The following is a 55624-nucleotide window of genomic DNA, read 5'->3' on the forward strand; positions in this document are numbered from 1 at the left end:
TGCAATTGCCGGACAGTGGCCTCGTTGATCTCACTGGATTTGAAGTCGAAGCCTGCGAGGTCTTTGTAAGAGGGGAAGCGCGCCACCTTGGTGTGATAGGCGATTGACCGCACCTCCCGCTCAGCGATCTCAGCTTTGAGAAGCTGAGACAGCATCGGTGTTGCGGTCTCGAAGGCGGGCGCGCCCTGAGCGACCAGATCCTCTACTGCATTTGCCATGCCATACAGCTTGAGGCTGCGCAGCATGATCACGACGGAAGCTCCTGCTGGATCATGACGCATGGCGCTTCTCCCCGGTTTGTCTCAGATCATCGTAGCGGTCCACGTTTGCCTTCGGGGTCGTTTCCAAAGCCAGCGCATCTGGTGGGTCGATCTCTGGAAGGTCTGTTTGCTTCTTGTCAATCAAGCGGTGCAGCAGGTTCAGGATATGCGTCTTGGTAGGAACCCCGGCTTCCAACGCCAATTCTACGGCGCGTAGAACTGCGTCCTCGTCGTGATGCAAAACCAGTGACAGGATATCGACCATTTCCCTGTCACCACCCTCTTTGCGGAGCATATGATCCTGGAGTCGACGGAAGGCATCTGGCATCTCTGTGAACGGCGCACCGTTACGCAGAGCACCCGGTTTACGTTGGATGACTGCCAAATAGTGACGCCAATCGTAGACCACTCTGCCAGGCTTGCGATGTGACCGCTCTATGATCCGCTCATGTGAACAAACGGTTTGGCCCTCAGCCACGATGACCAGACGTTCGGGGTAGACATGCAGGCTGATACGCTGGTTGGCAAAGCTGGCCGGCACGCTGTACCGGTTGCGTTCGAAGGTCACCAGGCATGTCGGCGATACCCGTTTGCTGTGTTCGACAAATCCATCGAAGGCGGGCGGCAGCGCCATCAACGTGGGCTTCTCAGCTTCCCATGCATCAGCAACAGTACCCGGCAATTCCCGGTGCTTTGTCTCGGCCCATAGGGCGACACAGCGATCCTCAAGCCATTGGTTCAGCTCGCCCAGATCCTTGAAGATGGGCATGACCTGCCACAGCCGGTTGCGCGCATCGCGGACGTTCTTCTCGACCTGACCTTTCTCCCAACCCGCAGCAGGGTTGCAGAACTCTGGTTCAAAAACATAATGGCTGGCCATGGCCTTGAAGCGGGCATTGATGTCACGCTGCTTGCCTCGGCCCACACGGTCCACGGCCGTCTTCATATTATCGTAAATCCCGCGGCCGGGAACGCCACCAAACACGCGGAACGCATGCCAATGGGCGTCAAACAGCATCTCATGCGCTTGCAACGGATAGGCTCGCACGAGGAAAGCCCGGCTGTGTGAGAGTTTGATATGGGCGACCTGAAGCTTGACCCGATCTCCACCGATATTGGCCCAGTCTTCGCTCCAGTCGAACTGGAACGCTTCACCCGGCTGGAATACCAGCGGCACGTAAGTTCCGCGTCCCGTCGTCTGTTCCGCACGGTGCCGATCTGACCGCCACGTCCGCGCGAATGCGGCAACACGGCCATAGGATCCTTCATAACCCAGCTTCACCAGATCAGCATGCATCTGCTTCACCGTGCGCCGCTCCTTGCGGGGCTTGCGTGTCTGGGCGAGCAGCCAGGCAGACAACCGATCCGCATACGGATCCAATTTGCTAGAACGCGGCGGTGTCTTGAACTTCGGTTCTACAGCGCCTTCGCGTAGATACTTTTTGATGGTGTTGCGAGACAGCCCCGTGCGCCGTGAAATCTCGCGAATTGGCATTTTGTCACGCAATGCCCAGCGTCGTATGACACTCAAAAATCCCATGTCGATCACTCCAAATCTCCCCAAACGAAAACGTCGGGGCAATGTGCTCACATGGGTCAATTCTCAGTGAAAATTATCTGGCTTACCGGGTCACTTCTCAGCGGAAATCAACAGAAAGGTAAGAAAAGTGGCCAACAGGAAAAGTCTAGACGCTTTCTTGTTGGCGCTGGTGTCCGAGAGGTCGGGGAAGCCGAAGAAATCCGGTTTGTTCTAGAAAGCAAGTACGGAAGTTCTGCCCCAGACTTTGATTGGCTAACCCACATCGCTGATCTAAACCGATTTTCCGACTATCTTGAAAGTCACCCTCGTGATGTATCTGTATTTCGCGATTATAAGGTTTTGCGCGATACCACGGGTAGTCCCAGATATGCGTCAGAGATGTTTTTGGATGCCCCGTATATGGACACAGGAGCGCGTCATTATTTCGAAAGACTCGAAGACCAGGGTCGGGTGGGTCTGTCGGCGAACTACTGGAGAAAGATCAAAAAAGATAAGTTCATCAACTTTGCTTCGAAACTGGGCGTCGCGACGCAGATCGTGATCGAAAAAACCAGCTGCCGTTGGAACCCAAACAGAGACCTATATTACGGCGGGTATGGGAGTCGGACGTCTTATGAAAGAGATATCGACTACAAGATTCCATACCTAAGCGACATGTTGGCGGAACCTTCCAGGGAATTGTCGCTCGTAATTTGGGAGACAATTTCATCCGCGCAAGTCGACTGGACTGAAGCAAGGTACTGTAGGAATTACAATACTTACTACAGAACCGGAGTATCCCAACTCGCGCATGTATTGAGGGACAACGCTTGGATACCTCAGGAAAGCGGCGAGTTTGTTCGGCCAGCCGATGCATCCGCATCTAAGCTGCCCAAAGGTTTTAAGTTTGACAAGGGATGGGACTGGCTTGAAGAAATTGGCTTCGGCAGCGAAGAAAAAGCGGCTCTAGAACAAAGGAAAGAGACTGAACGGATCAGGGCTGAAAAGAACCAGAGAGCTCAGGAGTTCGGTTTTGAAACTGCCGAGGATGCAGAACTGGCGCGAGAGCTAGTCGCAAACATACCAAGGGAAAAGTTGTCCCGTCTGCTTGCTGAGGAGCAGGCTGCTTCCGCTTTCGAAATGCCTGATAAATCCTCAAAGAATGCAGAACGAAGAGCTGCCAAGGTCGCTGACAAGGCTCGTGATGCCGAGACGCGCGAAACCGAAATCCGCAATCGGTCTGTTTCACTAACAAAGCCGCAAGTAAAGGCAGAGGCCGCTGCCTATTTGCAAGACCAGTACACCAATGCGGATGGTGTGATGGGCTGCCAGATTTGTAAGGAACCGCTTCCGTTTTTACTTGCCGACGGGAGCCCTTATTTCGAGAAGGTCGAGTTTCTAAAGGACCTGAACCTCCGGCACCATCAGAACTATTTGGCGCTCTGCCCCAACCATGCGGCGATGTTTGAACACGCAAATGACTCCAAGGACATATTGCGGGTACTGCTTGACGAACTCGAAGGACAAGAGCTCGAAATCCAATTGGCGCAAGCAGAAACTTCCATCTACTTCACCCAAGCTCACCTGATTGACCTTAAGGCAATCATTCAATCTGAAGCTGGCGAAATCGATACCTCAACATAGTCGAAACTGGAGAAGTTCCAAAAACGAGGCCAACTAGAATTAGCTTCTGCCGACGTGTTTGTGTTTCATCTGAAAGCTACCTTGGTTGAAAAAGTTGCGATGCAGGTGTCTAATGTAACGCAATCGGGGTTTGAGAAAGGCCCCGTTGTAGAGCCGTCACAATACCATCGGCTCAAACGCGAACTCGAACATATTTCCTCCAAGTACTCGCCACACAGACAAATTGTCTGCTGAGATAACTTCGGAAATTTCAAACGCAAAGTTGAGATCTATTCCACAATTAGGCTCGTGGTTTCCCAAAAGTCTGTTGTAAGTTTCAATTTGGTTCTCCGAAATTCTCCCACCATGCTCATCAAAAACTCGATCTCTTCGAACTCGCAGAACTTCTAGAACAATTGGATCGCTGTCACCGTCAAGGAACAACTTGAGTTTCGGATATTCATCCAACAGGTGGGCAACGGCTTCGGTTTCGCTCCCTTTAAGGTTGTCGAGAAATTCTCTACAATAGTAAACCGCTTCCGGTGCACGTGTCGCATAACTTGCCGCGGTTTGCTGACTTGAAGTGACGTAGACACCCCCATGTCGAAAGTTCATTCCGGCATTCAATTGCTTGCTCGCAAAATACGCGTTTTGAAAGCTCATGGTTCGCATAAACTCTTTCTGGTTCTGCTGGTAACCGATGGCTTCAAAAGCGCGATGCAAAAATGAGATTGCTCCTAATTCATCAACAGGATTTTGACCGCCAAGGCCATTATTGACGATGGAAGACAAGAGTGAAGCGTCCGTACCATGCCAAAGTGGAATTGATGACGGCCAATAATCCATTGTGAAATTACTCCAACTGATCAGTATGTGGTTATGACCCTAAAACGGCGGGTCAGTTGGATCCCAATCATCTGAAATTGGCTTGGTCGCGATTTGCATGGCTGAAGCACTGTTTTTTGAATGCCCATCAGATGGTGACTGATCAAACGAAAATAGAACGCTATTGTGGCCATCCAGAACAATTTCGGTTTTGTAGTGTTTTTGCCCGGCCTGATCCGACCAATTTCTAGTTTGTAGCTTCCCGCAAACGTAGACTTTGTCACCTTTTGTTAGTCTTTCGGCCGTATTGGCCAAGTCTTCCCGATACACGACGACAGAATGCCATTGCGTGCGCGACTTTTGTACACCTGTGGTCCTGTCATTCCACCGTTCACTGGTCGCGACACTTAGTTTGCTGATCTTTTTCCCGTCAGCAGTCTCAGTGATTTCTGGGTTTCTTCCAAGATTTCCTACTAGAATGACTCTATTGACGCCGATCAATGACACCAACCTCCCTCAGCTTATTGTACCGTTTCCACGCCAAGTGGTTTTCCGAGCTGTTTTTCCCGTTCGCGGCAGCCATAGAGTATCGGAGAAAGAACTCCGCATCCTCTAGCCCGGATCCGAAATTCTCAAATTTGTCCATAAATGCGGCGGCGCGCTCTGTAGCCAAGACACTCCTCTGATCACCTGATAGATCGCGCCTGAACCGGGGGCCATTCAAACAATCTGACGCTCGTAGCGCGGCGTCCGTGTCCCCAGACCAACGTCGATAGTAAGCGAGGTGAACAATCAAGTCAGCAGGTAACAGTTCATTGTTCTGGTCTGCCCAGGTCTCAACAACACGCCGACCAATTCTTATTGAACTTGTTTTGTGCTCAGGAAAGTTCTCCAACTTCTTCACAGCGGAATAAAAACGAAACCTAGCGTCGCGATCTGTCTTGGACATTGGCGTTGTCGCAGCCCAATTTATCGCCCGAAGGTCATCCAGACTTTGAGTGTGAGCTACGGGAAGGCCTGATGCCCTAAGATTATTAACTAACTCACGACGCTCTGCTTCGGGTGGTTTGGTTTCGCTTAGCAAATTTCGAAAATCATGATCCTCCGGAACAAGTAAAAGCCAATCAGAAATAGATCTGCGTAGAAACTTCCTAATCCGGTCGTTAGCGTCCGAGACTTCTATTCCTGTCTCGTCTACGCGCAGTACCGGGTACTCGATATCAGTCTCCGGGTTGTAAAGGCGAATCCCACTTGTTGGACAACCTTTGTGGCTCGCCCAAACATGAAAGAAATCTTTAATTTCGATCTCGTCGTTCATCGCTAACTCTGCGGTTTCTGTTGGTATTTATCTGTGAATTTTGGCCAAGGTTTCCTTGTGAGTGCAAGTCAAAGTCTTGTTTCTAATTGCCAATCTTCCCTTTTCTCACTGTTCTCTTTTACAATTAGAATACTTGGATGTTTTGGCGGATTGCTTTGCAGTTCATCGCAAATAGGGCCAAAGTTGCGCCAACGAGGAACGAGGGTTGAGGCTATGCGAAAGTAGGTGAGAAGCCGAATGATAGAAAGTTTTTTTGAGGCATCGGTTCTGGAAACCAAATTGAATGACGCTGTCCAAATCTGATTACATGTTGTTTCTCAGGCACCCCGCCTGGCTATGGATCAAGAAACACGCCAGGCATCTGTTGCCGCCGATTGACCCCGCATTGCAAGCGCGCTTTGACGAGGGACACGCCTTTGAACCTTATGCAGAGGAGCTTTTTGGTGATCTCATAAAACTCGGCTTTTCAGATTTTTCAGAATACCAGACTCTGCCCGCGCGCACGTTAGAAGCCTGGAGGAACGGTGCAGACGCCGTGGCACAGGGACGCTATGAAGATGGAACCATAACTTGCATCTCCGACATCGTGAGCCGCAGTGGCGATGGGTACGTTCTGACAGAGATCAAGAGCGGGACATCTGCAAAGCCCGAACACACTTTTGATCTAGCATTCCAGCGTGTCGTGCTTGAGGCAGCCGGGTTCCCCATTGCGCGCTGCGAAGTGGCACATGTGAACCGTGATTACTCCAGATACGGCGAAATTAATCCGCAAGAGCTTGTCAGCATCACTGACATCACGGATGCGGTGACTGAGCAGCTCGAAAAAACACGCACGCGTATCGATCAGGCATTGAGCGTCGTTGCCAGCGTTACGATGCCTGATCCGTCCCCCGAACGTGCGCGCCTTAAATCCTACGGTGAATGGTTGGAGATCCGTGAAAAGCTCGACCCTCCAATCGCGCAGGACAGCATACACCGCCTTCCGTTCATGAACGCGGAAAAAGCCTCCGAACTCATCGCAAATGGGATCACAAGGGTTGACGAGATCACTGATCCATTTGTTCTGGGCAAGTCGACGCAACGCTACTTGAGAGCTCTGGCGAACGGTGCACGTACAATCGATCATCAGGAGTTGAGCAGGTTTCTGAGCGAGATTGTCTATCCGGTTCACTATTTTGACTACGAGACATCTCAGAGTTTGCTGCCACCCTGGGACGGAACGCGTCCCTATCAGCAAGTGGCTTTCCAGTATTCCTTGCATATCCAGCATGAGCCTGGCGGAGAAATTGAACACAGGGAGTATCTCCACCGAGACGCCAGTAACCCGATGCCAGCCTTGCTGAAAAGGCTTCGTGAGGACATAGGAGACGTTGGCTCTGTAGTGGTTTGGTATGCTCCGTTCGAGAAATCGCGCAATGCGGAAATGGCGGAAACTTATCCAGAGCATGCAGAGTTCCTGGAAGTCCTAAACGCACGCGTTGTAGATCTTATGAAGCCGTTTGCGGATGAAGTGATCAACGATCCCGCGTTTAAGGGAAGCGCCTCTATAAAGGCCGTTCTTCCAGCGTTTTTGCCAGAACTTTCATACGATGATCTGGACATCAAAGAGGGGGCAAGCGCGTCTCGCCTTTGGAAGGACGTAACACTGACGGAACCGGATGATCCAGCGCGCGAGAAGGTCTATTCTGATCTTGTTGCGTATTGCACGCGTGACACCTGGGCAATGGTCGCAATTCATCGGGAATTGCTGGCGATGTGAGTTTCGCTGTCTTTCAGTTGCTTCAGCTCCAAAGGATGTCGCCTATCAATTGTCTGGTTGCCACAAGCGAAGGATGCTCTCCTCTACAGTGGGGTTTAGTTACTCTTGCCTTTTCAAAAAGGTCCTGAGATTGCTCTCGCGCCACGGCTTCCCAGTCGGAGAAGGAGTTTTCTCCATGTTCAATTGTTCGGCTATTGCATTAACGCTTAAGCCGGTTTTCTGAAGTTCCAAGCTTCGACGCAGTGCAAACACTTCTCGTTCGTGCTTGGAGCTCATCCAGTACGAATGGCGCTGGCGCCACTCACCAAAATGCTGGCCGGGATCGAAGGACCATTCAGTTGTCCGGAGCGGATCCGGTGGAATTCGGACAATTGGCATGTGGGTGTTTTCAAACCACTCGTCCATATATCCATGGCGACGCCAGTTCTGCACAACGGAGAAATCGACGACAAGAATGGTTGCATCGTCGGTTCGACAAATGCGCTCAATGGAATCCAGAGCTGATTGAATGTGAATGCTGCCTCTGTCTGGTTGAATTTCGAGAAAAACCTCTTCGTGAATCAGATTGAAGCCGTGCTCTCTCGCGTATCGGCGGATCAGCTCCATCTGGTAGCGAATGGTTTTACTAGCAGAGGCCGCAGCTTCTACGTCTCTGGGCAGTTCTACAAACTGCGCCCATGTAACTGGTAGCGTCCAATAGAAACCTACAGCGTTTTCCAAGGGCTGCACTCCCAAACTTTTGAAATCCGCAAAATTCCGAGGGATCCTAAATCAGATCTGAGGGTTGGTTAAGTTGGTGTCAATCGAAAGAACTCATGGAGAACCTTCAATGTTGAATAGGACCGAATACCCGATCTCTGAAATGCTACCAGCCATTATCCAATTGGCAAAAACGGCAGGTGCAATGATCCGAGCCGAGTTTCATCGACCAGAGGGACCGCGCGGATCCTTAAAAAAGGCCACTATCGACACCGAAGTTGAAACCTTTTTGAAGACAAACCTGTTGCGCCTTCAACCGGCAAGCTGGCTTGGAGAGGAGACAGAAAGCTCCTTGATTGAAGGATCACTGACTTGGGTTGTCGATCCCCACGATGGTACGGCGGATTTCATGAAAGGCTTGCGCGGGTCTGCTGTGTCGGTAGCTTTGCTTGAAAACAACAAGCCCGTCCTAGGCGTGGTGTATGCGCCCACAGCACCAGATGATTCAGGCGATCTGATCGCGTGGGCAATAGGAGGTGACCTGTCACGCAATGGACGGATTATCACACCTACCTCATCTAGTAACAAACCAATTGTTGGATTGAACGCAGATGCTGCGGATTATGCCTTGGCCAATCACATTAACCTCAAACAAGTCCGCGTGCGAACATTGCCAAGTCCCGCCTACAGGTTGGCGCTTGCAGCTGTAGGAGAGCTCGATGCGGCCATGAGTTTGGTTGGTGGGCTGTCCTCTTGGGATATCGCTGGCGGACACGCTCTTCTGATTGGTGCAGGTAAAGTTATCGCTGAAGGGAATGGAGAGCCAATCGACTACAGCAAGGCCAGCTTTGACGGTGTAGTTGCAGGCGCGGAGGATTTGGTGCGTGAATTGTCCAATATCCGAATGACGGCGCATCCGAAAAGCGCTCGCAATCCTGCCCTTCCGAGGAAACGTACAAATCTGCCCGCGAACCTTGCGCGTGCACAAGGTGTCCTGCTGGGACAACTGGCAGGTGACGCGTTGGGGTCTTTCGTGGAATTTCAGGATGCGGAGAAAATTGCTCGCAGGCACCCAGGCGGTGTTGATATTCTTCAGGACGGCGGCACTTGGAACTTGATCGCCGGCCAACCGACAGATGACAGTGAAATGGCCTTGGCTCTTGCCCGCAGCCTATGCGCGATGGATCGTTTTGACAGAGATCACGTTGCGAATGCGTACGTCGAATGGCGGAATTCCCGGCCATTCGACATTGGAATGACAACCAGCAACGCAATTTCCGCGCTAGGACAAGGTGGCCCTGTTGCCTCAGATAGCCAGGCAAATGGGGCGTTGATGCGGGTGAGCCCAATCGGGGTCTTTGCATATGGAACGCCTGCGCTGGCCGCAGAGATCGCACGCCAAGACGCTTCTCTCACCCATCCGAATGAGGTGACTACTGCTGCCAATGCTGCATTCGCTGCGGCGGTGTCTACCGGTGTGGCTGGAGGGAGTAAGGAAGACATGTGGTCTTCCGCTTATGCAAATGCGGGTCAGGATGAGGGCGCGGCTATTGTACGCGACCGGCTTTTGGCGGCGCGAACGAAACGTCCCATCGAGTTCCAACATCAAATGGGGTGGGTGCTCACTGCATTTCAGAACGCTTTCTATTGTTTGATGTCCGAGCAGTCGCTTCGGGACGCGATTGTCTGCACTGTCGCTTGTGGAGGAGACACTGACACAAATGCTGCAATTTGCGGCGCTCTTGTGGGAGCATTACAAGGGCGCGATGCCGTACCGTTGCAATGGCGAAATGCCATTTTGACCTGTCGACCGGTTGCGGCGGATGACATCCATCACCCACGACCTAATACCTACTGGCCGGACGATGCACTCGACCTTGCCGAGGGGCTGTTGGTCGCGGGTGCAGTGGGCGACTAGCATGCAACTTGACTGTAAATTTGATAAGAAGAACTTGGTGGAGCAACCGATGAATGACTTCAAGAACTTGAGCAAGCAGCGTCAGACCCTGTTGAAAATAAAAATTGATGGATACCTTGAGGCAACGGTATTAGCGGCAAGAGCGAACAACATTGGCCTGAGTGAGGCTGTGTTTCTAGCTATGCAGGGTTTGGTTAGGGGATTAGTAGCCAACTCCATTGAAAAGAAAAGAGCTGAAGCCCTATTTGAAGCCGCCCTTCAGAGTATCTCTTCTGAAACTCCATCTCAATTCACCCGACACTGACAGAGCCTTTGGTGTTCGATTTGTTTAATATGGCTGGAATCTTATGCACTAAGTTTAGGCAAGCAAGACTGACCGCCATATCGACAGATATTCAGCGTAGTATGAAAAAGCCCTTGAAGTAATGGATATGGCTCATCACCATTCTTGTCGAAAGCAAAATTAAACAGAATGTTGACGTATTGCGATGCTACTGAGCTCAATGAGTTTTCTCACCTTTATCGTGACCGAGCCGACCTACCGATTTGACCTGTAGAGCATCTTTCGAATGTCTGCATGAAGATCACTGTGCCGCCATTTGTCAGGCTCAAGAGCGTATGAAGTAATTCGATCCATATGAGAGGCAATAATACCTGTTTGCCCTGTAATCTTCTGGAGTTCTTCAAACTCAATAGCAGTTTCTTCGTCGTTTAGCTCTGTGGAGATGCTGGCTTTATCAGTCCGCCCGGGAACAAGAGCCGTCCAACCAGTAATGCCATGTGCAAGGCGATTTCGAATTTCTAAAGAGCTTTGAAGTATGGAGTGCAATTCAGCTATGAACTCTTTGTGAATTTCGCGCTCCGAGGTTCTGTCGAGGTGAAACTGCTTCCAAAGATTCAATTTTTGGGAAAGGCTTTGTCGCCGGGCTTTCTTTCCGTTGGCCTCAAGGTCCACAAATGCAGATTGCAAGCTGCGCTCAAGCATAGACCAAGCGGAAAAATGGATGCCCACGGCTTCACGCAATTCACGAAGTGTGACGGCGCTAGCTTTGCAATTCTTGGAGTTTTGTTTTTTCACTATAGCTCTTTCGTCTGAATCGTTGCTGGCATTGCCTTCATCTTTCCTTTGCAACGGGGAAAACTCACACACCCCAAGAAACTTCCATAGCGGCTTTTTCGTTCGACCAGCCATCCGTTTTCACAGGAAGGGCAGCTTGGGTACTCTGCGCCACACGTGCATTTCTTTAAATTGGAGCCGTCAACTTTTGTGGGAATACCTTTGCCGCAACTTGTGCAAGCGGAGATTGAAAATCCGCATAGATCAGCGTGTTCACACCTATACCAGTTGCGACCGTCTTTGGTTGGGAACGCCAAGAGATGTCCTCCGCATTCCCCGCAGAATTGAATTTTTTGCTGGGTCTCGCGCTCGCCGACAATGCCGTACTCGGGATCCTCGAGTAGCTCAGTAACAAAAGCGGATTGCTTCGAGCTGGAGCTCATCAGCGTCACGGTTCGCCTTGCTCTGGTTAAGGCAACATACATGACTCTTCTCTCTTCCGCGTTCTCGAATGGCTCAGCATCCGGCGAGACTAAATTTAGAAGAGGATCATCTACAATCTCAGAAGGAAAGCCGGTGCGCCCCCTGAAGAGGCTGAGAACTATTACATGGTCCGCCTCCAGGCCCTTCGAGGAATGAATAGTCTTGAACTTGATATCCAACCGGGGAAACTCGCGTTGCAACTCGGATAACCCTGTTGGCGCAAGGTGTCGATAACGGCCCAACAGCAGCACAGACGCCTTTTTCTTTTCGTTTAGATTTTGCTTTATTGTGCTTAAGACTTGGTTCAGCTTGAGGTCGGCATCATTGCGGAAAGTCGATACGACCCGAAGAGCGGGCGCCTCGGCAATACCAGCGGGGATGACAGTTTTAGATAGCTGCGCTGGGTTCTTCAGAACAAACCGTTTTGCTGCGTTTGCAATTTGATCGACAGACCTGAATGTCCTCCCAAGGTCAACAGTCCGGTGCACACCTGTTTCTCCATCAAAAGCGCCACCAAACTCTTCCCCGAAGTGTCGCATGAGATTGATGTCAGATCCTGCAAATCTGTAGATAGACTGCCAATCGTCACCAACTGCGAAAACCCGAGCATCTGAATGCTGAGCTTTGAGAGCTTTGACCAATCGCCCTCTACTTCGTGATATATCCTGAAACTCGTCTACGAGAATATGTCTGAATGGGCTCACAAATTCTTTGCTCTCCGCGTATTCTGAGGCACGCAGTATCATGTCTTCAAAGTCGATCCGCCCATCTAGCCGTCTTTGATACTCTTCATAGACCGGTTCAAAGATCGTTAGAAAAGCCTTCGACCGTCTTCCGAGTTTCAGCTTCTCAGCTTTTTCAGAGCATTCGCGAACATGGTATCCCCCACCCTTGTAGTGGCGTAGGAAGGTTCCAACCAGCTGTACGAAACTGTCGGCCTGCTTTAGCTCCACAACCCTGTCGAACAGTGTTTCTGGCGATCTCGGATCTAGCTCCTCGTATTCGGCGACTTTCTCAGCCAAAGCTTCTAGCAGGCGACCCTCTTGGCGCTCATAAGAGTATGTTTCAATTAAAGTGGTTCCATGGTCGTCGTGGACACCCCGTTTCCACTCCATACTTTCCAGGTATTCTTCTTGGTCGACAAACGGAGCAGTTGTTAACTGATAAGTGCCGTCCGCAGCCTGCTTCCGACGAACACCAAAGTGTTCGATGTAAACGCCACTCTTGGTCAGCTTGAAGTCAGGGCAATAATCCCTAAACCCGCCTTCTGACACCTTGTGCTCGTAGTTCGGTTCGTATTCGTATTCGATGCCATTTTCGAATAGCCAGTTGGCTATCATCAGCTCTTCGAAACTTTTGACCTGTTCTCCCTGAAGTGTGCGGAGGTCCGCCTTCTCAATAAAGGTGTAGTAGGCGTGCTTCTGTTTGAAGTCCCACTCACTCTTTTCTTCGAGCCGAGCGTAAGCGAACCAGCCGATGATGGCCTTAGAAACATCAGTCGCGGTCTTAACGAGATCACGTAAGATATCCCTGATTAGAGCTAGGAATGCTTTGTCGTCCGTCGCATGGGCCGCAAGAGCCGGTTTGCTGCCTTCCACAGTGCCGATAATGTCGTAGGCCAGCGAATGAAATGTTCTAGCCTCTAGTTGTTCGCCGCACTTTTCTTCGATGCGTTCCGACATTTCTTTTGCGGCATCTCGCGCGAAGGCAAGCAATAGAACTTCTTCAGGGTTACGGGTTTCAGATTTTAGCAAATACCCGGCTTTGGCAGTTATGACGCTTGTCTTTCCGGAGCCGGCCCCGGCGAGCACCAGAGTAGCGTCCTCATCGGCTACAATAGAGGTACGTTGTTCCGGCGTGAGCGGGTTGCTTTCGAACGTATCAAAGAACTCCGCCCACTCTTTGAGTTGTTGTTTCTCGAACTTTGATATGGCTTCATTTCGTCTGGCGCTGGCGTCACGAATAAACGCTTGAATCTTTTCCACTTTGTTTTCCGCGGCATCTTCGATTGCAGCCAAAGGCAGCTTCGACAACAATCTGCGGTCTAGATCTTTCGCTAGTTCAAGTTTGGGCGATAACACACATGCCGATGGATAACGCTTAGGGTCGGACAAATCGTCTATTGTTCGTAACAGATCAGTAATGCTTGGTGCTTCGGCCAAAAACCGTTCTCGATTGTATCCTAACCATTGTGCCCGAACTGCTTCCGCGAATGAGATAGCTTCGCGATGTCTTGCCCCCCTGAGAAGATAAGTGCTGTTGTCATCTGCACGAACAGTAAGCTTACTTCCGAATAGTCCTTTGGTAACCGTGGGAGGTTCTGCGAGATCGCTAAGATGGAGCTGGTGGGCGCGCCTCATACCTACTGTAAGTTCCTGGTCTTCGAAGGTCAGCTGGCGCGCATGGGTCCCGAGAGGATTCAAAAAAAAGCCAATAATTGGTTTGGATCTAATTCGGTTAAAAATCATACTTCTTCGCCACTCGCTAACCACCAAGTTAACTTCCTAATGTGCGAAAAATCAGCCTATTTTTTGGCGGATAAGCCGACGAGAGATTGAAGAAGAGCTGTTTTGAGCGCTTCGAACCGACTCTAGTCAGCCTCACGGAGTTTGCGAAGTATTTTAGTCAATTTCGAACCTCAGAAAGTTGTCTTCTCGAAGGCGCATCACCGGCCTTGTGCATACTTATGTTTCAAGTGTGCATAGTTATGAGTTCTCAGTTGGAAGGCCCGGATTTAAGTGTCTGATTTTAAGCGGAAATAATCAACATCTTTAGGTTGTTCTTGTTGATTCGTGCACGCTTATGACCAATTGGCAATGGGGTTGATGATGGATAAATGGGTTGGCGGCGATTACGAGCGCGGGTTGAATAATCTGAAAGTGCTGATCGAAAATAACACCTAGACCCTTCTTGAGATCGCAACTTGCGTTCTGGTTTGCCCACCAAGGCAGCGGGGACCTCGCGGATCAATCCAAACGAAACCGCGCGAATTTGCCGAAGTGGTCGGATCCCATGAAGGGGCGCAGTTCGACTGTTCCGGTTGTTCCTTTTGGGAACAAAAGGTTGTCGATTGGCAAGGGTAGGTGCCAGCTGCCAAGATTATGCGTATTCAGGACAGCCCCAAAACTCTGGTTGTCGGCTGCCGCTGCGATCCGCCGGACGCTTGCGCCCCATGGAACCATGTTGAAATCCCCGGCAATCAGAACCGGGCCATCCAGACCTGCGATGCGTTCTGCAATGATCCGGCTTTGGGTTGATTGGTCGAAAGGAAAAGGCCAGCTCAGGTGGATCGATACGATCCAGACCAAAGACCCGTCCGGGGCTTCGACTTGTATTCCGACAAGACCATGACCTTTCAGGCAGAACCCGGAACCTTCGACAATCGGAAGAGTTGTCAGGATGGCAACGTTTTGTTCGGGACGAAACTCACAGATCACCTTTTCGGGGTAATGCTCGAACAGGTTGCTCATGTATTCGCGGTTGTGACTTGAGACTTCCTGCAACGTCACGATATGGGCATCGGATGCAATGATGTCGTCGGCCAGCGAATACCGCGGCCATGCCCGGCTCATGAGGTTCTTTTGATATAGCGTCAGACACGGGCCGTCGCAGGCCTTGGGCGGGGCAGCGAAACTGGTTGCGATTGATCCGACAGCAACAGCGGCAAAGGCCAGGGTCACCAATGCAAGGTATCTGGCGCGCATATACAGCAGGATCGCGGCACACGGCAAAAGCAGAACGCCGGCTTGCGGGCGGAAAAGAGCAAAGGAGTCTCCGACCGCCAGGAATTGCCCGGTAAACCCGATGAGGATAAGCCCGACCAGAATGCCTGCACATCCTATGATCAGGTATCTTCCAATTCTGCGTTTGGTCGAAATTCCCATACTATGCCTCTGATGCCCTGTGCAGGGCACCACCTGTTGTCTGTTCTGGCCCATCCGTCGCGTTCAGGTCTGTGTTTAGCTGGCAAGCAAGCCTGAATTTGTCAACTGGTCGGCAATTTGGATTGCCGTCAGCGCTCTGCCGTTGCTTGGGGTCCAGTCGGTGCCTTGATGGGTGCGGCTGATGAAATAGACGGCAAAAGCCGAGCGTCTTTGGAAACTACTTCAGGTCCATCCCCTCAGGCCAATTCAATTCAAGGTTCAAGGTGATGTTTGCCTTTTGATCGGGGGCAATATCCATCTCCCAAACCAGAATTCCGCGTTGGTTGTCCACATTCTCTTCATTTGGGCGCGGATTGGCGTTCCACGTGATTTCCAGATCGTCCTGCTCGGAATATGGAACCCGGTCCAAGAGGCGCAGTGGCCAGGTTTGGTCCGTCAGGTTTTCAATACTGATTTCAGCCTGTTCGACCCGTTGATTGGACCGCGAAATAATCCCGGTGTCACCGCTGCTGCGGTTCAGGATCTGTCGGGAAAGTGTCAGACCATGGATTGGGCCAAACCCCATCTCGATTTCTTCCCGAGGGCCAATTTCCTGCGAGTCTCCGGCAGCAACCAGAACATCATCTACAAACCACCGTGCGGCAGCAGATTCCAGAAGCCTCTGATCCATTGGGTTGGTGAACCGAGCGGTCCGATACGCCGTGTCATCGCGCCAGGGCACGCCAAGCGCAAAAACCTCGGCAGATTGGGTGATTGCGTCCAATGCGACCTCGGTAATCTCATAACCAGTGGAAACCGATATGAGATTTGGCAAAGTGTAAGTGATGCCGGTGCCTTCCACTGACGAGGTCAGTATCGTGCCAATGGATGTCTCTTCCACCACAACAGGTGCCTCGACAACCGCTTCTGCCAATTTCCCGAAATTTCCCCGTTCTGGTTGCGGTTGCGGTGTTTCGCGTATCCAATGTCGTAATGAAGGCAGCCATGATGCAGCGTTCTGACCAGTTGGGGCAATGGTCGACACATGCATCGTAACATCGCGCCAGTTTTCACCGGTGTCCTGCGTGATCAGGAGGTTGCGGTCGATCCGAACTGTGGGCGCGTCGCCTGTTGCCAAATGAAACTCGTATCCCGGCGACCATTCTGCGGCATAGGAGTCGATGTACGACACGGTCAAAGCACCTTTTGTTGCTGTTTCGGCGGTCACGTCGACGGCAACGAAAACATGGTCATCAGCTTCGGGGATCAGTGCTGCCAGATCAGCCTGAGCAATCAACAAATCTTCTTCCAGCTGTTCCAGTTGCCGTTCGACACCTCGGGCTTCGATTTCCGCCGATTGGGCTTCTTGCTCGGCGCGCAGAGATTCCTCGGCGATCATGCGGGTGATCTCACGCAGCGTGTTTAGGTCGGCAGGCAGGCCTTCATTCTGTCCCAATTGACCAAGAAACAATAAGGATTGGCGTGCAGCCTCGGCGCGTAGACGGGTGGCTTTTGCCTTGTCAGTGACAGCAGTGATCTGATCTTCGATGGCTTCGATCCGGTCCTCGGCCTGCATTACAGCTTCGCTTTTGCGGTCCTGCACCGGAAGGTTTTCAAAGCGCCGCAGCAACGCGGTTTGTGTCAGGCCTTCGGTCAGAACCCGTATTGAAAACAGCTGATTTTCGTCACGTGCGGGAATACCCTGCAAGATCAAACAATGTTTGCCAGCAGGAATTTCGTAGGCTCCTGTGCGGATTATGTCGGCTCCTCTGGGGTAAACCGTGACCTCACTGACTTTGGTGTCGATCAAAAATGTTTCAGCATGCAGGACGGTGGGCGCAAGGGCCAGAAGGTAAATCAGGGGTCTCATAATCACTCGCGGAAATCAGGTGTTATATTCCCGCAAAGGTTGCAGCCTGAATGGACGACTGCAAGCACAAAAAAGGGCCGCCTGCAAAGGGCGACCCTTGGGGGTTTTCAGCTTCGCGAGCCCTCAGCCCTTTTTCAGGACTTCCCGGCCCAGCAGTTCGGCGATCTGAACCGCGTTCAGGGCGGCACCCTTGCGCAGGTTGTCGCTGACGCACCACAGGTTCAGACCGTTTTCGATGGTCGAATCCTGGCGGATGCGGCTGATGAATGTGGCAAAGTCGCCTGCGCACTCGATGGGCGAGACGTAGCCACCGGCTTCGCGCTTGTCGATCACCATGATGCCCGGCGCTTCGCGCAGGATATCGCGGGCTTCGTCTTCGTCCAGAAATTCCTCGAACTCGATATTCACGGCCTCGGAATGGCCGACGAAGACCGGAACGCGGACGCAGGTTGCGGTGACCTTGATCGACGGATCGACGATCTTCTTGGTCTCGACAACCATCTTCCACTCTTCCTTGGTCGAGCCGTCTTCCATGAAGACGTCGATCTGCGGAATGACGTTGAAGGCGATCTGTTTCTGGAACTTCTTCGGTGCGACTTCGGTGGTAGGGTTGTAGACGGCCTTGGTCTGATCCCAAAGCTCATCCATGCCTTCCTTGCCGGCACCCGAAACCGACTGATAGGTCGACACAACAACGCGCTTGATCTTGGCGCGGTCATGCAGCGGCTTCAGCGCGACAACCATCTGCGCGGTCGAGCAATTGGGGTTGGCGATGATGTTCTTGTTCTTGTAGTCGTGGATCGCCTGCGGGTTACATTCCGGCACGATCAGCGGAATCTCCGGGTCATAGCGATAGAGCGACGAGTTATCAATCACCACGCAACCCGCCGCCGCCGCCTTTGGAGCGTAGACTTTGGTCGCCTCGGAACCTACGGCAAACAGCGCCATGTCCCAGCCGGTGAAATCAAACGTGTCCAGATCTTTGGTCGTAAGGGTCTTGTCGCCAAAGCTTACTTCGGTACCCAGCGAGCGACGGCTTGCCAGTGCGGCAAGTTCATCAACCGGGAACTGGCGTTCAGCCAGAATGTTCAGCATTTCGCGGCCCACATTACCCGTGGCGCCGACGACTACGACGCGATAGCCCATTTCATGTCTCCAAAGTTAAGGACGCGCGTTCATAGCCGCGTTGCGGCGAAGAAAAAAGGGCTATCAGCGGTGTTTTCAACGACTGATGCCGAATTCAAGCGGTTCAATCGTTCAAAAGTCGTTCATATAGCGCAACCAGCGTCTTTGCTTCGCCCTGAATGTCAAAATTCTGCTCGACATGGGCGCGGGATGCCTGGCCCGCTTGTGACAGGGAATCATTGCTTTTCAGCATTAGGGCAATCGCCTCGACCAAGGCGGGAACATCATCGGGGGCCACGACCTTGCCAAAGGATGGATCAGTAATGATTTCGGAAAACGCGCCGACATCTGTGGCCACGACCGGAACACCGCAGGCCATTGCTTCGAGAGGGGTCAAACCAAATCCCTCCCACCTTTGTGGCGCAACAAACAGGTCCAGAACCTGATACCATTCAGCAATCTGATCTACGGTCACCTCGGGCTTAAAAAGGATGCGATCAGACAAGCCAGCTTTGGCGACTTTAGTCTTCAGTTCGGCCAGAAATGCGGTGTGTTTCTCGGTTGCCCGGCCCATGACGATGCCTGACACTGTGTCGAACCGCCCGCACACGTCAATCATGGCGTCGACAAAGGCATCCGTGCCTTTTTGGTGTCGAATACGGCCGTAACACCCTAACAGTACCCCATCCGGCAGCCCCAGCCGAGCACGGACGGCGGCCTTGTCTGAAGGCGGAACGAAGTCTTCTAGGTTGATGCCATGCATCACCACCTGCGAGTCTCGCTCAAGATACCCTGCGGTTTTGCGCGAGGTTGCAACGACAGCATCCATCTTGCCGATCAGCCATTTGGTATAGCCTGTGTGCGGCCGTTGGGACGCGCTTGTGAACAGCATTTTGAGTTTCAACCGGAACACATTGCGCAGGATGAGCCCCAGTAACATCTCGGTGTTGCGGCGCGCGTGCCAGACCCGCCTTTTACGACGCGACAGGAAAGGCAGTCGACCAAGCGGGATGTGCGGAGTGTCAGCGGGCAGACCTGGCCCGGTGGCGGCGATGTCGATCCATTGCGCCTGCAGCGGAACCAGCCTTGCTATGGTCGCTGTTACGCCCGACAGTCTGCGTTTCAGATTTGGGGCTATGACAACGGGGTCGTTCAACGGACTCTCCTGATGGCTGCGTCAATCCACACTATCCCGGCTGAATAGATAGATCACGCAACCAATGGCAAGGGTAACCGCAAAAAACCCGAATATTGCTGTGTAGGGCACGGTTGATCCGTCTTGCACGGTGGCTGCGTGAATACGTCCGGTGACGAATTGAGCAATGCCAACGCCGCCGATGCCGAAAAGATTCAGCAATGTCACACCACGCCCCACCAGATGCGGAGGTACGAAGGCCCGGCCATGAGCCATGATGACCGGAAAGCTGGCACCGGTAAAGCCGATCACGGCCATCAGCAGGACGGACAGCCATGTTGCATTATCAATCCACAGGCAGAGCAGGCCCAGCGCAACTGAACCCAAAGCGTTGCCAGCGAAAACCACCCATTTCCGGGTGCCAAAAATACGGTCCAGTGGTCCGTAGACAAAAGTGCCCGCAATCATGGCCGCGCCCATGATCAGCGTTGCAGTGCCGATCTGAGTGGAACTGAGGCCAAAGACGTCATTCAGGTAAGGCCCGGCCCACAGCCCGCGCAGCGCAGCAGAGGGGGCGTAGGCAACCAGCATCAGGGGCAGGATCAGCCACAGGGCAGGCTCCTTCAGCAGATCCAGCAGGGATCCGTTGTGTTCTGTTTCGACCTTCGCCGGGTCGTGAACAGTCAGCCACAGGCCCAATGCGATTGCGGCGGACACTGTGGCCAGCCCGACCATCGTACCGCGCCACCCCATCCATTCCACGGCAAGCGCGGTTGGATAAGAAGCCACCAGATTTCCAACGGACCCTGCGCCCAGCATCACGGCCGCTAATGTAGCAAACCGCGCCGGAGGGTATTCGCGTGCAAAGATATAGTAGGAGGCCATAAGGACCGGAGAGCACCCGACACCGATCAGGCCCATGGCTATGCTGATGTGCAGGGGCGTTGTTGCGGCTGCGAAAACCGCCGCCCCACCTGCCCCGCCCACCAGAAGCAGCGCGGCGGACGTGAGGCGGGGCCCAATCCTGTCCAGCGCCCATCCGACCGGGATCTGCATGACGGCGAACACGATAAACCAAAGACCGGAAGCAAAGGCCAGATCTTCGGGCGCGGCACTAATGTCACGCTCCAGATCCAGGCTGAGAACCGCAAGGAAAGCACGGAAAAACTGGCTGAGCACATAGCCCAGGCATAAAACCACCAAACCTGCCTGCATATTCAGCCCTTTCCTGCTCGTCCGAGGGAAATGCTTGGCACGCCGTGATGCAACGCACAAGCCTGTGTATATTGTTTCAAAGTTAGGACATGGCTCGCCTTACGGCTATCTTTGTCAAAACACTGATTCCGAGGGGGAGCATGAAAGACCTCCAGTCCGCATTTTACGAAAACCTTCCCTTGCAGCGCGATTTTACCCGTCTGGCAGACCCCGCGCAGTTTTCAAAACTGCCCGATGATTGGGTTCTGGGTGTTGCTGATATTGTCGATTCAACGGGCGAAATCGCGCGGGGCCGGTACAAGACTGTCAATACTGTGGGCGCTGCGGTAATTTCGGCCATGATCAACGCAATGGACGGCGCGTTGTTTCCATATGTCTTTGGCGGCGATGGGGCGGGGTTTGCTGTCCCGCCCGGAAAAGCTGAAACCGCCCGGACTACGCTGGCGGATTTGCGGCGCTGGGCAGATGAAGAATTCTCCATGCCTTTGCGGGCAGCGCTGGTGTCGGTGGCTGATATCCGCAAAGCGGGTAAGGATCTGCGCGTTGCGCGCTATGCACCCTCTACCGGAGTGGATTACGCCATGTTTTCCGGCGGTGGTCTGGCCTGGGCCGAGGCCGGGATGAAAGCCGGGAAAAACATGGTCACACCCGCCGGGCCAGGTGCGCAGCCGGATCTGACAGGCCTGTCTTGCAGGTGGTCCAACAGCCCGGCCCGTCACGGTCAGATCGTTTCGCTGGTCGTACAGCCCACACCGTCAGCAACCGAACGGGACTTTGCCGATCTTGCGCAATCCGTCCTGTCCGCGTCTGAAACACTGGATCGCGCAGGCCATCCGGTGTCGGAAAAGGGTCCGCCCTTAGCGTGGCCTCCACCCGGCCTTGACATCGACGCTCATGTGTCGCGCAACGGGCGTCATGTGATTTTGCACAAACTCGTCCTGCTGGTTCAGAACCTGTTGATCGCAGTATTGTTCAAAACTGGCCTGCGGATGGGACGCTTTGAGCCGGACCATTACAGACATATGGTCAGCAGTAATGCCGATTACCGAAAGTTTGATGACGGGCTGAAAATGACGCTCGACTGCGATCCGGACACGTTGCGCCAAATCGAACACCTGCTTGAAGAGGCGCGTCGCCGGGGGAAGATCAGATACGGTTTGCACGCACAGGACGAGGCGATGATGACATGTATCGTCCCCTCGGCCATGCGGGATGACCATGTGCATTTTGTTGATGGAGCCTCGGGCGGCTATGCGCAGGCCGCTGCGGCCATGCGCAGTTGACTGTTTAGGATGGTTTCCATTGCGCGGCCAGCGCACGAGCCGCTTGCGCCAGCAGCATCACATCTATGCCGACCGCCAGAAATTGTGCGCCCATGTCCAGATAGGTCTGACGTGCTTCGTCATTGGTGGCAAGGATGCCCGGCGCTCTGCCTGCGGCCTTGATCCGGGCCAGGGCGTCCGCGATGACCTCGCGCACCTCGGGTGCGGCGCTGTTGCCCTTGTACCCCATGTCGGTTGACAGATCAGCAGGGCCAATGAAAACGCCATCCACACCTTCGACTTGAAGAATATCATCCAACGCGGCCAATCCGGCGCGGGTTTCCACCTGCAACAACAGGCAGATTTCCTGATCTGCGGTCTGGATATAGTCGCTTGTCGACCCATACATCGTGGCGCGCGATGCCGCTGCACCAACACCCCGCACCCCGTCCGGCGGATAACGGCAGGCACGGACCAAGTCCTGCGCCTGAGCGGCGCTTTCGACAATCGGAACCAGTACTGTTTGGGCGCCAGCATCCAGAACCATCTTGATCAGCCAGGTCTCTCCGACAGGAACCCGCACAACGGGATGAGATGCGCTGCTGGCCAAAGCTGTCAGCTGATCCCGGATCGAGCGGATATCATTTGGTGCGTGTTCACCATCGATCACCAGCCAATCGAAACCCGCGGTTCCCATGATCTCGGCGGTGACGGATTCAGCAAAGCTCATCCAGCAGCCAACCTGCAGTTTGCCCTGTATTAGAGCCTGTTTGAATGCGTTTTGTGGGGCTGCCATGCTGAAACCTCATATTTCGACCGCAGGGGGTGAGAAGGACAAGAAGCGGATGTCGATGGCATCTTCAACGGTCGTTTTGAATTGTCCAGCCCGAAATCGGCCCGCATGACGGTGCAAATTCGGGTGCGGGCGCTGCTGCTGCGTGTCGGGTTGCTTGCTTATATCCCGGATTTCGGTGATAATTTTCTTATGACCGACGATCTCCCTCTGACGTCGCGATCTTTGCCCATTGCGCTTTTGCGGGCGCGGGAAAAGGTTATGGGACCCATTCGAGCAATGCTGGCTGACGCTGGCGTCACGGAACAGCAGTGGCGGGTGTTGCGGGTGTTGAACGAAGAAGGCCCACAAGAGCCGACCCACATCGCCGATCGCGCCTGCCTGTTGCTGCCAAGCCTGACGCGCATTCTTCAGAAGTTGGAGAACCGTGGACTGATCACGCGGCGCAGCCATCCGGCTGACCGACGGCGTCAGGTTGTTGGGATCAATACAAAAGGGGTTCAGATCATTCGTGCCAATCTGGCTGCAAGCACGGCCCAGGCGGAACGTATTCGATCTCAGCTTGGACCGGACAAGCATGAGTTACTGCTGGATCTGCTGAACGAGTTGAAGGACCTCGACTCCTGATTATTGGCACTGTATCCGATGTCGTTCGCAGTGACCCCGCCGGAAACTGTAGGGGGAGTCTCCGACGGGGCGGCCAGACCCGGACTGGTCGTTGGTGCCTGGCCCAAGACCGGTTACGTCAAACCTGACGGTCCGGCCTGTGCTTCGGAGTATACGAAAAGCCTGAAATGTGGCTCTGAACAGGGTCTTTTTGGCCCATGGGGGAGGGGCCTAGCACCTATACTCTCCGAAACTGGTTTAGGCAGTTGCCGATCGGTAAATGGGTCAGCGTATGGTTTGTCGACGTCACTTTGGTGGAATGCTTTACCAAAGCTGCTGTTCTGAATTTTGACGCCGCACCGAAATCGGCACGGGCCTGACTACCTGAGGATTTAGCCCGGCTTTTGACTGAGCCAAGAGTTGTTTCGATCTGTTTGTGTACTGGTGAGACCATAAAAACTGATGAAACCAATTTTTGACACGGCGTCAGTCATTCAGGTCAGAATTGAGCCGTTTCACGCTGAAACACCTCCTCGAGATTGGCGAAATACAGCGTGTTTTCCGGGCTTGCTGGCGGGTTTGGCAGACGTAATATGGAAGTTACGCAACCTTCAGGGATTATTATGCCAAACAGCCTGTTTTCGCTTCCGGACCCGATCACCATCCCCGTTGTCGGCGCGGCGGCCGGATATCCCATCGGACGGATCTTCTGTGTCGGTCGAAATTATGCTGCCCATGCCGCAGAAATGGGGAATGAGGTGGATCGCGAGGCACCTTTCTATTTCACTAAATCCGCCCCGAACGCTGTACTCTCAGGTGCGACGGTTCCTTATCCTGCCGGGACCGAAAATTACCACCATGAGATGGAATTGGCATTGGCCATTGGAAAACCCGTGTTTCGCGCCACCAGTGCGCAGGCGTGGGATGCCATTTTTGCCTATGGCTGCGCCCTGGATATGACGCGCCGTGATCTGCAAATCCGCGAGCGCAACAAGCAGCGGCCCTGGGATCTGGGAAAGGACGTCGAAAACGGAGCGGTCTTTGCGCCGTTGACACCAGCTGCCGACTGGACCCCGGAGGATGACAAGCGCATTCGGCTAAGCGTAAACGGAGAGTTGCGCCAGAACGCGACCCTGGAGGAGCTGATCTGGAAGATCGACGAGATTGTCATGCACCTGTCCGGCTTTTACCACCTGCGCCCCGGTGACCTAATCCTGACCGGTACGCCGGCTGGCGTTGGTCCAGTCGTTGCAGGGGATATTCTGACAGGTGAGATTGATGGGCTGGAACCGATCAAATTGTCCCTGTCCGACGCAGAATAGACCCTATTTAGGGTCTTTCAGCCAGTCCTTGGCGAAAGTCACATGTTCCACACCGGCCAGTCGCCGCACCCGGTCCAGCTCGGCGTTCAGGCGTCGGGTACGAGCATCTGACCAGCGCACACCGCGCTCGAGCCAGAGCGCTTTGACATGCAGCAGGTCACGATCGCGGTGGGCCTTCATATCGATACGGCCAATCATACGGTCGCCCTCGAGCAAAGGAAAAACGTAGTATCCATAGGTTCGTTTGGCCTCGGGGACGAAAACCTCGATGCGGTAGTGAAAGCCGAACAGCCGCTCGGCCCGGCGGCGGTCGCGCAGCATGGGGTCAAACGGGCTGAGCACGCGAATGCGGCCTGGCGGCTGCGGTACTTCGGTCGTCAGATTTGGGCGTGCGAATGCCTTGCGCAAGCGCCCATCGGCACAGGTGACCTCGATTTCTTCAATATCGCCACATTCCAGCGACGCCGCGCACCAGTCTTTTGCCTCAGCCGCGCTGACGGTGTCCCAGAAAGCCGCCAACTCTCCGGATGTTGCAAATCCAAGCCGGTCCAATGCGGCGTTGCACAGCCAATCCACGGTCGCTTCGGCATCACAGGGCGTGTTTCCGGGGCAGAGCTGTGTTTCAATCACGCGCTCTGTCAGATCATAGCGTTTCTGGAACCCATCCCGACCGACGACGGTCAGGGCACCCGAGCGCCACAGATACTCCAACGCGGTTTTCGATGGGTGCCAGTCCCACCACCCGCCCGAGCCCTTCTTTTCATCCTTGCCAACATCCGAGGACGACACCGCCCCATGGTCGCGGATGTGTTGCAGGACTGTGTCAAACTGCTGTTCGAACCCATCCCGCCGCCAGTTCTTCCACCGCGCCTTCAACATATCCGCATCCCGCTGAAAGCGCAGATGCCAATGCTGATAGAATTTCATCGGAATCACCGCCGCATCGTGCGTCCAATGCTCGAAAAGCGCGTTATCCCTTTCATAGAGCCTTTTTAGGTCGGCGCTGCGATAGGCGGGCCTGCGCGAGAACAGGATCATGTCATGGGCACGGGCAACGGTGTTGATGCTATCAAGCTGAACAAATCCAAGCCGGTGGATCAGATCCAGAAGCGCGGAACCTTTGGCCGAGCCTGAGGGTTGTTCACCCAATACGTGCCGGTCCATGAAGATCGCCCGGGCCGTCCAGTTGTCGAGCCTTTTCAGGGATGTGTTCATCGCCGTTTCAGCGTGTCACCATAACTGATCGTGGGGGTCAGAGTAACGCGTGTCTCGATCTCGGTATCAGGATTTTCCAGACGTTCGGCGATGATCTGGGCGGCTTGACGGCCGATTTCCAGACGACAGGCGTCCATCGTCGCGAGTTTTCGGGGCAAGCCTTGCAAAAGCTCGACATTGTTGAACCCGGCCAGGCCGATCTGTCCCGGAATATCAATACCCTGTTCCAGCAGGTACAGCAGGCCACCGGCCCCGATCATATCGTTCGAGTAATACAGGAAATCCAGCTCGGGTGAGCGTTCCAGCATGGCCTGGGTCATCTCGCGCCCTTTGGCCAGGGCCGATCCACCGGAATAGAACTCGCGATCCTCGATCTCGATCCCGTGCTTGCCAAGAACTTCGGTAAAGCCTTCGAACCGCTTTCGTGCGCGGTGATCCAGTGGCATCTTGGTGCCCATGAAACCGATATGCTGATACCCGGCCTTCAGGATTGCCTGTGCCATTTCGCGCCCCGCGCGGCGGTGTGAGATCCCCACCATCGCATCCACCGGCTTGCCATCCGTGTCCATGATCTCGACCACCGGAATACCTGCCGAATCCAGCATAGCGCGCGCGGCCTCGGTATGTTCAAGCCCCGCAATGATCACGCCGGAAGGCCGCCACGAGAGCATCTCGTACAGCACTTTCTCCTCTTTCTCGGGCAGATAATCGGTTACCCCGACCACCGGTTGCAATTCGGTGTCTTCCAACACCTGATTGATGCCTGTCATCACCTCGGGGAAGACCATATTCGAAAGCGAAGGGATGATCACCGCGATCAGATTAACCCGGCTGGACGCCAATGCGCCCGCGATCTTGTTGGGGACATAGCCAAGCTCCTTGGCGGCGGCCAGAACGCGGGTGCGGGTGGCGTCAGACACATCCCCCCGGTTACGCAGAACCCGGCTTACCGTCATCTCGGATACTCCGGAAGCCTCGGACACATCACGAAGGGTAAGCGGGCGTTTGGTTTCACTGTTCACGGGAGGCACCTGCGTTGTTGTTTTGTCCGATGGTAGCGTGAACAGGTCGGCGTGTACAACAATTGTGCAAAGGCGATGACAACCCGGAAAATCCCGGTTACAGAGAGCCTGACAAGGCCCCGTGGCTCAACTGGATAGAGCAGCCCCCTCCTAAGGGGCAGGTTGCAGGTTCGAATCCTGCCGGGGTCACCAATAAAACGTATTGTTTAACAGATACCGGGTTTCCGCGGCCAGTGGTGCCGTCATGATTTGCTAAGCTTTGCGAGGTCATATGCCGAAACATATAAAATTCTCGCTAATCGTTCTTCAATAACCTTGCGCAGCCCCTCTGATCAGAACGCCACCGATCATAGCAAGAGCGATCCAGTCCGTGAGATATCGTTCGAAAAGGTCACGTCAGTGCTTCGGAGGTTTGATCCGTCAGTTTGCCTGAAGTCAACGCAGCAAGGGCCACCATCACGGTCGCGGTCCCGAGGACCAGTGGCAATCCTCCGATCTGGTAGGTCAGGCCTGATAGAACCGTGCCGATCAGCCGTCCTGTTGCATTTGCCATGTAATAAAATCCGACATCCATTGTCACACGTTCGGACCGGGTGAAAGCCAGGATCAGATAGGAATGCAGCGATGAATTCACCGCAAAGATTGCTCCGAAGATCAGCAGCCCAGCCACAAGCGTTGTGGTTAGCCAGGTTTCAGGCCCATGTGACAGCAAAACGGCCAATGTTAGAGTCGCAGGAACGCAGAAAAGGGCACTCGCCCACCTGCGTGCCGCGCGGATCAAATCGCCTTCGGTTCGATCCGCCGCACGAAGGATCTTTGGCGCGTAGGCCTGCACTGCGCCATAGAGGATGACCCACACCGCCATGAATGTTCCGATCATGAAGAACGCGGAACGGTTGCCGTCCTCGGTGCCATCCGACAGGACGGCGTAGAAATAGATCGGGATGCCGACCACGAACCAGACATCGCGCGCACCGAACAGAAAGACCCGCGCCGCGGACAGCCAGTTCACATTGGCGGATTTTGACAATACTTCCGAGAATTTCGCCCCTTTTCGCCCCTTCGGCAGGCCCGCTGGCATGAACAGGATAACTGCGAACAGGATCAGTGCCAGAACCGCCGCCATGACCAGGATTGCCGCCATGAATCCCAACGTGGCCAGCATGGCCGCGCCCAACAGGAAACCCAGCCCTTTGACGGCATTTTTTGATCCGGTCAGCGCAGCGACCCACCGAAACAACCCTCCGCCCTCGGCCGGGGCCAGTAATTTGACTGATGATTTCGACGACATCTTGGCCAGATCCTTGGCCACTCCGCTTGCCCCCTGTACCATCATCACAAAGCTGACCGAGGCGGTAACGGTCCAGTGCGGATCAAGCTGTGTCATGGCAAGCAACGCCACCACCTGCAGCCCCAATCCTGCATAAAGGGTGGACGTCAACCCGAACCGGGCGGCAATCCAGCCTGCGGCCAGGTTGGTGACGATCCCAGCAATCTCATAAAGCACAAACAGATAGGCCAGCTGAACCGGTGAGAATCCCATGGTGTGAAAGTGCAGCAGCACCAACATCCTGAGCGCCCCGTCAGTCAGCATGAAGGCCCAATAAGCCGCCGTGACCGCGACATAAGCCGACAGTCCTTCGGGCCGCTGGGTCACAGCGAGGACCCGACCATCAGCGCCACATCCACCAAGCGGTGCGCATAGCCCATCTCATTGTCGTACCACGCATAGATTTTCACCTGTGTCCCGTTTGTCACCATGGTCGAGGGCGCATCGACAATCGAGGAGCGTTTGTCATTGGTGTAATCGGTAGATACCAGAGGGCGGGTTTCATAACCCAGAATATCCTTCAGGTCACCCTCAGCCGCCGCTTTAAAGAGGGCGTTGACCTCGTCAACCGTGGTGGCCCGCTCAACTTCGAATACGCAATCGGTCAGCGAGGCGTTCAAAAGCGGCACCCTGACGGCGTGACCGTTCAGACGCTCCTTGAGTTCCGGATAGATCAGTGTGATGGCGGTGGCCGAACCGGTGGTCGTCGGGATCAGTGAGTTGAGGGCCGACCGTGCGCGCCGCAAGTCCTTTGCGGGCCGATCAACGATTGTTTGCGTGTTGGTCACGTCATGGATCGTAGTCATCGACCCGTGGCGGATACCCAGATTCTCGTGGATCACCTTGACCACCGGCGCCAGGCAATTCGTTGTGCAAGAGGCCGCTGTCACAATTTTATGGGTCGCGGGGTCATATGTGCTTTCATTCACTCCAACAACGATATTTGCCGTCGGGCCGTCTTTGACCGGGGCAGAGACGACGACTTTCTTTACCCCGGCATCAAAATATGGGGCCAGCTTGGCCTCGGTCTTGAACACGCCCGTACAGTCGATCACGACATCAACGCCATCCAGCGGCAGGGTGTTCAGGTCTTTCGTGCCGATGAACGGCAGGCGGGTTCCATTCACAGTGATGCTGTCGGCATCAAAGCTGAATTCTGCATCCCAACGCCCGTGTACCGTGTCGAACTCCAACAGATGCGCGTGCATCTGGGGGTCGCCGAAGGCATCGTTGATCCAGGCAATCTTTGCGCCCCGTTCCAACAAGGGCTTCAGGGCCAGTTTCCCCATTCGGCCAAGGCCGTTCACAGCGTAAGTCGTCATGGCGCATCCTCAAGTGGCGACCGCGCGATTTCATCAACGGCGGATTGCAGTGCGATCCGGTCCAGGCTTTCAACCGGCAGCGATGTAAAGGCTTGAACCCGACGCTTCAGCGCGCCGTACGCGTTTTGAAAGGCCAGGCTTTTCTCGGTATCGGTGCCTTCTGCCTTGACCGGATCCGCCATGCCCCAGTGACCGCTAATCGGCTGGCCTTCCCACGCGGGGCATTCTTCGTTCGCAGCCTGATTGCAGACCGTAAAGACGAAATCCATTTCAGGTGCGCCCGGCCCCGAGAACTCTGATACATTCTTCGAGCGGAGCGCCGACGTATCGTGCCCCTTGTCTTGCAGGACCCGAATTGCAAACGGGTTGAGTTCGGAAAACGGCCGTATGCCGGCCGAATAGACATTGAACCGATCCCCGCCGATATCCCGCAAAAGGGATTCGGCAAAGATCGACCGGGTAGAATTACCCACGCAAATGAACAACACATTGAACTTTCGGTCAGCCATGGTTTCGCGCCCTTTGGCCAAGGGCATGCAAAGATCGGGTCGGCCACGGCAGCAATCCACGAGCAGGAAATCGAACATGTGCTGCACGTTCTTCATCTCAATCGAATAGAGCAGTGACGTCCCGGATCGTTCCTGCTTGACCAGCCCGGATCGCTGCAACGCGTTGAGATAGTTCGACAAGGTGCTGGACTTGACCCCCAGTTCCGACGCCAGTTCCCCCGCTGGAACAGTGTCAGGATACCGTCGCATCAACATGCGAAATACGGTGATACGTTGTGGGTGGCCAAGGATGGCCAGCTGGTCGGTTATTTCTTCTATCATATTTCATGAAATATGGAATAATAAGTTTAGAGTCAAAACTACTCATGCGTCGTTACAAAAATTTCACAAACTGAAAGCTCGCCCCATCGGATTGATTATTGGCTCACTACGTCGACGACAACCTCTGGTGAAAAGGGGGAAAAGGCCCGAACGGACATAACTGGTCTTGCAGGCTTTAGGCTGACAGTTTAAATGGGCCATCTCATCCGGTAGAGGCCAGTTCCGGATGACTCAAGGTGCCGCTGTAGCTCAGCTGGTAGAGCACGTCATTCGTAATGATGGGGTCGGGGGTTCGAGTCCCTTCAGCGGCACCAGTTTTCCGAAGATTAAAATCCCATGTACAGATAGATACTCGGTTCAGTTCGAGGAAACGCTCCTTGGTCTGAAGTGCGGCCTCAAAGCAGGTAACCGCAAGCGGCAATTTTGCGCTCAAAAACAGGCATTGAAGACTTTGATGGGCGGTTCACGTGTTACGCTTCTCGAAAGCTTGTTGATGGTATCCGCTGAGTGATGATCATCAATGTGAGATTGCGCAGCTGCGAATTATGAACCAACTGTTTGGTATCCACGCATTGGAGTAAACCCTCCGACCTCCAGTCGGACCTGCTTCAGCGCGGAGAATCGTGTTATGGCTTCACCCTCTGGAAAATGAGCCGCAGCCGGTTCGAAGGCTCATTTTCCAGAGGGTAAGGTCATGTAGTATGACACTGGCAAGCACTGTGTTTTCTATCACCGCTACCATATCGTCTGGTCGACCAAGTATCGCTACTAGGTGCTGACCGGTGCGGTGCGCTTGCGGGTGCGCGCCATCATCCGTTGGGTCTGCCACGAGAACGAGGTCGACATCTTGCGCGGGGTGTTGTCGAGCAATCCCGTGAATTTGTTCGTGTCGGTGCCGCCGAAGATTGCCATCTCGGGTCCGGTGCGCAAGATGAAGGGCCGTTCGTCTCACAAGATGCAACGGGAACTTCCCGCGCTGCGCAGCCGCTACTGGGGTCGCCGGTTCTGGGGCAGGAGGCATTTCTCAACCACCAACGGCGCCATCACCGAAGATATCGTGCTGCAATACCTCGAAAACCATATCGCCGATCCTACCGACGCCAGTCGGTGGTCGTTCAGTCCTGACATCATATGAATTGAGGGTAAGTGTTTGGTATTATGCCTTAGCTCAGACAATCACTTTGATCGCTTCCTGTGCGCCCACGCCAAACACCCGTTTGTATCGCTCGATCTGATCCGCAGGGCCCATTGCCTTTTCCGGATTGTCCGACAGCTTTACCGTCGGGCGTCCGTTGGCGGATACGGCTTTGCAGACCAGTGAGAACGGTGCAAGCGCGTCATGAGGGACCAGTCCGCGGAAATCGTTGGTCAGCAAGGTACCCCAGCCGAAGGATACTTTGGTGCGGTCCGCAAACTGTGCATGCAATTCCTGAATACTGCCTACGTCCAACCCGTCCGAGAATATGATCCGTTTTTGGGTCGGGTCCTCTCCGCGCGCTTTCCACCAGTTGATGGCCACCTCGGCGGCGGTAGCCGGGTCGCCGCTGTCGATGCGAATACCGGTCCAGCCAGCCAGCCAGTCGGGCGCGTTGTCCAGAAAGCCTTTGGTGCCGTAGGTATCGGGCAGGATGATGCGCAGATTGCCGTCATGTTCGTCGTGCCAATCGCTGAGAACGTCATAAGGGGCCTGCGCCAGTTCGGCATCGGTGTCGGCCAACGCGGAATAGACCATCGGCAGCTCATGCGCGTTGGTACCGATGGCCTCAACCTCACGCCGCATCGCGATCAGGCAGTTCGATGTCCCAGTAAACGCGGGGCCGAGCCCTTCTATCATCGCCTGCACACACCAGTCCTGCCACAGGAAGGAATGCCGTCGCCGCGTGCCAAAATCCGCGATGCCCAAACCGTTGATCGTACTCAGCTTCTCGATCTTTTCCCACACGCGGGTCATCGCGCGGGCATAAAGCACCTGTAGCGCAAACCGGCGCATGTCGTTCAGCACCGCGCGCGACCGCAATTCCATCAATACCGCCAGCGCCGGAATTTCCCACAACATGACCTCGTGCCATTTGCCTTCGAAGGTCAGTTCGTACTGATCGCCTTTGCATTCAAGGTGGTAAGGCGGCAGGCGCATATTCTCGAACCATTCCATGAAATCGGAACGGAACATCTGGCGCTTTCCATAGAACATGTTGCCCCGCAGCCAGGTGCTTTCCCCCCGGCTGAGATTAAGCGAGCGGATATGATCCAGCTGTTCCCGCAACTCGCCTTCATCAATCAAACGGGCCAAAGGCACGTGATTCGACCGGTTGATCAGGGAAAACACCACGTTTGTTTGGGGCTTGTTTCGAAACACTGACTGGCACATCAGCAGTTTGTAGAAGTCTGTGTCGATTAAAGACCGGACAATCGGGTCAATCTTCCATTTATGATTGTAGACACGGGTCGCGATGTCGACCATGGGGAACTCCTGCGATTTCCGTAGTTAGATCAATCGATTTCGGGAATGGCAAGAGTCGCTGATTTGGTGACAATGCCAGCATGACGTCACATTACGGGCTTATTGTGCAGTGTCTTCGCCGGTTAGTGAGAAAAGGGGATGGTAAGACGAAACTGAGTTTGTGAATGGGTCTCGAGTACGATTTTGACATTGTTAATGTAGCACTGAACGATTTCGACCCCGAAAAGCTGGGGTCAGCCTCTGATGTGGAACGCCAGGTGTGTGCGGTGTTTCGCGACATCAGAACAGCCGATGCGCTACGGGGAACATCGCCGAAAATCCGCAAGATTTTCCTGGATGCGGGGTTCAGCCTCGAGTCGCGGAACAGCGGCATCGTGCCCGGTGTGTTTCCGGCCGAAGATCAGGTGGACCGGGTCAGGATTCTGCGTTCTCTGTTTGAGAACATAAAATCGCGCGGCGTTCAGGGGGAGTATTGCGGCGAGTTCAACCTGTGGGACTTTCTGCATTACATACGGATGGCACAGCCCATGGCCGGGATCGTGCGTACGCGTCAGGTGCGCAAACCGCCGCCACCGCCACAGCAGCCCGTTTCGGCACGTCGGCGTTCTATTTCGGGGCGTATCGGGCTGGCGTTCGGGCTGGCCGTTATTCTGTTTGTGACGATCAAGCTGCTGGCAGCTGCCGGGGCGACACCTTAGGCCAGCGTAACACCGGCATCGCGCATGGCCTGTTTTGCGGCAGCCAGCGATCCGTCCATGTCAATCGCGCGGCAGGCATCCATCCGGACTGTGATATCAAATCCCAACCGGGCAGCGTCTACAGCCGAATAGTGAACGCAGAAATCGGTCGCCAATCCAACCAGCGTCAAACGGGTGATGCCTCGGGTTTCAAGATAGCCTTTCAGGCCTGTTGGCGTCTGATGGTCGTTTTCGAAAAACGCCGAGTAGCTGTCGATGCCACTGCGAAACCCCTTGCGCAGGATCAAATCGCCATCGGTGCGCAACTCGGGGTGAAACGCGGCACCTTTTGAGCCCTGAACGCAATGGTTCGGCCACAGCACCTGCGGGCCATAGGGCATGTCGATCAACTCCAACGGGCTTTTGCCATTGTGCGTGCTGGCGAACGAAGAATGCCCCGCCGGATGCCAGTCCTGCGTCAGGATCACGGCGTCAAACTCCTCCATCATGGCGTTGATCGGCGCGACGATTTCATCTCCTCCGGCCACTGCCAAGGCACCGCCGGGGCAAAAGTCGTTCTGGACATCAATGACAAGCAGGGCATGGGTCATGGCGGCCTCCGTATAACTGCCTTATCGGTAGGGGGCTGGGCGCGGGGCGTCAATGCAATCCCTTGCGACTCCGGGTTTGCGAGGGTAGATCGCGCATATGTACACGATCGCTGCCCTCTATCACTTTACCCGATTCCCGGACCCTGTCGCGCTGCGCGAACCGTTGCTTGATCTGTGCCGCGCGCAGTCCGTCACGGGAACGCTGTTGCTGGCGCAAGAAGGCATGAATGGCACCATCGCAGGCCCACGCGCCGGGATCGATGCGGTTCTTGCGCATATCCGGGCTCTGCCCGGTTGCTCGGATCTGGAGTGGAAAGAGGCGTCCTCGGACCATCCGCCTTTCGGCAAGATGAAAGTGCGGCTGAAGAAAGAGATTGTGACCATGGGTCAGCCGGATGTCGATCCGCGCGCCCGTGTCGGCAACTATGTCGATCCGCAGGACTGGAACGATCTGATCCGTTCGGACGATGTCGTGGTGATCGACACCCGCAATGACTACGAAGTGGCGATCGGCACGTTTGAAGGCGCAATAGACCCTGAAACAGCCAGTTTCCGCGAATTTCCGGCCTGGTGGGAGGCGAACAAAGATCGCTTTCACAACAAGCGCGTTGCCATGTTCTGCACCGGCGGTATCCGGTGCGAGAAGTCCACCAATTACCTGCTGGGGCAGGGGGTCGAGGATGTCTATCACCTCAAAGGTGGTATCCTGCGCTATCTTGAAGAGATGCCATCCGAAGACAGCTCGTGGCAGGGTGACTGCTTTGTGTTCGACAACCGCGTCTCGGTTGGCCACGGCCTTGTTGAAGGGCCGCACAAGCTGTGCCATGGCTGCCGTCGCCCGATCCTGCCCGAGGATATGAAACGCCCCGAATATGAACATGGCGTGTCCTGTCACCAATGCATCGACGAGACCTCCGAGGCTGACAAGATGCGCTTTCGTGAACGGCAAAAGCAGATAGTGCTTGCGCGAAAGCGGGGCGAGCCGCATTTGCGGCAGGACTGAAAGCGGGTTGCAGGCCCTTGCTTTAGGTCGGATGATCACCGTCAGACTAGGCTGAGAGGGCGTTCATGCACCGCAAACCCACAACTCTGGAAGAATGGAAATCGACCCTGATTGCTGCATTGGGGCTGGTTCTGACAAGTTTTCTTGCCTGGTTCGGGCTATCGCGTCTTAACGAAACCGCTGCGGGTGACATGATCGGAACAATCGCGTCGGTTGGCCTGCTGATCTGGCTGGTGTCGCAATCCTGGTATTACATGACCCAGGTTACATCGCCGCGACGGCTTTTGTTCCTGATGGGTGTGTCATTCATCCAGGTCGTCCCGTTCCTGTTCGCCGCCGTCTACGGAGCTTTTGGGTACAACGATAATTGTGTGGTCGGGGCGCAGGGTCCGGGGGATGTCCTGTATTTCTCATATGTCACCTTCACCACGGTCGGGTATGGCGACATGTCCCCGACCGGCCTGTGCCGCGGGCTTGCCGTGTCCGAGGCTGTGACCGGTTACATTCTGCTGGGAATGTTTGTTGCGGCTGCGGTTGCGCTATATACCCGCAATCATGCGCCAGAAGACCCTAAATAAGGGTTATCTGTTGTGGTCAATCCAGCGGGACATCATTTTCTTGTCTCGAAAACACTCGGACGGGATCGGGCGACGCTTGCTGCGTGAAATCCGTTCAGCGAACGCCACCTGCTTGCCCGTCGGGTAATTGTCGAATTGCGAGGTGCCACATGATTTGTGGGCCGAAATCCAGTCGGACAACAATCGCCTGTCACGTTGAACTTCGACCGGGATCTCAAGCGCTGATTTCTCGGCAATGGCGCGCGCATATCGCATCTGCCGGTCTGTTACCGGAAGCAGGTGGTAGTCATTGTTTGGCCCGTTCAGGGCGGCGTGGCGCATGTGCTGGGTCATCGGTTTGTCCTCTGACTATGTGGAACATATATAGAACATTAACCAAAGAATTTCAAGATTTGTGCGCGGTGGCAGGCGTGACCTTGCCGCTTGGATGATTTTATTGACTGGCCAGTCAATAACCATTAGGGCCGATTCAAAATGACCAAATGCCCCGCCCGGACGGGGTCGAGCGAAAAGGACACGGTATGAAGTTTCAGCCCAAGGCCAGCCATTTCATCGACGGCACCTATGTCGAGGATACCGATGGCGCGGCCATTGACGTGATCTACCCCGCTACCGGCGAGGTGATTGCCCGTCTGCATTCGGCAACACCGGCGATTGTAGAAAAGGCTCTGAACAGCGCGAAAACCGCTCAGGCAGCTTGGGCCGCACTGACCGGAACAGAACGCGGCCGCATTCTGCGCCGCGCGGCCGACATTATGCGCGACCGCAACTACGACCTGTCGGTTCTGGAAACCCATGACACCGGCAAACCGATTCAGGAAACCACGGTGGCAGATGCCACATCGGGTGCAGATGCGCTGGAATATTTCGGCGGGTTGGCCGCCTCTCTGACCGGCGAGCATATTCCGCTGGGCGGTGGAGATTTCGTCTACACCATCCGTCAGGCGCTGGGCGTTTGCGTGGGCATTGGTGCGTGGAACTATCCCACGCAGATTGCCTGCTGGAAAGGTGCCCCGGCGCTGGCCTGCGGCAACACAATGGTCTTCAAGCCTTCGGAAACCACGCCCCTTTCGGCATTGAAAGTGGCCGAAATTCTGGTCGAAGCCGGCGCACCCAAGGGTGTCTACAACGTGATTCAGGGCTATGGCGACGTGGGGGCCGCACTGGTCACCGATCCGCGTGTAGCCAAGGTCTCGCTGACCGGATCGGTGCCGACAGGCCGCAAGGTCTATGCCGCGGCAGCTGACGGCATGAAGCACGTCACCATGGAGCTGGGCGGCAAATCTCCGATGATCGTCTTTGAGGATGCCGACATCGAAAACGCGGTTTCCGGCGCGATCCTTGGCAATTTCTATTCATCGGGCCAGGTCTGCTCCAACGGTACCCGTGTCTTTGTGCAAAAAGGAATCAAAGATGCCTTCCTGAAACGCCTGTCCGAACGTCTGGCCAATGCCAAAATCGGCGATCCGATGGACGAGGACGTCAGCTTTGGCCCGATGGTCAGCGAAAACCAGTTGAACATCGCGCTGAGCTATGTCGACAAAGCCAGGGCCGAGGGCGCAAGGCTGGTGTTCGGCGGCAACCGGATCGAAGGCGACGGTTTCTACATGCAGCCAACCGTTTTTGCGGAAGTGAACGATGACATGACCATCGCGCGCGAGGAAATCTTTGGCCCCGTCATGTCGGTGCTGGATTTCGACACGGAATCCGAGGTCATGGCCCGTGCCAATGACACCGAATTTGGTCTGGCCGCAGGCGTCTTCACCAATGACCTGACCCGCGCGCACCGTGTTGTGGCCGGGTTCGAGGCGGGGACCTGTTATATCAACACCTATAACCTTGCCCAGGTCGAAGCCCCGTTCGGGGGATCGAAAATGTCGGGTGTCGGACGCGAGAATTCGAAGCTGGCGATCAACCATTTTTCGGAAATGAAAACAGTCTACGTGTCCATGAATGGCGTCGAAGCCCCGTACTAGGGTCTCTTCTTCATACGTTTTCCTCTGTTCCCGACATTTGGCGTCGGGAACAGAGTACAAGCCCGCCCTTACCTGTGGCTGACTTTCCTGTACCGGCCCCGCCCGACAGGAGAGCTCTCATGACGCATAACCCGCAGACAGATACATTTTCCAGGGTTGCCGATTTCACGCTGACCCGCGCAGCCTCGGACATGCCCGAAAGCGCACTAGAGGCCGCGGCGCTGATGATGCTCGACACGATGGGGATCCTGATCGCATCCGGCCCGATGCAGGCAGGCGTGATCGCGCGGGACACGGCGGCGTTGCTTTATACCAGCTCCGATTCTGCTTATGGCGCACGGATGCTGTTCGATGGCCGTACCGTCAGCATGGCAGGTGCTGCCTATGCCGCCGCTACGCAAACCGACAATCTGGATGGTCACGATGGATATAACCCCACCAAGGGCCATATTGGGGTGGTCGTGTTGCCAGCGCTGTCCGCACTGGCCGAACATTGCCCGAACCTAACCGGACCCGAGGCTTTGGCAGCGGTCGTCACCGGGTACGAGGTGGCCGGGCGCGCGGGCCTGTCACTGCACGCCAGTGTCAGCGACTACCACACATCCGGTGCCTGGAACGCGCTGGGCGTGGTCGCGATGGCGGCGCGCCTACGCGGATTGTCTGCCGACCAGATGCGGCAGGCGATGGGGATCGCCGAGTATCACGGGCCACGCAGCCAGATGATGCGCGAGATTGCCAACCCGACAATGCTGCATGACGGGTCGGGCTGGGGCGCGATGGTGGGGCTTTCCGCCGCTGTTCTGGCCGAACGCGGCTTTACCGGCGCGCCCGCCATCACCATCGAGGCGGAAGAGGTCAAACCCTACTGGGATGATCTGGGCACCTTCTGGCAGGTCGAACATCAATATGTAAAACCCTATCCGATCTGTCGCTGGGCCCATGCCGCGATTGATGGCGTGCGCGCTGTCATGATCGCGCATGACCTGACCAGCGCGCAGATCGAAACAGTGCATATCAACAGCTTTCATCAGGCGGCCTGTCTTTTTGCGGGGCTGCCCGAAACAACTTCGCAAGCGCAGTATTCCCTGCCATTTGCCGTGGCCGTTCAGGCCGTTTACGGGCGCATCGGCGTTGAACATATCTCAGGGTCTGGCCTGTCTGATCCAGCGGTCGCCAATCTGATGTCCCGCATCACGGTCGCGGAAAGCGAACACCACAGCGTCCGGTTTCCTGAAGGGCGCTGGGCAGATGTCACGATCACAACAACGGATGGCCGTGTTCTGAAATCCGGGGATATTCATGCCCGCGGCGGCCCCGAGGCCCCCATGACACGGGACGACGTCATCGCCAAATACATGCAGTTTGCAGCCCCTGTGCTTGGGGAAGTACGTGCCGACCGCATCCGTCGTGTAATACTTGGCTGGCCGGACAAAAGCGTGCGGTATGCAGACCTGACACCGCTGATTTTTGATCCGCCAGAACCGTGAACCGCGCCCCGTCCTGCCTGGATCGATCCGGGCAATTGGTCCGGTCGGTTGGGAAACCTCACTCCACCCTGACCGTGTTCAGCATTTCGACGATCCTCTGCCGCGTTGCCTGACTGTCCTCCAGTAGGCTTCCCGCATCAGCCAGCGGCTTGCCTGACACGCGAACCGGCGGGGCCAAAAGGGCCTCCGCAGTTTGGTTGAGGCTTGCGTATTTTCCGTCAGATGGCCCCGATCTTTTCCCCGGCAACCCGGCCAGCCATAGGTATCGGTTCGCCTCGTCCTGTTGCCCGCGGCTCTGCATGAGTTCGGCCACTGCGGCGTAGTCCTGCACCTTGTCCAACGCCTGCGCCCGCAGGACGAGCGCCTCATCCGAGGTATCATTGGCCAGCTCAAGCATGGCCTGTTGCGGGCGGTCCGACAACAACGCCGCACGGGCGCGCAAACGGGCGCGCTCTGATCGCCGGGCCTGATCTTCAGGCCTGTTTGTCAGCGCAACGGCCTGATCGGCAAAGCCAAGCACGGCCAAGCGTTCGGCCAGTGCAATCGCGGTATCCGTGGACAGCGCCGCCATGCGATCCGACTGCTGCACCAGCGTAACCTGACGCAAAAAGGTAAGGTCGTCTGATCGCTCTGCCAGCAATTGCAGGTGACGGTTGAAAGCGCTGTTGCTGTCCGGGCCGTCTGGCAAAGACTGGATCACATCGAATGCGCTGTCGAAATCCTGACTCAGACCCAGGGCAATCGCATGGGCGCGGTTCATCATCGGGCCCAGTTCGGATCGCCGGAATTCGATCGCGTAAGACGCGGCCAGTTCAAGTTCCCTTGAAGACACGGTCTTGCGGTCTGACCACCGATTTTCCACCAGCCGGGCCAAAGCCAAAGGCGCTTCGGTCTTTGTCCCGGCCGAGGTCGCGACCTCGGTCAGCAGGGCCTCTTCAAGGGCGCCGTTGCCTTCGGCTTCGGCGACGCCAGCCCGGGCCAGCGTGGCGTTCGGGGACGGGTTCTGTTCAACCCAGTCGACCGAACGCATTATCCTGCGCGCGGCCTCAAGCTCTTGCGCGTTTGTCAGGATATCCGAAAGCCGCGCGCCAAGATGGCGGCGAAGATGCTCTGGCAGCTTTGCAAAGCTGTGTTCGATGGCTTCAAGATGTGCGTCGGATGCCAGCTGACCTTCGGACAGCACGGCCCAAAGTGCCACGTCGCCGTTACACCGTTGCTGGCCCCTGAATGGATTTGGCACCTGTGCTGGCCGCTCATCCACCAGCCGTGCAATCCCTTCAACATGTCCAGCCTCTTCCGATGGGGTGTTCAATAACTGCAAAACCTTTTGCGCCTCGGCCCCAAAGCCGTGATAGGCATAGAGCTTTGCCAGGCTCAGCGCGCTTTCCGCGTCAAGACGGTCGAACTCTTTGTATAGGGCGGTGCGCAAGGCGGACACCTGCTCTGGAAACGGGCGCGTCCCGGACCATGTCGTGAACCCCAGTTCAGCCGTTGAGATACAAACCGGGTTGTCGTCGATCTGCTGCAAACCAGAGTTCAGAATGTCCTGCAGATCATCCAGAACCGAGGTCACGCGGATGTTCGATGTCAATCCGGGTAACAGCGTCACGGCCTCGGACGAGGCAGAACGGCGCGGTCCGACAGGTGCCAGATTCAGGTCAAGCAGCTCACGATCCGCCCCTTGCACCAGACGGGTCGACAATTGATCCCTGATCCCTTGCGTCTGCCCGGTCAGAAGCGGCAGGTCGAGCTGGGAAGGAAGCTTTTGTTCCGGGGGCTGAGGTTTCAGAGCATCCCGATTTATTCGGGTCGGCGGAGGGATATCTGCAAGTAGGGGCGGCAGGGCTATTGCTGGTGCAATGTCCAGAACGATCATCGAGTTTCGAAACAGGAACGCCGACGCCGTGCAATCGCACCCGAATTCCAGCTCAAGCGCGCCACCGGGTTGCGCCTGCGACAGCGCGGCCAGCCGATCTGATGTCAACCGCGCAAACACCGAACCCGTCCGAAATGTGACACCCTTCAGGTCAATTGCCAGCTTGGCACCGTTCTTACGCTGGCTCAGAACCCAGCCCGTATCCGGTGGAACGTTGAAAACCAGCCGGGTGTAGCCGTCATGTTCACCGGACCGCACAATCACCTCTTCAGAGGTTGCGGCCGTTGCAAGAGTGATCAACGCTGCAACCAGTATCGCGGTTTGCCTCATGCCGCTGCCCGTTTGAGCTCTTTCAAGGCATCCTCAAGCTCAGAGAAACCGGGGCGGTTATGCGTTGGTGTGTTCTGGCGTCCCACCTCAATGCACATTGCGGCATTGTGGTTGTGCAGGTTTGCAACCAGAACTTCCTTGATCAGCTGATAGAAGTGGCTGTCTTCCTCGACCACAGATTTCAGCTTGGCCGCAAAGGGACCAACCAGACCGTAGGCCAGAAAGACGCCCAGAAACGTACCCACAAGGGCGCCGCCGATCAGTTTTCCCAGAACTTCCGGTGGCTGATCAATAGACCCCATTGTCTTGATTACCCCCAGAACGGCGGCGACAATTCCAAGCGCGGGCAGGCCATCGGCCACGGTTTGCAAGGCGTGGCTCGAATGCAGGGCATGGTGGAAATTCGCCTCCATCCGCTTCTCCAGAACCTCTTCGACCTGATGCGGATCGTCGTAATTCATCGCCGCGGACCGCATCGTGTCGCAAATCAGATCAACCGCTTCTTTGTCGGCTAGAATTCTGGGGTAGGACGAAAACAGGTCAGAGCTGCCGGGGTCTTCGATATGCTGTTCCACCTCTACCGGATTGGCGCGGGCAATGCGAATGAGGGAAAACAGCAGACACAACAGGTCGCGGTAATCTTCGGGCTTCCATTTCGGGCCTTTAAAGACATTCCCCATGTCCTTGATCGTGTGTTTCACGCCGCCGATGTCGTTGCTGATCAAAAAGGCACCAACTGCGGCACCACCGATCATCATCATTTCAAACGGAAGCGATTTTAGAATGATGGCCATCTTACCGCCAGCGGCCAGATAACCGCCGAAGACCATAACGAAAATGATGACAATTCCAACAATTCCAATCATCTGAGATCTCCGGCTATGTGTGTTGCAACCGCGGGGGACACGGGCGGCTATTCCTGCGGGGCCGAGGCGTTTCGGCCCGCCATGACAACGCTGATCGTATAAGCCGCTTCGGGGCTGAGCCCCGCCAGAACCCCGGCTGCCGCATCCGGTGGCATGCGTGACAGAAACCCGGCGGCAAAGGTCGGGTCCATGGTTTCGAACAGGGCAGCCGCGTCTTTCGGCTTCATGTTCTGATAGACATCGGTCAGGCGCGTCAGATCGTTTTCCGCCGCCCTGTCCGCCAGGGCCAGAGTGGTGCGCAACGACTCCTCGGCCTCCTCAAGCGCGGCCATGCGTATCTCGATAGCCTGGCCCGCGATTTCCAGAGCGTTTTCCCGCTCGCGCAGCATGTCTTCCTTTTTCTTGACACGCTCTTCGCGGCGCAGAAGCTCGGTCAGCAGAACCTGCATGTCACGGGTGTCCGACGGGGCGGGTTCATCGTGTTCCGCCTCAGGTTTGGCGGGTTTGGCAAAGGCGGGTCCGGCTTCCAGCCCGATGCGGATGGCGGCCGAGCCGATCATCAGCAATGAGATCACGGCAAGCACCCCTCCGCGGGGTCGCGCGTTGGGATTGTTGGTCCGCGCGCGGCTCATGCCTGCGCCTCGCCTTGCTTGCGGTCATGCCGGAAGAACATCAGCCCCTCAGGTGGTCGTGCCTGTTCTTCGGGCGCAGCGGCTTCGCTGGCCTGCGGCTTGGGCTTGTCTTCGTGCTTCACGCTCTCCGGCACTTCGGTGGCGGTGTTTGTCGCGGAAACCTCTGCCTCGGGCTGGGGGTCACTGTCTTTCTCGGGCACGACGTCATGCATTGACGCCATCATGAGTTCCAACCGCTGTGCCACCGTTTCGGCGCGCCCCGTCAGCGCCCTAAGCTGTTCGCCCGACTGGTCAGAGGCGTTGCGTGCATCATCCAGTGATTTCCGCAACTCTTCCGCTTGGGTCGACAGCACCGCCACCGCGCCGCCGACGCCCTTTTCAAGATCGGCAAAACGCTTGAGACGGCGCGACAGAACAAGACAATACAGACCCGCACCCATGGCGCCGGCGACCAGCAAAATATCCGCAATCAGCTCCAATTTCGCCTCCTAGTTCAGAACAAATTCCATCACCAGCACGTCGCGCACGCGACCTTCGCCAACGACAATCTCGATACGGCGCAGCAGGTGGCCCCGGATACACATCAACGCCAGTGAATCCTCAAGATCCTTCAATTCGACGGCCCGCAGATACCCGTTCAGGACATCCATGATTCGCGGTCGCATTTTTTCCACGTCAGTCATGTACGGGGCGTTAACCTCAAGCTGTGCATGAAACTTCAGATGCCGCGCGCCGCCGGAACTCACTGAAACGATCACCGGCGGCAAATCGAGAAAGGCAACATCCGCTAATGCCTTGGCCGGTTCTTCTTTTTCCACGTCATGGCTTTCCGCCTTCTCGGCCTTGTTCCCCAGCGGCAGCAGCCCGGACGAGGTCAAGAAATACCCACCGGCGGCACCGGCGATGGCCAGAATCACCCCGACGATGATCCCTTTTTTTCCCTTCTTTTCCGGGGCTTCCGCCTGTTCAGCCGTTGCGTCGGTCATGACGTCCTCATTCCTGTGATCTGTCCTGTCATAACCTTGCAGGGACTAACCGATTGTTAAGGGCAATCGTCCAAACAGAGGATGCGCCGGGCAGAATGTCGGCGAGTCGGAGGTGAGCGTGCAGCAGATCGGAACTGTCTGGGCAAGTTTGGACAGGCGTAAGCAAATCGTCGTTGCCGGTGCTGTTGTGCTGGTGTTTCTGGGGATCCTCGGGATGTCGCGCCTTGCGACGGCACCGTCGATGACCCTGCTTTACGCGGGTCTGGAAAGCAGTGCCGCCGGGGACATCGTGCGTGCGCTGGATCAGCGTGGCGTGACCTACGAGATTCGGGGCCGATCAATTTACGTCTCTGGCGCACAACGGGACGAGCTGCGGATGACTTTGGCCAGCGAAGGACTGCCTACCAACGGCAACAAGGGCTATGAACTGCTGGATTCGCTGAACGGCTTCGGCACCACATCCCAAATGTTCGATGCTGCCTACTGGCGCGCGAAAGAGGGGGAACTGGCGCGCACAATCGTGGGCAGCCCGCATGTCAACCAGGCCCGCGTTCATATCGCCAACGGCTCTGCCAATCCGTTTCAGCGCAGCGTCGCACCGACGGCTTCGGTTTATCTGGTGCCCTCGGGGGGCGATATCACTGGCGATCAGGCCAAGGCCATCCGGTTTCTAGTCGCCTCTGCCGTTAGTGGTCTGTCGCCTGAAAGCGTGACAGTGATCGATTCGAACGGGTCCGTGATTGGTGGGCAGGACACCGCCGTGGCCGCCGACACGGCAGATGACAAGGCGCGGCAGCTGCGGGAACGGGTTCTGCGTCTGGTCGAAGCGCGAGTTGGCACGGGGAATGCCGTGGTCGAGGTCAGCGTCGATACTGAAACCAGGACAGAATCCCTGCGTGAGCGGCGCTTTGACCCCAAGGGCAGGGTGGCGATCAGCACGGATGTCGAGGAACGCTCCGACAGCGCGCGCAACCAGTCAGCCGATGTCACGGTGGCCTCAAACCTGCCCGACGGCGATGGTGCGGGGGGGGACGAATCGAATTCGACCGCGACCCAGACACGTGAGCGGGTGAATTACGAGGTTTCCGAAACCGAGCTGGAAGTGCACACCGCCCCCGGTGCGATCAAACGCCTGACGGTTGCCGTTCTGGTCAACGGAACGCGGGCGCTGAATCCTTCACGCCGCTGCCGCAAACAGAACTCGACGCACTTGAGGAACTGGTGGCCTCGGCTGTGGGATTTGACGCCGCGCGCGGGGACGTCATCACGCTGAAATCATTGGATTTACCAGTGGTCACGCCGCAAGGCACGCTGGTTTCCTCTTCGCTTTGGCAAAACATCCATCTGGACGCCATGTCACTGATTCAGATGGCAGCGCTGGCGCTGGTGTCACTGGTGCTGGCGTTGTTCGCGATCCGTCCAATCCTGATGAAACCCGCGATGGTCCCGGCGCTGTTGCCGGTCGCGGACGGAGGGGCTCCGGCCCCGGCGGTCCTGACCGGTGAAATCGCGGCGGACGGAACGGCAGAGTTCACGCCGCTGCCCCAACAAGGGGCCGTTCCCGTGCTTGGGGTCAGTGCCATCGGGGATCCGGTTGATCGGTTGCGCGCAATGATCGGCGACAAGCAGGAAGAAACGGTCGAGATCCTGCGCAGCTGGCTTGAAGAAGGTGAGGAGCGCGTGTGATGTCCATCGCTCATCTGCTTGAGGATTTCACCACCCGGACCAGCGCCGGAGCCGTTCTTTACCTGGACGAGGAAACGCTGGAGGAACAACGCCTTGCCGCGTTCGAAAACGGGTACGGCGCCGGTTGGGAAGACGCCGCGCAGGCGCAGGAACAGAACCGCGACCGCGTTTCGGCCGAACTGGCGGGATCGCTCGAGGATATGTCCTTCACCTATCACGAGGCGCTTACCCGGATGACATTGTCTCTGGAACCGATGTTCGAAAGCCTGGTTCAGACCATATTGCCTGACATGGTCGAACGCGGGTTGGCCGCCCGGATCGTCGAACAGCTTTGCGAAATGGCGCGCACGGAAATCGAACAACCGATGCAGATCATGGTGCCGGAAGGGTGCGCGCAAGCAGTGCAATCCCTGCTGCCGCAGACCCTGCACTCCGCACCGCGCGTCATCGAAGACCCTGGCCTGGCCCCCGGACAGGCGCGATTGCAGGTCTGCACAAGCCGGCGCGAGATTGATTGCGCGACCCTGCTGTCCACCATCGCACAGGCATTTGACGCATACGTCTTTGAGGCAAGAAAGGCTTTGTCCAATGAATGACACCCAGTTCCCGAAAACCGAAAAACCCAATCCTTTTGAAACTGTTCCGATTGAAGTGACCGTTTCGGTAGGTCGCGCCCGCCCGTTGATCCGGGATTTGCTGAACATGGGTGAGAACGCGGTTCTGACTCTGGACAAGCAGATCGAGGACCCGGTCGACCTGTATGTCGGGGATCAGCTGGTGGCGCGCGGGGTGCTTGAGGAGATGGAAGGCGATCAGGTGGGGCAGCTGGCCGTGCGCCTGACCGAGATTGCGGATCTGCAAAACGGAATCGGCTGATGCGCTATGTGATCTGTCTGGGTCTGGCTGTAGCGGTGTCCCTGCCGTCGATGGCGGCGGCTCAGGATGTGATCCTGTCGCTGGGCGAAGGCGGTTCGATCTCGGCCCGCACCATCCAGCTGATCCTGTTGATCACGGTGCTCAGCATTGCTCCGGGTCTGGCGATCATGATCACCTGCTTCCCGTTTCTGATCACCGTGCTGTCGATCCTGCGGCAGGGTGTTGGCCTTCAGCAATCACCGCCGAATATGCTTTTGGTCAGTCTTGCGCTGTTTCTGACCTATTTCATCATGGACCCGGTGTTCACCGAGGCCTGGACCGCGGGAATACGCCCGATGATGGAAGAAACCATGGCGGTCGAGCCCGCGCTGGAACGCGCGTTAGAGCCGTTTCGTACCTTCATGGCGAACCGGCTGGATTCAGATACGTTTTATGCAATGGCGGCCCTGCGCCCCGGCGGTGACGCGATCGAGCTGTCAGCCCAGGCCCCACTATCGGTATTGATGCCCTCTTTCATGCTGTCCGAGATCGCGCGCGCCTTTCAGATCGGGTTCCTGATCTTCCTGCCCTTTCTGATCATTGATCTTGTGGTTGCAGCGGTATTGATGTCGATGGGCATGATGATGGTGCCACCTGCCATCGTGTCTTTGCCGTTCAAGCTGGCGTTTTTCGTAATCGCCGACGGGTGGGCTTTGATCGCAGGCGCGTTGGTTCGCAGCTACATGCCGTAAATCTGTCAGGCACGCGCATCACGAGAAAGGGTCAGGCAGACCCGACCCTCTTGAACTTCCAAAAACACGAGCTGTCCGGCACACTTTTGTGCCGGAAACGGCTTAACCCGTCTTTTTCAGGTCCGTGATCAGTTGATTCAGATTGCCTTTGCGGGCGTCCAGCATCGCGCCGATTTCGGTTCGCTCGGTCAGCAACAGATTCACGCCTTCGATGAACATGTTGTAGAACTTGTCCCGACCTGATTTGTCGGAAACAAGGAACGTTACGTCGAACGGGGCTGATCCGCGCAGCTTGACCAACGTGCGAACCTCGTACCCGGCTTTGATCTTGCGGGCATTGCGAACATCGACCTCACCGCCGATAAATTCACGAAAACGGCGACCGTATTTACGCGAGATATAGCCCTGAAATGCAGCGGTGAACTGTTTCAGCTGGGTCGGGCTGGCTGTGCGGGCGTCCGCACCCAACGCATAGCGCGCCATGATCGGCACATCAGCATATTGAACAAAGATCTTTTCGAAATCGCGCAGCATCGCTTTTTCGGATTTACCCGACTCGATCACCCGGTTGATGTCGGAAACCACGTTGGTCACAAGCGCCTTGGCGGCGGCCTCGGTCTGGGCAAAGGCAGGTACGGGCAGCACTGCCAGCGCAAGCCCGGCTGCGATAAAATGGCGACGGTTCAACGCGTTATTCAGCATAGGGGTCCTCATAGGGGTCAAGATAGGGGTCCCTGACCGGGTCCGTCCCGGTTTCGGCATAGGGGTCAGAATACAAGTCCAGATAGGCGTCTTCGTCATCTCTTGCCAGTTCGAAGCGGCGGTTTTGCAGATAGATCAGGCGAGCCTGCGCATAGCTGTCGGCACTTTCGTAAAGAATGGAATCGACAGTATCCGAGAACCGACCCCGATCCCCCATGCGCCGCACGATTTCGGCGTAGACGCCAAGATTGTCGGCGGGGCGGGTCGGGCTGAAATTGATCGGATTCGAGAACAGGTTGACCACAACCCCGATCGCATCCCTTTGGGTCGACGGTCCATAGAACGGCAGCTCGACATAAGCGCCTTCGCCAACCCCCCAGACATGCAGGGTCTCACCGAAATCAGTGTCAACGGGTGGCAGGTTCAGCTCATCAGCGGGCGAGGACAAGCCAAAGCCGCCGACGGTCATGTTGATCACAAAGCGCAACAGAGCATTGCCCATCTGTTTTGGGTTGCCCTGAAGCAGGTAGTCAACTGCCTGACCGGGCAGCGAGATGTTTTCGGCAAAAGTGCTGAAACTGGTGACCATCGGGTCAGGAACGATTTTGACATACCCTTTCGAGGCCGGACGGAACAGGAACCGGTCAACACCCAGATTGAACTTGTGAATTCCCCGGTTCGCATTTTCGTACGGATCAAACACGTCGCTGCGCAAGGCACCCTCTGGCGGCGTTGTTGCGCAAGCGGACACAAGGGCCATGACCGACAGTAAAACAAGGTGTTTCAGGCGAAATCTGCTCGACACGATCTTTGTTTCTCCTAAATGGCCCGGCACATGCGCCCGCCGGACATTCAATCAATAATCCACCAAAATCCACGTGCCGGGGTGGCACAAGTTGCAGTCACATAGTCGTTTCAGGTCTTAAATGAAACACCTTGCGTGTAACCTGTTCATCACGGTGGGGTAAAGTGACCGTCGATCAACAGTGAGTTTTCAGTAAAGATACGCTCAGATCGCAGGAAGGCCGAAATTTGCCGGTTTCCGTCTTTCCCAATCCGTGCTTCCCGGTTAGCGTCCCGCTGAGTTGAAATTAGGGAAGGACCCTCGCAATGAGCATCGCTGCAAAACTGGAAAGCCTCGGTGTAACGCTGGAAGACGCGCCCGCGCCTGCGGCCAACTATGTGCCTTTTGTGCGTGTCGGCAACATCCTTTATGTATCTGGCCAGATCTCGAAGACTGATAAGCTGATCACCGGAAAACTGGGCGATGACTTGGATGTCGAAGCCGGGGCTGCGGCGGCGCGTGTCTGCGCGATCAACCTGCTGGCACAGGTCAAGGCGGCTTGCGGCGGTGATATCGAAAAGCTGGTCCGCGTGATCAAGCTGACCGGCTTCGTGAACTCGACCGCTGAATTCACGGCACAGCCGCAGGTGATCAACGGCGCGTCCGATTTTCTGGTCGAGGTGCTGGGCGATGCCGGTCGCCATTCGCGTTCCGCCGTCAGCGCGGCGTCGCTTCCGCTGGGTGTCGCGGTCGAGATCGAAGGGATTTTCGAAATCGAATGACGCCGCCCCTACCAGATGTGTTTTTGCAGGCCCCGATTGCGCATCGGGCGCTGCACGACATTACCAAGAACCGCCCGGAAAACAGCCGGGCGGCCATTCGTGCCGCGATTGAAGCTGGCTACGGGATCGAGATCGATCTTCAACTGACATCGGACGACCAGGCAATGGTCTTTCACGATTATGACATGACCCGTCTGACCGGGCAGTCGGGGCCCATTCAGCAGGTCACGGCACTGGCCGCCTCTGGCACGCCGCTTCTGCATGGGGATGACGGCATTCCGACACTGGATGATGTGCTGGAAATTGTCGCGGGCCGGGTGCCGTTGCTGATCGAATTAAAGGATCAGGACGGGGCGATGGGCACGAAGGTGGGCGCGCTTGAACGCGACACCGTACGCGCGTTGCAGGGCTACAAAGGCCCGGTGGCCCTGATGTCCTTCAATCCCAACTCGGTCGCTGAACTGGCGCGGCTGGCCCCGCATCTGCCGCGCGGGATAACGACCTGCGCGTATGAGCCCAGTGTCGAGCTTTTGCCGCAAAGCGTCTGCGATCACTTGCGCGATATCCCGGATTTCGACCGTGTCGGCGCCAGTTTCATCAGCCACGAAGCCGCAGACCTGTCGCGCCCCCGCGTGGCGGAACTCAAGGCGCGGGGCGTGCCGATCCTGTGTTGGACAATCCGGTCGCCCGAACAAGAGGCAGAAGCCCGCAAGGTTGCCGACAATGTGACCTTCGAAGGCTATTTGGCTGCGCATTCGACTTGAACCCCCTCCGTGCGGTCACAGATAAAGGACAGGCGCGGAGGACATATGGATCAGGCACAGATCGAGGTTCAGGTACTGGGCGCTCTGTCGCAGATTTCAGCGGCAGAGTGGGATGCCTGCGCCTGCCCCGAAGCTGCCGATGGCGGGCGGCCGCTTGATCCCTTTACCACACATCGCTTTTTGCTGGCGCTGGAAGACAGCGGCTCGGTCGGGCGTGGCACCGGCTGGCAGCCGCAATACCTGACTGCCTATCTTGACGGGATGCTGATCGCGGCGGCCCCGATGTATGCCAAGTCGCACAGCCAGGGCGAATACATCTTCGATCACAGCTGGGCCCATGCCTATGAAAATGCGGGCGGGCGGTATTACCCCAAACTGCAAATCGCGGTGCCGTTCACCCCGGCAACCGGGCGGCGGTTTCTGGTGCGTCCGGGCTATGAACGGATCGGTATGTCGGCGCTGGTTCAGGGGGCGGTGCAGCTTGCGGCTGACAACCGGGTTTCGTCCCTTCACGCGACCTTCTGTACCGAGGATGAAGCATTGGTTGGCGAACAGATGGGTCTGATGCTGCGCCGATCGCAGCAGTTTCACTGGCTGAACGATAACTATTCGGATTTCGACGGCTTCCTGAGCGCGCTGTCGTCGCGCAAGCGCAAGACTATCCGGAAAGAACGCGCGCAGGCCTGTGGTTTTGGCGGCGAGATTCGCACTCTGACCGGTGACCAGCTGCGCCCCGAACATTGGGACGCGTTCTGGCGGTTCTACCAGGACACCGGATCGCGCAAATGGGGCTCACCCTACCTGACGCGGCGGTTCTTTGATATTGCACAGGGTACGATGGCAGATGACATGGCCCTTGTGCTGGCCGAACGGAATGGATTTCCCATTGCGGGTGCGTTGAACTATATCGGCCGTGAAACCCTTTTTGGGCGTTATTGGGGTTGCATCGAACATCATCCCTGCCTGCATTTCGAACTGTGCTATTATAGGGCAATCGACTTTGCCATTGCCCAAGGTCTGGCCCGGGTCGAGGCAGGCGCACAGGGCGAACACAAGCTGGCGCGAGGGTACCTGCCAACACTCACGCATAGCTTGCATTGGGTCGGCGATCCGGGTTTTGCTGATGCGGTCAAGAAATATCTGGACGCCGAAGGCCACGCAGTGGAAGAAGAGATCGAGATTCTGACGGATTACGGCCCGTTCAGGAAATCGAACCCGGAGGAACAGCAATGACCGAACTCTTGTCGACCGAAACCCGTGGCCCGCTGCTGGATCCGCTGTTCAAAAACGGTTGGACCATGGTTGAAGGCCGCGATGCGATCACCAAGACCTTCATTTTCGACAATTTTGTCCACGCCTTCGGCTGGATGACACAGGTGGCAATCTGGGCTGAGAAGTGGAACCATCACCCCGAATGGTTCAATGTCTACCGCACGGTCGAGGTTGTCTTGTCCACCCATGATGTGGGAGGCCTGTCGTCGCTGGATGCCAAGCTGGCCCGCAAGATGGACAGTCTGTGCTAGCGATCGTTGCGGCCTGACCCTTCACCGCCAGCCAGCGATGCGGCAGTGCCCATCTGCCGGAACTCGACAGGCGTGACAGTGCCGTCGCTGACATCAATCGCCCTTGGAATACCCGTGGTCTTGTTTCCGATCTGCCGCACGCTGCGCGCGGCCGGGTTGATATCCAGACACTTGTTTTCATAACAGGTCAGGCCAGACAGGTTGATCTGTATGCGGGCCTGCCCGTCCGGGCCTGTCACCAACGGGGCCTGCGGCACGTCACAGGCTGCAACCAGCCCCAGCGCCGTCACCCCAAGCCATTTGTTCATCCCAAACTCCTGCTGTTAATCAAGCTGACCATTCCCATCCTGATCGGCGGACAGGAAATCCTCGCCCATCTGGGTGTCAAATTCTGGTCTTGAGATCACGTTGTCGCCGTTTCGGTCAGCGCTGCGGAACAGTTTGATGTCCATGAACGGTTTGGCCTCGGCCTGACCCAAAGTGCCGTTCCTGTCTTCGTCCATCGTCTGAAAGGCGTAATCCGAGAAAGCATCGAACTCGTCTTTGGACAGGAACCCGTCATTGTTGGCGTCGATGGCCTTCAACTCGTTTTCGTGCAGTTCAGCCACGCTCTCGGCGTGACCCGAACCGGCCAAAGCCACCATGAATATCACCAGGCTTAGCTGTTTCATATCGACCTCCTCAGCACGCGAATCTCTGACCTTCGATGCCGCCAGCGGCAGCGCCCGCCGCGGTCAGGATCGTCTTGCCAGATCCGCCACCAAACTGGTTGCCGATTGCGCCCCCGATCAGCGCCCCGCCCAACGTTCCGCCCAGACAGGCGATTTCGTGCTGGCGTGCGGCTTGCTGTTGCGGGGTTGGGGCCGGTCCGCAGGCCGCCAAAAGAGCCGCGCCGGACAGTAATAGGTAGAACGCGTTAAGTTTCATGAAAAAACTCCCCGTATGAATACGCCAAGTATTCGCGCTCTGGGGCGGTGCTTCAAGTTAAATTGGCGGCGAAAGGCCCCGGTCGGACCGGGGCCGATCAAAATCAGATCACATCCAGCAGGCCTTCTCCGGCGGAAATTTCGCAGGCGCCGGGGTTTTCTTCCATATTCAGCACCGAGACTTTGCCATCCTCGACCAGCATTGCATACCGCTTGGACCGCGCGAAAAGCCCCACGGGCGGCGCGTCGAAATCCATGCCGATTGCCTTGGTGAACTCTGCCGCCGCGTCCGATACCATGGTCAGCCCTGCCTCGGTCGCGCCCGTGGATTGCCCCCACGCCTGCATCACAAATGGATCATTGACCGAAAGGCACAGGATCTCGTCCACGCCCTTGGCATCAAACTGTTTCTTCGTGCGGATAAAACTGGGCACATGGGCGGTCGTGCAGGTGCCGGTATAGGCCCCCGGCACGGCAAAGATCACCACCTTGCGGCCTTTGGTCTTGTCTGAAATCCGCACCTCTTCTGGCCCGTTCGCACCCATCTGGATCAGCGTTGCTTCGGGCAGGGTATCTCCTGTTGAAATCATTATTCAGCTCCTGTCGTTTGGATTTGCAGAATTGGGCTTAGCCGCAATATAGGTGGTCTGAACACGGTGACCACTTGAAAACTGCGGGGTAGGCAAAGCATGAGCCATATTGTCGTGATCGGCGCGGGGCAGGCAGGCGCGTCTTTGGTGGCCCGTCTGCGCAAGGACGGGTTTGCGGGTGAGATCACTCTGATCGGGGCCGAGCCGCATCTGCCCTATCAACGCCCACCCCTGTCCAAAGCCTATCTGCTGGGCGAGATGGAGCTTGAGCGTCTGTTCCTGCGGCCCGAAAGTTTTTACACGGAAAACAACATCACCCTGCGTTTGGGTCAGCGCGTCACCGGTATCGACCCCAAGGCCAAAACGGTCACCCTGGGGGATGAGGTTATCTCATACGACGAACTGGCGCTGACCACCGGGTCTGACCCGCGCCGCCTGCCCGCAGCGATTGGTGGCGATCTGGACGGTGTGCATGTGGTGCGCGATCTGGCCCATATCGACGAGATGGAGCCCAAAGTGACCGAAGGCGCCCGCGCGCTGATCGTGGGCGGCGGGTATATCGGCCTCGAAGCTGCCGCCGTCTGCGCCAAGCGCGGCGTCAAGGTCACTCTGGTCGAGATGGCCGACCGTATCCTGCAACGGGTCGCAGCACCCGAGACCAGCGACTATTTCCGCGCGTTGCACAGTGCATACGGCGCTGACATCCGCGAAGGCGTCGGGCTGGATCATCTGATCGGCGAAAACGGCAAGGTCACCGGTGCGGTTCTGACTGACGGAACAAAGCTGGACGTTGATTTCGTTGTGGTTGGCGTCGGCATTGCACCCGCAACCCAACTGGCCGAGATGGCGGGGCTGGACCTGGACAACGGGATCAGAACCGACGCCCATGGCCGCACGTCCGACCCGTCGATCTGGGCGGCTGGCGATTGCGCCTCCTTTTCCCATGGCGAAGGCCGCATCCGTCTGGAAAGCGTCCCCAATGCCATTGATCAGGCCGAGATTGTGGCCCAGAACATGTTGGGCGCGGCCAAGGACTATGTGGCAACCCCGTGGTTCTGGTCGGATCAATATGACGTCAAGCTTCAGATCGCGGGCCTGAACACCGGATATGACCGCGTGGTGACGCGACAGGGCGAAGGGCAGACCGTATCCTTCTGGTACTACAACGGCGACAAGCTGATTGCAGTCGACGCGATGAACGATCCGCGCGCCTATATGGTCGGCAAACGCCTAATCGAAATGGGAAAAACGGCCGACCCGGATGTCGTGGCCGACCCTGGCGCAGACCTTAAATCGCTGCTCAAGGCATGAGGATCATCGCCGGAGAGTTCCGCGGTCGCGCCCTGACCCCCGTCGGCAAAGGCGATGCGGGCGCACATCTGCGCCCGACCACCGACCGGGTGCGCGAAAGCCTGTTCAACGTGCTGGCCCATCAGATCGATTTCGACGGCCTGCGCGTGCTGGACCTGTTTGCTGGCACCGGGGCGCTTGGGCTCGAAGCGCTGTCACGCGGTGCGGCGCATGTCACCTTCGTCGATGACGGGCGCGTGGCCCAGGGTTTGATCCGCAAGAATATCGACCTGACCCGCAGTGCCGGGCGCACCGACCTGATCCGCCGCGATGCAACCCGGTTGGGCGAAAATCCGGACGCGCCCTACGATCTGATCTTTCTGGACCCGCCCTATGGCAAGGCCATGGGACAGAAAGCCATCGCCGCGCTGGCCAATGGCTGGATCGCGGATGATGCGCTGCTGGTTTGGGAAGAAAACTCACGGATGCAGGCCCCGGCCGGGTTCACGTTGCACGACAGTCGCAAATATGGCGACACGTATATCTCATTGATGCGGAACGGTGATCAGAGTGCATGATCTGGTCATTTTCGATTGCGATGGCGTTCTGGTCGACAGCGAGGTGATCTCGAACCAGGTGTTGGCGGACAATCTGGCGGGCTATGGCCTGCACCTGACCTTGCCCGAATGCATGTCCCTGTTTGTGGGCGGAACCATGGTCGGGGTGCGTGACAAGGCGCGTGCGATGGGCGCAGACCTGCCCGAAGACTGGATTGATCAGGTCTATGCCGAAACCTACGACCGCCTGCGCGCCGGTGTGCCTTTGGTGCCGGGTGTCGCGGACCTGCTTGCGGCGCTGGATCAGCGGGGCATCCCCTATTGCGTGGCCTCAAACGGCAGCCCGGACAAGATGCAGATCACGCTCGGCCAGAACGGGCTTTGGGACCGGTTCAAAGATGTGATGTTCTCGGCCCATGTGCTTGGCACCGGCAAGCCTGATCCAAAGATGTTCCAACTGGCGGCGGAACATTTTGGCGCACAGGCCCCCGTGGTTATCGAAGACAGCCACAATGGTGTTACAGCTGCAATCCGGGCCAATATGCGCTGTCTGGCCTAC

General features: G+C 56.3%; 55 protein-coding genes, 2 tRNA genes and 2 pseudogenes (1 of these 59 cut by a window edge). 26 read left to right on the top strand and 33 right to left on the bottom strand.

Annotated features, from left to right (window positions below; all coding sequences use genetic code 11):
* A partial coding sequence (locus ACR0ID_RS10955; RefSeq protein WP_480605342.1) for an ATP-binding protein occupies nucleotides 1-281 on the bottom strand: 281 nt, incomplete at its 3' end.
* Nucleotides 271-1800, bottom strand: a complete 1530-nt coding sequence (istA, locus tag ACR0ID_RS10960) for an IS21 family transposase (protein WP_480474840.1) — start codon at nucleotides 1798-1800, stop codon at nucleotides 271-273. The genes ACR0ID_RS10955 and istA, both read right to left, overlap by 11 nt.
* A gap of 51 nt (nucleotides 1801-1851) precedes the next feature.
* Here istA and ACR0ID_RS10965 point away from each other — a divergent pair, with 51 nt between their 5' ends.
* Nucleotides 1852-3423 (top strand): hypothetical protein, encoded by a 1572-nt coding sequence (locus tag ACR0ID_RS10965; protein ID WP_480605343.1) that lies wholly within the window; start codon nucleotides 1852-1854, stop codon nucleotides 3421-3423.
* A gap of 156 nt (nucleotides 3424-3579) precedes the next feature.
* On the opposite strand, the gene ACR0ID_RS10970 is transcribed toward ACR0ID_RS10965, so the two are convergent.
* From ACR0ID_RS10970 to ACR0ID_RS10980, 3 genes are read right to left on the bottom strand one after another with little or no spacing between them, the layout of a single operon-like run.
* Nucleotides 3580-4248, bottom strand: a complete 669-nt coding sequence (locus ACR0ID_RS10970; protein ID WP_480605345.1) for a hypothetical protein — start codon at nucleotides 4246-4248, stop codon at nucleotides 3580-3582.
* A gap of 39 nt (nucleotides 4249-4287) precedes the next feature.
* Complete coding sequence (ssb, locus tag ACR0ID_RS10975) at nucleotides 4288-4728, bottom strand: single-stranded DNA-binding protein (RefSeq protein WP_480605346.1); 441 nt, start codon at nucleotides 4726-4728, stop codon at nucleotides 4288-4290.
* On the bottom strand, nucleotides 4712-5545 hold the full coding sequence (locus tag ACR0ID_RS10980; RefSeq protein WP_480605348.1) for a hypothetical protein: 834 nt from the start codon (nucleotides 5543-5545) through the stop codon (nucleotides 4712-4714). Before ACR0ID_RS10980 ends, ssb begins: the two co-directional genes overlap by 17 nt.
* Before the next feature lie 283 nt (nucleotides 5546-5828).
* On the opposite strand from ACR0ID_RS10980, the gene ACR0ID_RS10985 reads away from it, so the two are divergent.
* The gene (locus tag ACR0ID_RS10985; RefSeq protein ID WP_480605350.1) at nucleotides 5829-7304 is read left to right on the top strand and encodes a DUF2779 domain-containing protein; all 1476 of its coding nucleotides are present in this window, start codon (nucleotides 5829-5831) and stop codon (nucleotides 7302-7304) included.
* Between the two features lie 99 nt (nucleotides 7305-7403).
* On the opposite strand, the gene ACR0ID_RS10990 is transcribed toward ACR0ID_RS10985, so the two are convergent.
* The gene (locus ACR0ID_RS10990) at nucleotides 7404-8024 is read right to left on the bottom strand and encodes a recombinase family protein (RefSeq protein WP_480605353.1); all 621 of its coding nucleotides are present in this window, start codon (nucleotides 8022-8024) and stop codon (nucleotides 7404-7406) included.
* 142 nt (nucleotides 8025-8166) lie between these two features.
* On the opposite strand from ACR0ID_RS10990, the gene ACR0ID_RS10995 reads away from it, so the two are divergent.
* Both ACR0ID_RS10995 and ACR0ID_RS11000 read left to right on the top strand, forming a co-directional pair.
* Nucleotides 8167-9921: an inositol monophosphatase family protein gene (locus tag ACR0ID_RS10995; protein ID WP_480605552.1), complete on the top strand. Its 1755-nt coding sequence runs from the start codon at nucleotides 8167-8169 to the stop codon at nucleotides 9919-9921.
* Nucleotide 9922: 1 nt separating this feature from the next.
* Nucleotides 9923-10225: a hypothetical protein gene (locus ACR0ID_RS11000; protein WP_480605355.1), complete on the top strand. Its 303-nt coding sequence runs from the start codon at nucleotides 9923-9925 to the stop codon at nucleotides 10223-10225.
* A 234-nt stretch (nucleotides 10226-10459) separates the two neighbouring features.
* Here ACR0ID_RS11000 and ACR0ID_RS11005 read toward each other — a convergent pair whose 3' ends face one another.
* From ACR0ID_RS11005 to ACR0ID_RS11035, 7 genes are all read right to left on the bottom strand, one after another.
* A complete protein-coding gene (locus ACR0ID_RS11005; protein ID WP_480605356.1) occupies nucleotides 10460-10999 on the bottom strand; it encodes a hypothetical protein in 540 nt (179 codons plus the stop codon).
* On the bottom strand, nucleotides 10999-13929 hold the full coding sequence (locus tag ACR0ID_RS11010; protein WP_480605358.1) for a UvrD-helicase domain-containing protein: 2931 nt from the start codon (nucleotides 13927-13929) through the stop codon (nucleotides 10999-11001). Before ACR0ID_RS11010 ends, ACR0ID_RS11005 begins: the two co-directional genes overlap by 1 nt.
* A 498-nt stretch (nucleotides 13930-14427) precedes the next feature.
* Nucleotides 14428-15345 (bottom strand): endonuclease/exonuclease/phosphatase family protein, encoded by a 918-nt coding sequence (locus ACR0ID_RS11015; RefSeq protein ID WP_480474327.1) that lies wholly within the window; start codon nucleotides 15343-15345, stop codon nucleotides 14428-14430.
* A gap of 217 nt (nucleotides 15346-15562) precedes the next feature.
* Nucleotides 15563-17194 (bottom strand): DUF4139 domain-containing protein, encoded by a 1632-nt coding sequence (locus ACR0ID_RS11020; RefSeq protein ID WP_480605361.1) that lies wholly within the window; start codon nucleotides 17192-17194, stop codon nucleotides 15563-15565.
* A 123-nt stretch (nucleotides 17195-17317) separates the two neighbouring features.
* A complete protein-coding gene (locus ACR0ID_RS11025) occupies nucleotides 17318-18340 on the bottom strand; it encodes an aspartate-semialdehyde dehydrogenase (RefSeq protein WP_480474325.1) in 1023 nt (340 codons plus the stop codon).
* Nucleotides 18341-18443: 103 nt separating this feature from the next.
* Complete coding sequence (locus ACR0ID_RS11030; protein ID WP_480605363.1) at nucleotides 18444-19475, bottom strand: glycosyltransferase family 4 protein; 1032 nt, start codon at nucleotides 19473-19475, stop codon at nucleotides 18444-18446.
* A 21-nt stretch (nucleotides 19476-19496) separates the two neighbouring features.
* The gene (locus tag ACR0ID_RS11035) at nucleotides 19497-20669 is read right to left on the bottom strand and encodes an MFS transporter (protein WP_480605366.1); all 1173 of its coding nucleotides are present in this window, start codon (nucleotides 20667-20669) and stop codon (nucleotides 19497-19499) included.
* Nucleotides 20670-20809: 140 nt separating this feature from the next.
* On the opposite strand from ACR0ID_RS11035, the gene ACR0ID_RS11040 reads away from it, so the two are divergent.
* On the top strand, nucleotides 20810-21952 hold the full coding sequence (locus ACR0ID_RS11040) for a DUF3095 domain-containing protein (protein WP_480605369.1): 1143 nt from the start codon (nucleotides 20810-20812) through the stop codon (nucleotides 21950-21952).
* A gap of 4 nt (nucleotides 21953-21956) precedes the next feature.
* On the opposite strand, the gene ACR0ID_RS11045 is transcribed toward ACR0ID_RS11040, so the two are convergent.
* Entirely contained in the window at nucleotides 21957-22727 is a 771-nt protein-coding gene (locus tag ACR0ID_RS11045) for an HpcH/HpaI aldolase family protein (protein ID WP_480518138.1), read from the bottom strand.
* A gap of 189 nt (nucleotides 22728-22916) precedes the next feature.
* Between ACR0ID_RS11045 and hpaR the strand changes: the two genes are divergently transcribed.
* Both hpaR and ACR0ID_RS11055 read left to right on the top strand, forming a co-directional pair.
* On the top strand, nucleotides 22917-23351 hold the full coding sequence (hpaR, locus tag ACR0ID_RS11050; RefSeq protein ID WP_480605555.1) for a homoprotocatechuate degradation operon regulator HpaR: 435 nt from the start codon (nucleotides 22917-22919) through the stop codon (nucleotides 23349-23351).
* 602 nt (nucleotides 23352-23953) lie between these two features.
* The gene (locus ACR0ID_RS11055; RefSeq protein WP_480605372.1) at nucleotides 23954-24652 is read left to right on the top strand and encodes a fumarylacetoacetate hydrolase family protein; all 699 of its coding nucleotides are present in this window, start codon (nucleotides 23954-23956) and stop codon (nucleotides 24650-24652) included.
* A 3-nt stretch (nucleotides 24653-24655) separates the two neighbouring features.
* Here the strand turns inward: ACR0ID_RS11055 and ACR0ID_RS11060 are convergent, their stop codons facing one another.
* Nucleotides 24656-25867, bottom strand: a complete 1212-nt coding sequence (locus tag ACR0ID_RS11060; protein WP_480605375.1) for a winged helix-turn-helix domain-containing protein — start codon at nucleotides 25865-25867, stop codon at nucleotides 24656-24658.
* Nucleotides 25864-26889 (bottom strand): LacI family DNA-binding transcriptional regulator, encoded by a 1026-nt coding sequence (locus ACR0ID_RS11065; protein ID WP_267366879.1) that lies wholly within the window; start codon nucleotides 26887-26889, stop codon nucleotides 25864-25866. The genes ACR0ID_RS11060 and ACR0ID_RS11065 overlap by 4 nt, the downstream gene beginning before the upstream one ends.
* Nucleotides 26890-27004: 115 nt before the next feature.
* On the opposite strand from ACR0ID_RS11065, the gene ACR0ID_RS11070 reads away from it, so the two are divergent.
* A tRNA-Arg gene (locus tag ACR0ID_RS11070) sits at nucleotides 27005-27081 on the top strand.
* 199 nt (nucleotides 27082-27280) lie between these two features.
* Here ACR0ID_RS11070 and arsJ read toward each other — a convergent pair.
* The 3 genes from arsJ to ACR0ID_RS11085 are packed head-to-tail and all read right to left on the bottom strand — an operon-like array spanning nucleotide 27281 to nucleotide 30371.
* On the bottom strand, nucleotides 27281-28546 hold the full coding sequence (arsJ, locus tag ACR0ID_RS11075; protein ID WP_480605377.1) for an organoarsenical effux MFS transporter ArsJ: 1266 nt from the start codon (nucleotides 28544-28546) through the stop codon (nucleotides 27281-27283).
* Nucleotides 28543-29541, bottom strand: a complete 999-nt coding sequence (locus tag ACR0ID_RS11080; protein WP_480554353.1) for an ArsJ-associated glyceraldehyde-3-phosphate dehydrogenase — start codon at nucleotides 29539-29541, stop codon at nucleotides 28543-28545. The genes arsJ and ACR0ID_RS11080 overlap by 4 nt, the downstream gene beginning before the upstream one ends.
* Nucleotides 29538-30371, bottom strand: a complete 834-nt coding sequence (locus ACR0ID_RS11085) for an arsenate reductase/protein-tyrosine-phosphatase family protein (protein WP_480605380.1) — start codon at nucleotides 30369-30371, stop codon at nucleotides 29538-29540. Before ACR0ID_RS11085 ends, ACR0ID_RS11080 begins: the two co-directional genes overlap by 4 nt.
* 238 nt (nucleotides 30372-30609) lie before the next feature.
* On the opposite strand from ACR0ID_RS11085, the gene ACR0ID_RS11090 reads away from it, so the two are divergent.
* A tRNA-Thr gene (locus ACR0ID_RS11090) sits at nucleotides 30610-30685 on the top strand.
* 428 nt (nucleotides 30686-31113) lie between these two features.
* Nucleotides 31114-31506, top strand: a pseudogene (gene tnpA / locus ACR0ID_RS11095) (IS200/IS605 family transposase).
* Nucleotides 31507-31539: 33 nt separating this feature from the next.
* On the opposite strand, the gene pncB reads toward tnpA, so the two are convergent.
* Nucleotides 31540-32832, bottom strand: a complete 1293-nt coding sequence (gene pncB, locus ACR0ID_RS11100) for a nicotinate phosphoribosyltransferase (RefSeq protein ID WP_480605383.1) — start codon at nucleotides 32830-32832, stop codon at nucleotides 31540-31542.
* A gap of 164 nt (nucleotides 32833-32996) precedes the next feature.
* Here pncB and ACR0ID_RS11105 point away from each other — a divergent pair, with 164 nt between their 5' ends.
* Nucleotides 32997-33530: a hypothetical protein gene (locus tag ACR0ID_RS11105; RefSeq protein ID WP_480518057.1), complete on the top strand. Its 534-nt coding sequence runs from the start codon at nucleotides 32997-32999 to the stop codon at nucleotides 33528-33530.
* On the opposite strand, the gene pncA is transcribed toward ACR0ID_RS11105, so the two are convergent.
* Nucleotides 33527-34120, bottom strand: coding sequence for a bifunctional nicotinamidase/pyrazinamidase (pncA, locus tag ACR0ID_RS11110; protein WP_480605386.1), 594 nt, complete (start codon nucleotides 34118-34120; stop codon nucleotides 33527-33529). The genes ACR0ID_RS11105 and pncA overlap by 4 nt on opposite strands.
* Nucleotides 34121-34217: 97 nt before the next feature.
* Here pncA and trhO point away from each other — a divergent pair, with 97 nt between their 5' ends.
* On the top strand, nucleotides 34218-35123 hold the full coding sequence (trhO, locus tag ACR0ID_RS11115) for an oxygen-dependent tRNA uridine(34) hydroxylase TrhO (RefSeq protein WP_480605388.1): 906 nt from the start codon (nucleotides 34218-34220) through the stop codon (nucleotides 35121-35123).
* Nucleotides 35124-35188: 65 nt separating this feature from the next.
* Nucleotides 35189-35701 carry a potassium channel family protein gene (locus ACR0ID_RS11120; protein ID WP_209505145.1) on the top strand — a complete coding sequence of 171 codons (513 nt, stop codon included), beginning with the start codon at nucleotides 35189-35191 and terminating at the stop codon, nucleotides 35699-35701.
* 3 nt (nucleotides 35702-35704) lie between these two features.
* On the opposite strand, the gene ACR0ID_RS11125 is transcribed toward ACR0ID_RS11120, so the two are convergent.
* Nucleotides 35705-36034, bottom strand: coding sequence for a hypothetical protein (locus tag ACR0ID_RS11125; protein ID WP_480518051.1), 330 nt, complete (start codon nucleotides 36032-36034; stop codon nucleotides 35705-35707).
* A 188-nt stretch (nucleotides 36035-36222) separates the two neighbouring features.
* Here ACR0ID_RS11125 and betB point away from each other — a divergent pair, with 188 nt between their 5' ends.
* Both betB and ACR0ID_RS11135 read left to right on the top strand, forming a co-directional pair.
* Nucleotides 36223-37677, top strand: coding sequence for a betaine-aldehyde dehydrogenase (gene betB / locus ACR0ID_RS11130; protein ID WP_480605393.1), 1455 nt, complete (start codon nucleotides 36223-36225; stop codon nucleotides 37675-37677).
* A gap of 119 nt (nucleotides 37678-37796) precedes the next feature.
* Nucleotides 37797-39164, top strand: coding sequence for an MmgE/PrpD family protein (locus ACR0ID_RS11135; protein WP_480605396.1), 1368 nt, complete (start codon nucleotides 37797-37799; stop codon nucleotides 39162-39164).
* Between the two features lie 58 nt (nucleotides 39165-39222).
* On the opposite strand, the gene ACR0ID_RS11140 is transcribed toward ACR0ID_RS11135, so the two are convergent.
* From ACR0ID_RS11140 to ACR0ID_RS11160, 5 genes are read right to left on the bottom strand one after another with little or no spacing between them, the layout of a single operon-like run.
* Complete coding sequence (locus ACR0ID_RS11140; RefSeq protein WP_480605399.1) at nucleotides 39223-41370, bottom strand: hypothetical protein; 2148 nt, start codon at nucleotides 41368-41370, stop codon at nucleotides 39223-39225.
* Complete coding sequence (gene motA, locus ACR0ID_RS11145) at nucleotides 41367-42236, bottom strand: flagellar motor stator protein MotA (protein WP_480605402.1); 870 nt, start codon at nucleotides 42234-42236, stop codon at nucleotides 41367-41369. The genes ACR0ID_RS11140 and motA overlap by 4 nt, the downstream gene beginning before the upstream one ends.
* A 47-nt stretch (nucleotides 42237-42283) precedes the next feature.
* Nucleotides 42284-42868 carry a MotE family protein gene (locus ACR0ID_RS11150; protein WP_480605405.1) on the bottom strand — a complete coding sequence of 195 codons (585 nt, stop codon included), beginning with the start codon at nucleotides 42866-42868 and terminating at the stop codon, nucleotides 42284-42286.
* Complete coding sequence (locus ACR0ID_RS11155; protein ID WP_480605408.1) at nucleotides 42865-43347, bottom strand: hypothetical protein; 483 nt, start codon at nucleotides 43345-43347, stop codon at nucleotides 42865-42867. The genes ACR0ID_RS11150 and ACR0ID_RS11155 overlap by 4 nt, the downstream gene beginning before the upstream one ends.
* 9 nt (nucleotides 43348-43356) lie before the next feature.
* Entirely contained in the window at nucleotides 43357-43854 is a 498-nt protein-coding gene (locus tag ACR0ID_RS11160; protein WP_480605411.1) for a flagellar basal body-associated FliL family protein, read from the bottom strand.
* 118 nt (nucleotides 43855-43972) lie between these two features.
* Between ACR0ID_RS11160 and fliF the strand changes: the two are divergent.
* The 4 genes and pseudogenes from fliF (at nucleotide 43973) to fliP (ending at nucleotide 47147) form a co-directional block, all read left to right on the top strand.
* Nucleotides 43973-45540 (top strand): annotated as a pseudogene (gene fliF, locus ACR0ID_RS11165) (flagellar basal-body MS-ring/collar protein FliF).
* On the top strand, nucleotides 45540-46136 hold the full coding sequence (locus ACR0ID_RS11170) for a FliH/SctL family protein (RefSeq protein ID WP_480605414.1): 597 nt from the start codon (nucleotides 45540-45542) through the stop codon (nucleotides 46134-46136). The pseudogene fliF and the gene ACR0ID_RS11170 overlap by 1 nt, the downstream one beginning before the upstream one ends.
* On the top strand, nucleotides 46129-46416 hold the full coding sequence (locus ACR0ID_RS11175; RefSeq protein WP_480605417.1) for a FliM/FliN family flagellar motor switch protein: 288 nt from the start codon (nucleotides 46129-46131) through the stop codon (nucleotides 46414-46416). Before ACR0ID_RS11170 ends, ACR0ID_RS11175 begins: the two co-directional genes overlap by 8 nt.
* Complete coding sequence (fliP, locus tag ACR0ID_RS11180) at nucleotides 46416-47147, top strand: flagellar type III secretion system pore protein FliP (protein ID WP_480605420.1); 732 nt, start codon at nucleotides 46416-46418, stop codon at nucleotides 47145-47147. Before ACR0ID_RS11175 ends, fliP begins: the two co-directional genes overlap by 1 nt.
* 102 nt (nucleotides 47148-47249) lie before the next feature.
* On the opposite strand, the gene ACR0ID_RS11185 is transcribed toward fliP, so the two are convergent.
* On the bottom strand, nucleotides 47250-47849 hold the full coding sequence (locus ACR0ID_RS11185; RefSeq protein ID WP_480474300.1) for an MlaC/ttg2D family ABC transporter substrate-binding protein: 600 nt from the start codon (nucleotides 47847-47849) through the stop codon (nucleotides 47250-47252).
* Nucleotides 47839-48609: an MlaA family lipoprotein gene (locus ACR0ID_RS11190; RefSeq protein ID WP_480476848.1), complete on the bottom strand. Its 771-nt coding sequence runs from the start codon at nucleotides 48607-48609 to the stop codon at nucleotides 47839-47841. The genes ACR0ID_RS11185 and ACR0ID_RS11190 overlap by 11 nt, the downstream gene beginning before the upstream one ends.
* 350 nt (nucleotides 48610-48959) lie before the next feature.
* Here ACR0ID_RS11190 and ACR0ID_RS11195 point away from each other — a divergent pair, with 350 nt between their 5' ends.
* Genes ACR0ID_RS11195 through ACR0ID_RS11210 form a run of 4 tightly spaced genes read left to right on the top strand, consistent with a single transcriptional unit; the run spans nucleotide 48960 to nucleotide 51702 of the window.
* Nucleotides 48960-49415, top strand: coding sequence for a RidA family protein (locus ACR0ID_RS11195; protein WP_480474299.1), 456 nt, complete (start codon nucleotides 48960-48962; stop codon nucleotides 49413-49415).
* On the top strand, nucleotides 49412-50179 hold the full coding sequence (locus ACR0ID_RS11200; protein WP_480474298.1) for a glycerophosphodiester phosphodiesterase family protein: 768 nt from the start codon (nucleotides 49412-49414) through the stop codon (nucleotides 50177-50179). The genes ACR0ID_RS11195 and ACR0ID_RS11200 overlap by 4 nt, the downstream gene beginning before the upstream one ends.
* A 45-nt stretch (nucleotides 50180-50224) precedes the next feature.
* Nucleotides 50225-51412: a GNAT family N-acetyltransferase gene (locus ACR0ID_RS11205; protein WP_480605424.1), complete on the top strand. Its 1188-nt coding sequence runs from the start codon at nucleotides 50225-50227 to the stop codon at nucleotides 51410-51412.
* The gene (locus ACR0ID_RS11210; RefSeq protein WP_209505128.1) at nucleotides 51409-51702 is read left to right on the top strand and encodes a 4a-hydroxytetrahydrobiopterin dehydratase; all 294 of its coding nucleotides are present in this window, start codon (nucleotides 51409-51411) and stop codon (nucleotides 51700-51702) included. The genes ACR0ID_RS11205 and ACR0ID_RS11210 overlap by 4 nt, the downstream gene beginning before the upstream one ends.
* Here ACR0ID_RS11210 and ACR0ID_RS11215 read toward each other — a convergent pair.
* The 4 genes from ACR0ID_RS11215 to ACR0ID_RS11230 all read right to left on the bottom strand — a co-directional run bounded on the left by ACR0ID_RS11215 (nucleotide 51699) and on the right by ACR0ID_RS11230 (nucleotide 53218).
* The gene (locus ACR0ID_RS11215) at nucleotides 51699-52010 is read right to left on the bottom strand and encodes a hypothetical protein (RefSeq protein ID WP_480518027.1); all 312 of its coding nucleotides are present in this window, start codon (nucleotides 52008-52010) and stop codon (nucleotides 51699-51701) included. The genes ACR0ID_RS11210 and ACR0ID_RS11215 overlap by 4 nt on opposite strands.
* A gap of 15 nt (nucleotides 52011-52025) precedes the next feature.
* Nucleotides 52026-52373 carry an EF-hand domain-containing protein gene (locus ACR0ID_RS11220; RefSeq protein WP_480605427.1) on the bottom strand — a complete coding sequence of 116 codons (348 nt, stop codon included), beginning with the start codon at nucleotides 52371-52373 and terminating at the stop codon, nucleotides 52026-52028.
* Nucleotides 52374-52383: 10 nt separating this feature from the next.
* The gene (locus ACR0ID_RS11225) at nucleotides 52384-52629 is read right to left on the bottom strand and encodes a glycine zipper 2TM domain-containing protein (protein ID WP_209598444.1); all 246 of its coding nucleotides are present in this window, start codon (nucleotides 52627-52629) and stop codon (nucleotides 52384-52386) included.
* 103 nt (nucleotides 52630-52732) lie between these two features.
* Complete coding sequence (locus ACR0ID_RS11230) at nucleotides 52733-53218, bottom strand: redoxin family protein (RefSeq protein ID WP_480605429.1); 486 nt, start codon at nucleotides 53216-53218, stop codon at nucleotides 52733-52735.
* 99 nt (nucleotides 53219-53317) lie between these two features.
* On the opposite strand from ACR0ID_RS11230, the gene ACR0ID_RS11235 reads away from it, so the two are divergent.
* The 3 genes in view from ACR0ID_RS11235 to ACR0ID_RS11245 are tightly spaced (each overlapping or abutting the next) and all read left to right on the top strand, a layout consistent with a single transcriptional unit that may run on beyond the window.
* Nucleotides 53318-54529, top strand: coding sequence for an NAD(P)/FAD-dependent oxidoreductase (locus tag ACR0ID_RS11235; RefSeq protein WP_480605431.1), 1212 nt, complete (start codon nucleotides 53318-53320; stop codon nucleotides 54527-54529).
* Nucleotides 54526-55086 carry a 16S rRNA (guanine(966)-N(2))-methyltransferase RsmD gene (gene rsmD / locus ACR0ID_RS11240; protein ID WP_480474291.1) on the top strand — a complete coding sequence of 187 codons (561 nt, stop codon included), beginning with the start codon at nucleotides 54526-54528 and terminating at the stop codon, nucleotides 55084-55086. The genes ACR0ID_RS11235 and rsmD overlap by 4 nt, the downstream gene beginning before the upstream one ends.
* On the top strand, nucleotides 55079-55624 hold the 5' portion of the coding sequence (locus tag ACR0ID_RS11245) for an HAD family hydrolase (protein WP_480605433.1). It continues 90 nt past the right edge of the window; the window shows 546 of its 636 coding nt (coding positions 1-546); it begins with the start codon at nucleotides 55079-55081; its stop codon lies beyond the right edge, outside the window. Before rsmD ends, ACR0ID_RS11245 begins: the two co-directional genes overlap by 8 nt.

The organism is Ruegeria sp. AL2 (assembly GCF_056540845.1).

Coding starts and splice junctions, on each gene's coding strand:
- ACR0ID_RS11010 (WP_480605358.1), bottom strand. CDS start 13,929: ATGATTTTTAACCGAATTAGATCCAAACCAATTATTGGCTTTTTTTTG.
- ACR0ID_RS10970 (WP_480605345.1), bottom strand. CDS start 4,248: ATGGATTATTGGCCGTCATCAATTCCACTTTGGCATGGTACGGACGCT.
- pncA (WP_480605386.1), bottom strand. CDS start 34,120: ATGACCCATGCCCTGCTTGTCATTGATGTCCAGAACGACTTTTGCCCC.
- ACR0ID_RS10995 (WP_480605552.1), top strand. CDS start 8,167: ATGCTACCAGCCATTATCCAATTGGCAAAAACGGCAGGTGCAATGATC.
- ACR0ID_RS11175 (WP_480605417.1), top strand. CDS start 46,129: ATGAATGACACCCAGTTCCCGAAAACCGAAAAACCCAATCCTTTTGAA.
- ACR0ID_RS11215 (WP_480518027.1), bottom strand. CDS start 52,010: ATGAACAAATGGCTTGGGGTGACGGCGCTGGGGCTGGTTGCAGCCTGT.
- ACR0ID_RS11205 (WP_480605424.1), top strand. CDS start 50,225: ATGGATCAGGCACAGATCGAGGTTCAGGTACTGGGCGCTCTGTCGCAG.
- ACR0ID_RS11225 (WP_209598444.1), bottom strand. CDS start 52,629: ATGAAACTTAACGCGTTCTACCTATTACTGTCCGGCGCGGCTCTTTTG.
- fliP (WP_480605420.1), top strand. CDS start 46,416: ATGCGCTATGTGATCTGTCTGGGTCTGGCTGTAGCGGTGTCCCTGCCG.
- ACR0ID_RS11160 (WP_480605411.1), bottom strand. CDS start 43,854: ATGACCGACGCAACGGCTGAACAGGCGGAAGCCCCGGAAAAGAAGGGA.
- ACR0ID_RS11035 (WP_480605366.1), bottom strand. CDS start 20,669: ATGCAGGCAGGTTTGGTGGTTTTATGCCTGGGCTATGTGCTCAGCCAG.
- ACR0ID_RS10980 (WP_480605348.1), bottom strand. CDS start 5,545: ATGAACGACGAGATCGAAATTAAAGATTTCTTTCATGTTTGGGCGAGC.
- ACR0ID_RS11055 (WP_480605372.1), top strand. CDS start 23,954: ATGCCAAACAGCCTGTTTTCGCTTCCGGACCCGATCACCATCCCCGTT.
- rsmD (WP_480474291.1), top strand. CDS start 54,526: ATGAGGATCATCGCCGGAGAGTTCCGCGGTCGCGCCCTGACCCCCGTC.
- ACR0ID_RS11020 (WP_480605361.1), bottom strand. CDS start 17,194: ATGAGACCCCTGATTTACCTTCTGGCCCTTGCGCCCACCGTCCTGCAT.
- ACR0ID_RS11125 (WP_480518051.1), bottom strand. CDS start 36,034: ATGACCCAGCACATGCGCCACGCCGCCCTGAACGGGCCAAACAATGAC.
- ACR0ID_RS11015 (WP_480474327.1), bottom strand. CDS start 15,345: ATGGGAATTTCGACCAAACGCAGAATTGGAAGATACCTGATCATAGGA.
- ACR0ID_RS11210 (WP_209505128.1), top strand. CDS start 51,409: ATGACCGAACTCTTGTCGACCGAAACCCGTGGCCCGCTGCTGGATCCG.
- ACR0ID_RS11185 (WP_480474300.1), bottom strand. CDS start 47,849: ATGCTGAATAACGCGTTGAACCGTCGCCATTTTATCGCAGCCGGGCTT.
- ACR0ID_RS11235 (WP_480605431.1), top strand. CDS start 53,318: ATGAGCCATATTGTCGTGATCGGCGCGGGGCAGGCAGGCGCGTCTTTG.
- ACR0ID_RS11190 (WP_480476848.1), bottom strand. CDS start 48,609: ATGGCCCTTGTGTCCGCTTGCGCAACAACGCCGCCAGAGGGTGCCTTG.
- ACR0ID_RS11045 (WP_480518138.1), bottom strand. CDS start 22,727: ATGGCAGCCCCACAAAACGCATTCAAACAGGCTCTAATACAGGGCAAA.
- ACR0ID_RS11220 (WP_480605427.1), bottom strand. CDS start 52,373: ATGAAACAGCTAAGCCTGGTGATATTCATGGTGGCTTTGGCCGGTTCG.
- trhO (WP_480605388.1), top strand. CDS start 34,218: ATGTACACGATCGCTGCCCTCTATCACTTTACCCGATTCCCGGACCCT.
- ACR0ID_RS11170 (WP_480605414.1), top strand. CDS start 45,540: ATGTCCATCGCTCATCTGCTTGAGGATTTCACCACCCGGACCAGCGCC.
- ACR0ID_RS11025 (WP_480474325.1), bottom strand. CDS start 18,340: ATGGGCTATCGCGTCGTAGTCGTCGGCGCCACGGGTAATGTGGGCCGC.
- ACR0ID_RS11120 (WP_209505145.1), top strand. CDS start 35,189: ATGCACCGCAAACCCACAACTCTGGAAGAATGGAAATCGACCCTGATT.
- ACR0ID_RS11230 (WP_480605429.1), bottom strand. CDS start 53,218: ATGATTTCAACAGGAGATACCCTGCCCGAAGCAACGCTGATCCAGATG.
- pncB (WP_480605383.1), bottom strand. CDS start 32,832: ATGGTCGACATCGCGACCCGTGTCTACAATCATAAATGGAAGATTGAC.
- ACR0ID_RS11140 (WP_480605399.1), bottom strand. CDS start 41,370: ATGAGGCAAACCGCGATACTGGTTGCAGCGTTGATCACTCTTGCAACG.
- ACR0ID_RS11105 (WP_480518057.1), top strand. CDS start 32,997: ATGGGTCTCGAGTACGATTTTGACATTGTTAATGTAGCACTGAACGAT.
- betB (WP_480605393.1), top strand. CDS start 36,223: ATGAAGTTTCAGCCCAAGGCCAGCCATTTCATCGACGGCACCTATGTC.
- ACR0ID_RS10985 (WP_480605350.1), top strand. CDS start 5,829: ATGACGCTGTCCAAATCTGATTACATGTTGTTTCTCAGGCACCCCGCC.
- istA (WP_480474840.1), bottom strand. CDS start 1,800: ATGGGATTTTTGAGTGTCATACGACGCTGGGCATTGCGTGACAAAATG.
- ACR0ID_RS11200 (WP_480474298.1), top strand. CDS start 49,412: ATGACGCCGCCCCTACCAGATGTGTTTTTGCAGGCCCCGATTGCGCAT.
- ACR0ID_RS11080 (WP_480554353.1), bottom strand. CDS start 29,541: ATGACGACTTACGCTGTGAACGGCCTTGGCCGAATGGGGAAACTGGCC.
- ACR0ID_RS11135 (WP_480605396.1), top strand. CDS start 37,797: ATGACGCATAACCCGCAGACAGATACATTTTCCAGGGTTGCCGATTTC.
- hpaR (WP_480605555.1), top strand. CDS start 22,917: ATGACCGACGATCTCCCTCTGACGTCGCGATCTTTGCCCATTGCGCTT.
- ACR0ID_RS11150 (WP_480605405.1), bottom strand. CDS start 42,868: ATGAGCCGCGCGCGGACCAACAATCCCAACGCGCGACCCCGCGGAGGG.
- ACR0ID_RS11040 (WP_480605369.1), top strand. CDS start 20,810: ATGAAAGACCTCCAGTCCGCATTTTACGAAAACCTTCCCTTGCAGCGC.
- motA (WP_480605402.1), bottom strand. CDS start 42,236: ATGATTGGAATTGTTGGAATTGTCATCATTTTCGTTATGGTCTTCGGC.
- ACR0ID_RS11085 (WP_480605380.1), bottom strand. CDS start 30,371: ATGATAGAAGAAATAACCGACCAGCTGGCCATCCTTGGCCACCCACAA.
- ACR0ID_RS11000 (WP_480605355.1), top strand. CDS start 9,923: ATGCAACTTGACTGTAAATTTGATAAGAAGAACTTGGTGGAGCAACCG.
- ACR0ID_RS11060 (WP_480605375.1), bottom strand. CDS start 25,867: ATGAACACATCCCTGAAAAGGCTCGACAACTGGACGGCCCGGGCGATC.
- ACR0ID_RS10965 (WP_480605343.1), top strand. CDS start 1,852: ATGGGTCAATTCTCAGTGAAAATTATCTGGCTTACCGGGTCACTTCTC.
- ACR0ID_RS11195 (WP_480474299.1), top strand. CDS start 48,960: ATGAGCATCGCTGCAAAACTGGAAAGCCTCGGTGTAACGCTGGAAGAC.